Genomic DNA, 57,153 nt, shown 5'->3' with positions numbered 1-57,153 from the left:
CTAAAACCACCCGCTATGCGGGTGCGGCAACGAAAGTTATACAAAAAAATCACCTTGCTTAAGTATAATGTAGGTGTTCAAGCCGCATTATATACAAAAGAATTTTATATGGCAACAAAGACACAGAGCCTTGCGCACACAAAATGGTTATGCAAATACCACATAGTATTTACACCTAAGTATAGACGTAAAGTTATATATAATCAATACAGAAATAGTTTACGTGAAATACTGAGACGTTTATGTGAATATAAGGGCGTCAAGATTATAGAGGGGGAGCTTATGGCAGATCATGTGCATATGCTAGTGTTAATTCCACCTAAAATATCAGTTTCATCTTTTATGGGATATCTAAAGGGTAAAAGTGCACTAATGATGTTCGATAAACACGCAAACTTAAAGTATAAATTTGGAAATAGACACTTTTGGTCCGAGGGATATTATGTAAGTACGGTAGGATTAAATGAAGCTACCGTAAAAAAATATATACGTGAGCAAGAGTTACATGACCAAATGAAAGATAAACTTAGTGTAAAAGAATATGAGGACCCTTTTAAGGGTAGCAAGTAATACATATCCCCTTTAAGGGGACCGTTACGAGTCAATGGCTATGCGGCTTGAACGTAGTGAAAGCCAGCGCCTTTAGACGCTGGCCTAGTACTACGGGCTTATAGCCCGTGAGCAAACCACCCGTTTTACGGGTGGTTCTGATTGTCTGTCCAAGAAAATGGGTGCAGATCAATTTGTAAGCGTAAGCTATCTTCTTTTTGCAATTCTAATTGCTCTTGCTTGTGAGTTTTTACCGCAAAATAAGTTTGAGTTAATGCGATTACCTCTTTACGCGGATCACCATTCATAGCGATTAAGTAACAAGCGTATCTAGAGAGTACTATATCTTGTATACTACGTTGTAAGTTAGCCCCAACATCTACCAATTTGTTGACGTCAACAAATTCGGATTGAACCACATGACCACTAGCTTCACAAGCATTTTTTGCCTTTTCAATAATTTTATAAAAATTTCGCCATTCGGAGTATTCAAGTATCCCTTGTAAATCCCTAGCATACCGATACTCATTACCTTCGTCATCAAGTTGTTTTATCGAATCAAAAGGCGATGTATATGAACTGAATATATACTTACTCAAATTGGCGTAGAATTCGAAGTTGTACCAAAACATGAAATGGGTGCGAAGCATGGAGAAACAATTCTAAGCGAAAACAGAATTCGTATTAGAGAGGATGTATATGAACGAGCTTGCAATGGTTATGGTCGCGATAGATTAACTATGGCACATGAATTAGGACATCTATTATTACATCGCGTAGAGACGATTACTTTGGCGAGAGAATATGGTGACATACCACCATATAAGGATCCTGAGTGGCAAGCGAATGCATTTGCGGGTGAATTACTAGCACCATATGAATATATTAAGGACATGAGCATAATAGACATAGCAAGTCATTATGGAATCACAGAAAAAGCAGCATCAATACAAAGAAGAAGAAAGTAAGGAGGTATTGATATGCTGACTATATGTATTCATTAACTTGATATGGGGACTTCTACATTTAGAGATGTGGAAGTCCTCTTTTAGTTAAAAAGATTTATTTGATTTATGTCAGACAAAATATATAGTATAGTTAAGGCAGACATAAGGAAGGAGGTGATGCCATTGAAGAAGTTAAGGAAGAAAATAAAAAAGTGGCTACCGATAATAACCGCGTTTATCCAGCTCGCAATAGCGATAATACAGTTATTAAATCAGTAACCACTGGGGCTCGAAAGAGCCCCACTCTTCCTAACTATTATAACAATGGCGAGCATATGATTTCAAGATTATCTTTAATAATTAGTATTATTGCTTTTGTGTTATCCGTTTATAATCTATTAGTAATATTAGGAGTTCTATAATGAAATTAGATGATGTAATGACTACACAAGAGGCGGCAGAACGCTGGAATGTTACTGCTGATTCTCTTAAACAAAACTGTAGGGGTCGTGTAAAGAATGGATTTTTAGAAGGAGAATTTAGGAAATCAGGGAAAATGTGGCTTGTCACTAGACAAGGTATGGAACGTCTATATGGTAAAGAAATAGAGTCTTTATAAATTTATTCTGATAAATATTGCATAGACAATAAATTAGTAATCACTTATGATTGGTATATAATACTATTTCTCATTAGGAGGTCCCCAATGGCAGTAGATGTATCCAGAACACAAGATGTATATAAAGATGCTGGTCAAAGTGTCAATTTCACAACATTATTATTAAATCGTAAAGATCGCGATGCAGAATTAGAAGTTATTCAAGATATGGCGGATCGCATTCAAGCCATTAAACGTTCTGTTAGTATTCGTGCTAATGGCGAAGGCTTGGGTATTGCTTTTGGCTTTAGCCGTAAAGCATGGGATTATTTATTCCCTAATGCACCTGTACCAAAAGAGTTAGAAGACTTCCAAGGTATTAAAGGTGATAAACAAGACGTGCCAGCTGTAGCGGCTGATTTGTTCTTACATGTACGTTCCAATAATGAATCTGTTACATATACTGTAGTGGATCAAATTATGGAATTCTTGCGTCCTATTACATCTGTAGTTGATGAAACTCATGGTTTCCATTATGAACAAGGTCGTGCTATTATCGATTTCGTTGATGGTACGGAAAATCCTGTAGGCCAAGAAGCAGTAGAGTGGGGCGTTATCGGTGATGAAGACCCTGAATTCACTAATGGTTCTTATGCATTTGCACAAAAATATGAACACGACCTTGATGCTTGGCGTGCACTTCCTACAGAAATGCAAGAAAAATTTATTGGCCGTCGTAAATTCAGCGATATTGAATTAGAAGATGATGAAAAAGATCCAGCAGCTCACAATGTAGTAGCTCAAGATAATCGCGATGACGAAGAACATAAAATCGTTCGTATGAATGTACCATTTGCACAACCTGGCCAAGGTGTGCGTGGCACATATTTCATTGGTTATGCTCGTTACTGGGATGTAACGAAAACAATGCTTACGAATATGTTCACACAAAACGACAAATTGCTCGATTACTCTAAACCTATTACGGGTATGTTGTTCTTTATTCCATCCCTTGATACATTGGATGCTATTGCAGAAGGCGAATTATAATCGTTGTAATTTTACGAAATAATTAATGATAAAATAATATGCAATAAAATCTATAGAAAGCGCCCTTTTGGGGCGCTTTTATGCTATAATTAGAGAATATTATTGATTCTGTAGAATTTTAGTTTGTAGAGGTTGCCCATGAATTATACAAGTACACGTGGCACTGTTGCCGTAAATGAAACATATGCATTATTACATGGTTTGGCAGAAGATGGTGGTTTATACGTACCAGCTTTATTTCCAACAAATTGCTTAAGCTATAACGACATTAAAGATAAACCGTACCAAGAGGTAGCTGCTGTTGTATTAGCAAAATTATTCCCTTGTTTCTCCGAAGAACATCTTAAGGAAATGATTAACTCCGCTTACAGCGATGTAAACTTTAGCACTCGCGATATTGCACCTCTACATTCTTTACTTGAAAAAGTATCCGTATTGGAATTATTCCACGGCCGTACACAAGCGTTTAAAGATATGGCGCTTTCACTATTCCCATATTTATTGGTAGCCGCAAAAGAAGCGGAAGGGGAAGATAAAGAGGTTCTTATCCTAACAGCTACATCTGGTGATACAGGCAAGGCGGCTCTTGAAGGGTTTAAAGATGTACCTGGTACGCATATTCAAGTATTCTATCCAACTGATGGCGTTAGCCCTATGCAAGCAGAACAAATGCAAAAGCAAGAAGGCGCTAATGTTAACGTAACGGCTATTCATGGCAACTTTGATGATGCTCAACAATTCTTGAAACGTTTATTCGTCGATGCAGATACAGCTAAAGAAGTAGCCGAAAAAGGCGTTATGTTCTCCAGTGCGAACTCCATTAACATTGGTCGTTTGGCACCGCAAGTGGTATACTATGTGAATGCTTATGCTGAGCTTGTTGCACAAGGTGCTATCCATGAAGATGAAGCATTTAATGTAGTGGTTCCAACAGGTAACTTTGGTAACATATTGGCTGCTTACTATGCTAAAAAGATGGGTATTCCTATCGGTAAATTGATCTGTGCATCCAATCAAAATAATGTGCTTACTGATTTCTTTAGAAATGGTACATACGATATGAATCGTCCGTTCTATACGACGATTTCTCCATCCATGGATATCCTTGAATCCTCTAACTTTGAACGTTTCTTGTACTATATTTCCGGTGAGGATAGTGAAAGAACAGCTCAATGGATGAAGGATTTGAAATCTACAGGCAAATTATCTGTCAATGAAGAAGAATTTAAACGTGTTCAAGCTAATTTCAGCGGTGCCTATGTAAATGATGAAGAAACAAAGGCCATTATTGAGCAAGTGTATAACTCCTATGGATATTTAATGGATCCTCATACCGCTGTTGCGATGGGCGCATATATGAAAGAATTAGAAGCACATCCAGAGGATGGTGCTCGTCATACGATCATCGCATCTACTGCACATCCATTTAAATTCCCAACACCTATTTGTGAGGCTCTTGATATTAAGGTTGGTTCTACCCCTTATGAAAGCTTAGATAATATCTCTGCTGTAACTGGTGTAGCATTCCCTAAACAATTGGCTGCGTTAAAAGCTAAATCGTTGCGCTTTACAAAAGCCATCGACAAAGAAAATATGAAACAAGAAATTCTAGATTTTGTTGATACATTCTCTAAATAATGATTGCCGCCTCTCCTTGTAGGGGCGGTTTCTTATTGTATTGGTTATCGATATATTGTATCGACGAGATAGGAGGATATATGGCAAAAAAAGGGTTAATCTATGCGCTTCTTTCGGCACTTTTGCTGAGCACTATGAATTTGTTCGTTAAGATGCTAGGATCGAATATTCCATCTGGAGAGATTGCATTCTTTCGCGGATTATTTGGCACCGTTGCAGTTCTTATCGTTATGTATATAAAGGGCATCCGCTTTTCCACGGAGGACCGAGGCTTGCTTGTTATGCGAGGTCTCTATGGCGGTTTTGGCATGGTGTGTAACTTTATAGCCTTGGTACATATGAAGATGTCTGATGCTACCATATTGTTTCAAACATCGGGTATTTTCGTGTTTATCTTTAGCGCCTTTTTCTTAAAGGAACGCGTTCCAAAGGGTGCTGGTAAATGGCTTATTCTAATCTTCATAGCCGTGATGGTGATGGTTAATCCGTTTAGCTATGGTGGATTTACCTGGTATGCACTAGTCGCTGTATTGGGTGCTGCTTTATCGGCCGCAGCATATACGACGATTCGCTCTATTAGTAAGCATGGTAAGCATAGTAATTTTGAAATTATGGCGTATTTCTTGATTACAGGTATGATTGCCGGTCTTGTGACGACCGATGGATTTGTAATGCCAGAAGGTCAAGAATGGCTCATTATTACTGCTATTGGCGGTATAACCGTAGTGGCTCAATTCTTCTTGACGGGTGCTTTTGTTACAACAAATGCTGTTGTAGCTCAATTCTTGCAATATGTAGGCGTCTTTATTAGCTCCTTCTATGGTTTTTTATTCTTTGGTGAAAGCTTATCCATCGAAACGGTAGGCGCTGGTATCGCCATGTTTGTGGCGTCCGTTATGTTGGCACGCTTAAAAGAGCAAAATGGTCCTATACGTGAAGGCAAGGTCATAGAGGAAAAAACAAAATAAATGTCGAATACTATATAAGTAGTATTGGTGCATAATCAAGATGCGACCATCAATTAGGGATATCATTGTATGGTTGCATCTTTTTGTATATTGTAGGAGTGTGATGGCTATGTTTATGGAGTGGATTAAAATTGAGAATTACCGTAATCTCGTAGATATTGAACTACACTTTCACAATGATATTAATTACTTCGTAGGCGAAAATGCAGTGGGGAAATCCAATTTTCTTGACCTCTTAGAGCAAATGATGAATGCCCGAGGTTTTCAAGAAAGTGACTTTGCTGATGTACATAGACCGATACGCATTGAGTGTAAAATGTCTTTTTCTGAGCTCGCTACATCATTTCAGGATATGCTTGGTCCAGAAGAGGGTATGTATCTACGCCTTGAACAAGTGGTACAAGAGGTATATCCACGACTCTATAAGATGGATGGAGAGAAATTGACACCGTTACCATTATCTATGTTGCGTCATACAATCTATATGTGTCATCGCGATACATCGGAGGCGGAACTTTATTCCATTCCTACATCGGTGTATATGGAACTGGGGAAACAGCTTGTTACCTATCTGCCTAAGACTGGATTGACATCAGATGATGCCATCACATTAGATAGCTTTATCAATGTAAGAATGGGGCTTGATCCCGAATGTGTTCTTAATATTCAGCGTCTTGTAGAACTGTTAACATCCTCTACAGAGGCAAATTTAATACGCAAGTATTCCATAGATAATGTACGGCTTATCATGGCGGTAGCGCTAAAGATTCTGGCACAAATATATATGAAGGTGCACAGTGCATCTACTAATTTAGAATCACTGCTCGTGTATGACAGTGAGGGCCGTCGATATTTACCGGTATTTATCAGTGTCGATGAACCGGAATTACATTTGAGTCCTTATTTGCAACGAGCCGTGCTCAGCTATTATCGTCAAATTGCAACCAATGAAAATGCTGAATTTTTAGCGTTAATTAAACAGCTATTCCAAATTGATGGCCTATTGGGTCAATTATTTGTAGTAACTCATAGTACCGATGCATTGGTAGACGATTATCGTCATATTATACGCATGTATCGTGATGAAACGGGTCTCGTTCGCGCTGCATGCGGGGTGACCTTTAAATTTGCTCGAGAAGTAGAGAAACATTTGATTATGCATTTCCCTGAAGCGAAGGAAGCCCTCTATGCACGGTGTATCATCTTGGTAGAAGGGGAAACTGAGTATGGTAGTTTTGCAGGTATGGCCAAAAAATTAAATGTAGATTTTGATTATTTTGGTATATGTCTTATCAATGCACGTGGAGAATCTTCTATTAGTAAGCTTCATAAATTATTTAAAAGCTTTGCCATTCCGACGGTAGCACTCTATGACAGAGATGTAATGGATAAGCATAGCAAGTCTCATGTTAATGTCTTTTACACAAATGAAATCTGTTTTGAAATGGATGTAGTATCCCATTTGATTCGACATCATCATCGGGATATATTGGATGCCATTATTCAAGATCTTATTGATACTGGGCGTGGTATGGTAACAAAGGATATGGCCCGTCGCGGTTTTGCTAAGTTAGGGCTTGATGATCATCAAGTGGTACAACGATGTTTGAAAAATATCAAGGCAAAGGATATAGATACATTATTGGCGTACTATTTCTCTTGGTTTTATAGCAATAAAGGTGTGATTGTAGGGCGTAGAATTGCCTACTATATACCGGATCATATGATTCCACCAGCCTTTATTGCGGTTATTGAACGGGCTAAAGTTTTATCTCTAGAATCATCTATTATGAAAATAGGATGATAAGCATATTAAAAACTTTCAATAAACTATATCGAAAAATGTTGACATAGATGCAGTTTTCTTTTATGATTAATGAGGTTAATTTTTCCGAACGGTATTAAGTGTGAGTAGGAGTTAAACATGAAGGAATTTATTAAAGAGTTTAAAGAGTTCGCTTTTAAAGGGAACATGATGGACCTCGCTGTAGGTATGATTATTGGTGCAGCTTTCACAGCATTAGTGAATTCTGTAGTTAGCAATTTGTTCATGCCATTAATCAGTGTGTTCACTGGTGGTATTGATTTTAGCAATCTATATTTGCCATTAAGTGAAGCGTCTAAAGAGGCATTTGTAAATGGTGCTGATATTGCAACAGCTCGCTCTGCTGGTGCTGTATTGCCTTACGGTACATTCATTACTGACCTCATTCAATTCTTAATCTTAGCATTCGTTGTATTCTTAATGATTCGCGCGTTGACGAAGCTAATGCAAAGTGCTAAGAAAGAAGCTGAAGAAGCACCAGCAACTACAAAAGAATGTCCATTCTGTAAAACAGAAATCAATATTGATGCAGTTAAATGTCCTAACTGTACATCTGATTTAAAATAATCAACACACTAAGAAAGAGTTCTAGAAGCATAATGCTTTTAGAACTCTTTTTTGTTGTAACTTAGCCCTGAGTTTTGGTAAATTTCCAATTATAGGATACAATATAGATACATATAGTTTTCGTTGTAAATGATATGTTGTTACAGCATTTAAGAATATATAGAGAAGGGATGAAATGATTATGGAACGTAAACCATTAGTAGTGGTACCGGGCTTAGTGCGACGTGATGCTATTGCCTATTTACAAGAACATGTTGACGTACGTCAGTGGACAGAAAAAACTAAAATGCCTAGAGAGGTTTTAAAAGAATGGTTACGCGATGCTGATGGTTTGTGGTCTATTAATTCCATATCGGTTGATGCGGACCTTGTGAAAGATGCGCCTAATTTAAAGGTCATTGCACAAGCCTCAGTAGGCTATGACAATGTAAAGATTGATGAACTTACGGTGGCGGGCATTCCTTATGGCAATACGCCAGGTGTTCTCAACGAAACCGTAGCAGAACTCGCTTTCACATTGATTGCTACGGCGAGTCGGCGCATTATTGAAAATGCAGCCTTTGTAAAAGAGGGACGTTGGGCACAAAGACCTTCTAATATCAAAGGTTTTGATTTGAGTCGTCGCACATTGGGTATTATTGGTATGGGTGCCATTGGTGTTTCCATTTCTCGACGCGCTCGTGCCTTTGGTATGACCGTTGTATATCATAATCGACATCAACGTAATGACGATAAATTATATAGAACAACATATATGGAATTAGATGAGTTACTTGCTACGAGTGATGTGGTATGTATCATGGCGCCACTTACGGATGAAACGTATCATATGTGCGATGCTGAGTTCTTTAAGAAAATGAAAAAGACCGCATTGTTCGTCAATGTAGGTCGCGGTGCCATCGTTGATACAGATGCACTCATCGATGCCCTTAAAACTGGTGAAATCGATTATGCTGCACTTGATGTAACTGATCCAGAACCATTACCAGCAGATCATCCATTATTGTCCATTGATAACTGTTTAATTGTTCCTCATATTGGTTCGTATACAGATCGGACGCGATATGATATGTCCATGTTGACAGCGAATAATATCATTGCTGGTGTTCATAAAAAACCTCTACAAACATGTGTTAACGAAGAGGTGAATTACAAAAAGCCAGAATTAGATGTAGAATCTGCCTTGGAAGAACTTAAAAATGCCGGCGTTGATGTTACGGATTTCGACTAAACTTTCACGAGAATCTAAAAAATGTGCGGTCCTATATAAAATATGGTAAAATAAAAGAATATTTATCGTATGGAGGTTGTAACGTTGGAACATAAAGATACTGAACAAACTGTAGCTCCTGAAGAAGTTGTATCCATTAACTTTATCGAAGCTGAAATAAATAAAGATAATGAAGAGGGCGTATATGGTGGCCGTGTACATACGCGATTCCCACCAGAACCAAATGGGTATTTACATATCGGTCATGCTAAGTCCATTTGCCTTAACTTTGGGTTAGGCGAAGAATACAAGGGCTTAACCAATTTGCGATTTGATGACACAAATCCAGAAAAGGAAGATGTGGAATATGTAAATTCCATTAAGGCAGACGTGGAATGGCTTGGATTCCATTGGGATGGCGACGTACGCTATGCATCTGATTACTTTGGCAAAATGTATGATTATGCTAAAAAGCTTATCTCCTTGGGTAAGGCTTATGTAGATGATCAAACAGCAGAAGAAATTCGTCAAACGCGTGGCGATTTCTCTACACCAGGTACAAATAGCCCATATCGCGATCGCTCTGTAGAAGAAAATTTAAAACTCTTTGAAGAAATGAAAGAGGGGAAATACAAGGATGGCGAAAAGGTATTACGCGCTAAAATTGATATGGCGGATCCTAATATCGTCATGCGCGATCCTGTATTGTATCGTATTGTAAATGCAGAGCATCACCGTACAGGATCTGAATGGAGCATTTATCCAATGTACGACTTTGCACATCCTATTGAGGATGCTATTGAACGCATTACCCATTCCGTATGTACATTGGAATTTGAAGTGCATCGTCCATTGTATAATTGGGTTCTCGAAGATTGGGAAGACACTGAAAAACCTCGCCAAATCGAATTCGCTCGTTTAAATGTAACAAAAATGGTTATGTCTAAACGCAAATTACGTGCTCTTGTAGAGGCTGGCCTCGTATCCGGTTGGGATGATCCTCGTATGCCTACCATTTCTGGCTTGCGCCGTCGTGGCTATACACCAGAAGCCATCCGTGATTTCTGCGACCGCATCGGCGTAGCTAAGGCTGATAGCACCGTAGATATTGCATTGCTCGAATTCTGTATTCGTGAAGATTTGAAATTAAAAGCTCTACGTCCAATGGTTGTTATCGATCCTGTTAAGGTTATTATCGATAATTATCCAGAAGGTCAAACAGAACCTTGTGTGGTTGAAAATAATCCAGAAAATGAAGAACTCGGTACTCGTGAAGTTATGTTTGGTCGCGAAATTTATATTGAGCGCGCCGACTTTATGGAAGAACCGGTTAAGAAATTCTTCCGCTTGGCTCCGGGAAAAGAAGTACGCTTAAAAGGCGCTTATTTCATTACTTGCCAATCTGTTGTAAAGGATGAAAACGGTACCATTACCGAAATCCATTGTACCTATGACCCTGAAACGAAGAGCGGCAGTGGTTGCACACGTAAGGTAAAGGGTACATTGCATTGGGTTGAAGCTTCTACGGCTGTAGATATTGAAACTCGTTTATATGACTACTTGCTTAAAGAAGAATCCGATGGTAAAGACTTCTTAGCTGATTTTAATCATGAATCGTTACAGGTTATGCACAGTAAAGGTGAAGCAAGCCTTGCTAATACTGTTCCTGGCGATAGATTCCAATTCTTGCGTCAAGGTTATTTCGTAACTGATAAGGATAGCACTGCCGATCATATTGTGGTAAACCGCATCGTAGGTTTACGTGATACATGGGCAAAACAACAAAAGAAATAGTTGTGATTATACCGCCCCTTTAAGGGGCGGTTTTGTTTAGGAGAAAACTATGAAATCAATGATAGCTTTAGCTCTCGCTGGTGTTGTAGCGATGAGCACACCTGTACTTGTTGATGCGGCTAATATTAATGCTAGTAAATATGCCGCTGCATATGGAACGTATAATGGTATGAAACTTAACGAAGGTGTTACGATTTATGCCAATGCGCCAAAGGCTTTGTTCGCCGGCGCAGGTAAAACCGATGTAAAAACGGCTCTTATGCAAGCTGGTGCCAGACGTGCCGAGGTATATACGCTTAACGTAAAACGAGAAAATGAAATGAATTACGCTGTATTTGCGAATGTGGTCGTAGGTGGTAAACATAATCTTGTTAACACCAAGCATGTGAGCACTGATGCCAGTGATGTCGGTAATTTGGTGGCGTCTATCAATGGAGGTAAAGCTGCTGAGCTAGGCCAATATCAAGTGGTGACACCTTTGGCTAAGCACAATAAAACATATGTAGGTGCACTAAAATATACAAGTAAAGATAATAATAATTCTTATAATGAGATTCTTCATGTTGCTGTTTCTGAAAGTAAATACGAGGGCCCTAGTGTGCGATTTATCGCTATAGATGAAGAAAGTGATGCTAAGGTATTTCCTCGCGTGAGCAACTTGCTAACTGGTAAATAATAAATAATTATTGAAATAAATTATCAATTATCTTGACAATATTTCTCATCGAGAGTACTATGTGTATATAGTAATCAATCTCAAGTAATGAGGCGGATTCTATATAGATATGCAACAGGCAGGTACGACTATGATGGATTCAATTGACAATATCATTGGATTTCATTGTGCACCGGCAATTCGAGGCATTAAGATCTCGAATTTGGTTTCTATTCCACGGGACATGAATGAACAAATCCAATTCGTTTTGACTGAATATAATAAAGAGTTTAATGAAAAGGGTTTATTCTTCTTTGAATTATGTCGCTGTAAAGCACGTAGACTATTATTGGTGTTCCGTGAAACACAATTACGAGACTATGTACGGCAACCTGCGGTGATGACATTTTTGAAAGCCTACGGTTATCAAGATAGTATGAGCATTATGGAGATGCTTGAACATTTGCGATATCGTATGGAATCAAGCGTTGATTTCCCTCATGAAATTGGTGTGTTCCTTGGATATCCATTAATGGATGTGAAGTATTTTATTTCTCGTCGCGGTAATGGATACTCTATGTGTGGTGAATGGAAGGTTTACCACGATGTAGTAGATGCACAACGCTCTTTCCTATGTTACAAAGCATGTCGTGAATTTTGTCAAACTCAATTGATGTTGGGAAAAACATTTAGTTCATTGGTCGCAAGAACGGCCTAGGAGGTACAAGATGATTGGTGTAATTTTTTGGTCCGGTACAGGCAATACAGAAAGAATGGCTTATGAAGTAGCTGAAGGTATCAAAGCTGCAGGTCAAGACGTAGAAGTAAAATCCGTTTCTGAAGTATCTGTTGATGAAGCAGCAGCTTACGATAAATTAGCTCTTGGTTGCGCTGACATGGGTGCTGAACAATTAGAAGAAGGTGAATTCGAACCATTCTACACCGAATTAGAAGGTAAATTGAGTGGTAAAAAAGTAGCAATCTTTGGCTCCTATGGTTGGGGGGGCACTTGGTTAGAAGACTGGGGCACTCGCATTAAAGATGCTGGCGGCGAATTAGTAGCTGACGGTGTGGCAATCTTGGGTGAACCAGATGATGACGGCAATGCACAATGCCAAGAATTGGGTAAAACATTAGCTAACGCATAACAACTTCATATTATATAAAGACTATAGCGATGGATGTGACATCGCTATAGTCTTTTTTGTATCTATTTATGGAAAGGTGTACTGCTTTGGTATATAATTAAATAATGTTATTGCAAAGGAGACGCATTATGAAGGACGAGCGATTTATAGTTACCTACCGAATTGAAGCCGACACATATGAAGACGCAAAGTCTATTGCTTGGGCTGTTCAAGTAGAACAAACGATTGAATTTCCTTATGAATTTGTAACTGATCCATATATTAAAAATACAATTACCGGTCGATTGGAATCTCTCGAATCGATGGCGCCAGATTCCGCATATGCAACTGTGGGAGTGATGCCGAATGCAGTGATTGATGCTTCTCGGTATTATCTAGCTCGCATTTCATATCATGTAGATACTACCGCATTAGAAGCAACGCAATTTTTAAATGTTGTATTTGGTAACTCATCGTTACAACCTCATATTTGGGTGGTAGACATAGAACTATGTCCTACATTATTTGACGTATTCAAAGGTCCACGATTTGGATTGCATGGTATTCGTAGATTGGTTGAAACGCCTACAAGACCGATGATTCAGGCTGTAATTAAACCTATGGGAACACCTAATGAAGAACTAGCTCGCATGTGTGCAGCGTATACGCGTGGTGGCGTCGATGTTATCAAGGATGATCATGGCATTACGAACCAATCTTTTTCGCAGTTTAAGGATCGTGTAAGACGATGTGCTGCTGCTGTGCGTGAGATGAATGAAGCACATGGAAAACACGCATTATATGCAGCTAATGTGTCTGGTGATGGCACAGACGTATTAGAACGTGCTTATTTCGCTAAAGAGGCGGGGGCTACGGCCCTTATGGTAGCCACAGGTTTAGTTGGCTCTGGTTGGTTACATAAATTGGCTACTGATGAAAAATTGCGTTTGCCTATTATTCATCACCCTGCTTATTCTGGTGGTTTTGTGAGCCCTGGTGTATCCGGTATTGCCGACTATTTACAGTTGGGGTTCTTGCCTCGATTATTTGGCGCTGATATGATGGTTTTTGTATCCTATGGAGGGCGCTTTACTTTTACCCAAGAGCAATGTAAGCGTATTGCCGCGTATATTAAACATCCTGTAGGATTGGTGAAAGCAGGCTGTCCGGCTCCTGGTGGTGGCGTGACTGATGCGCGCCTTACAGAATTAGTCGAGTTGTACGGAAATGATACGATGTTCCTCGTTGGAGGCGATATGTTCCGTCGTGGACCAGATCTTGAGTCGAATATGGCATATTTTGTTAATCGATTAGAAGAACTGTCACAATTGAAACAATAATAGTTGTGAAAGTTGGACTTTCACTAACGCAATCGTACGGTGATTGAAAGACTTTCACCAATAGAAATAATTAATTATATGGAGTAGTTTAATGAGTGAAACCTCACCTTTAGAGGTCCATGTTCTTGCTAGCGGTAGCAAGGGTAATTGTACAGTTATAAAAAAAGGAAATTCTGTTATATTACATGATGTGGGTATTAGTTGCCGGCGCATCGTTAATGGGCTGAAAGAATTACATATCGATATGAGCCAGGTTGAGGGAATATTTATTAGCCACGAGCATACCGACCATATTGCGGGGCTACAACAACTATTAAAGCGTTTTGATATTCCTGTATATACTAAGCAAGGCACGTGGCGTGAAATCCAAGATAAGTTAATCGTTCCAAAACATCAACTGGTGGAATTGACAAAAGGTAGTTTGGAGCTTGGAAATCTTACGGTGGAACCCTTTAGTGTTAGTCATGATGCGGCAGATCCTATAGGTATCAATGTATATTCTGGCAAGGATAAGGCTACGGTTGTCACCGATACAGGTGTGATTACGGATACTATATTGCACCGATTAGATGGCAGCACATTGCTAGTCTTGGAGGCCAATTATGACCCTCAAATGTTGCGTTTTGGACCGTATCAACCATTTTTAAAGCAACGCGTGGCCAGTGATGAAGGCCATTTGAGCAATGAAATGGCGGCACAGGCCTTACTTATGATGAAACGGCCTGATTTTATGCAGGTCATTTTGGCACATCGCTCTGAAAATAATAATAACCCTATCCTCGTAACGCAGACGATTGGTCAAATGCTCGTCGATGGGGGCGTTAAAATAGGCCCAGAAATGAAATTACAGCATGGCCAACCTAACGAAATAGTATCCATGCAGTCTGTTCATAAAAATTAGAGGTACATCTTGTATGAAGTTTCATGTAATCTGTATTGGTAAATTAAAAGAGGCTTACCTTCGTGAAGGTGTGGCCGAATTTGTAAAACGTATGCGCCCCTATGGAGGCGTTACAATTACTGAATTGAATGAAAGTAAAATAGGGGATAAGCCTAGTGATGCGGACCGTAAACAAGTAGTCGTAGAAGAGGGGCAACGGTTATTAAAGGCTGTTCCTAAATCGGCATACACCGTATTGCTAGATGTATATGGTAAAACGATATCTTCTGAAAATTTGGCCTCTATGGTATCTAAATTAGAGGTGGACGGCATCAGTGATATGGTCTTTATCATAGGCGGTGCCTTTGGCGTTAGTGATGAATTGCGCCGTTCTGTAAAATTTAAGTTATCCTTTAGCCCTATGACCTTTACTCATCAAATGGTTCGATTGTTGTTAGTAGAACAGATTTACCGCAGTGCTAAGATAAATCGCAATGAACCATACCACTGGTGATATACTTAACTAAATATTATTTATATACAATTTATGAAAAAGGAGTTTTCAACTCTAAGGTCGAATAGTATAATAAAGAGTAAAGTTATATGAAGGAGGAATTCCCTATGAAAATCCAAGACGTAATGAATAAATATCCTGTTACAGTTGGTAAAGATGCTCCTATTTCTGATGTAGCAGACTTATTAGTTAAATATAATTTAACAGCTGTTTCTGTAGTGGATGAAGAAAATAAATTGTTAGGTATTATTTCAGAAGGTGACTTGTTATACAAAAAGGTTCGCCCTCATGTACCTCATTATGTAAATGTTTTGGGCGCTAGTATCTATTACAATGGTATTGGTGAATATAATGCACAATTCAAAAAATTGTTAGCATCCCACGTATATGAATTGATGACTAGCGATGTTATTACTACAACACCAGATAAAGATGTAGAAGAAATTGTATCCGTTATGCTTGATCAACATTTGAAAAACGTCCCTGTTGTAGATAAAGAGTACCGTTTGATTGGCATTTTATCTCGTCGTGATATCATTAAATTGATTGCAAAAGATAACTAATTATTTACATATATGCAATACTAAACAGCCACTCCCTATGAGTGGCTGTTTCCTTATAATGCTAAGAATTGCATTGAATTTTCATTTATGATATTATAAGGAGTGCATAATATACTACAGAAATTTGGGCGTTTGCCCTTCAAGGAGGACATATTTTAATGAAAGCAACTGTAAATCCTGTTGATCAACACGTAGTAACTTTAACTATCGAAGTACCTGCAGCAGAAGTAGACAAAGGTATCAAACAAGCGGTAAAACGCATTGCAAACCAAGTAAACATTCCTGGCTTCCGTAAAGGCCACGCACCTCGTCGTGTATTGGAAATGAACTTTGGTAAAGAAGCTATCTTGGAAGAAGCATTTGACGTATTGGCTAGCCAAAACTATAGTGCTGCTCTTCGTGAAAACGATATCGTTCCTGTATCTGATCCAGAAACAGAACGCGTACAATTCGAAGAAGGTAAAGATTTAATCTTCAAAGTAACTGTAACAAAACGTCCAGAAGTTAAACTTGGCGATTACAAAGGCTTAGAAGCTACAAAACAAGACGCTACTGTAACTGATGAACAAATCGAAGAACAATTGAACAATATTCGTGAACAACAAGCTAAAATGGTTGTTGCTGAAGAAGGCGCTACAATTCAAAAAGACGACTTCGCAGTAATCGATTTCGCTGGTTCTGTTGATGGTAAACCATTTGATGGTGGCGAAGGTAAATCCTACCCATTACAAATTGGTTCCGGTAGCTTCATCCCAGGTTTCGAAGATCAATTGATCGGCGCAAAAGCTGGTGATGATGTAACTGTAAAAGTAACATTCCCAGAAGACTACTTCGTAGCTGAATTAGCTGGTAAAGAAGCAGAATTCAAAACTCATATCCATGATATTAAACGTAAAGAATTGCCTGAATTGAACGATGAATTCGCCAAAGAAGCAAGCTCTTACGAAACAATTGAAGAATTGAAAAACGATCTTCGCGCTAAAATGGAAGAAGAAGCATCCCGTCGTGCCATCGACACTTACAATGCTGATTTGATCCAAGCAGCTGTTAAAAATGCAACTGTAGATATTCCAGAAGTGATGATCAATGATCGCGTAGAACAAATGATTCAAGAATTGGCTATGAACATGGAAGGCCGTGGCTTGAAACTTGATGACTACTTGAAATTCTCCAATAAAACTATCGAAGATTTACGCACTGAATACAAAGATTCCGCAGCTGAAAATGTACGCGCTGATTTAGTATTGGACGCTATTGCAACTGCTGAAGGTATCGAAGTAACTCCAGATGATATGAATCGCGAAATCTTCATTATGGCTCAAAACTTTGGAGCAGATCCTAAAGAAGTTTGGGATATTATTGCAAAAGAAGGTCGTGTAGCTATGTTAGCAGGCTCTGTAGCTCGCAAAAAAGCAGCTCGATTCATCATCGATAATGCAAAAGGTGCAGAAGCAGCAGAATAATGCTTGCTCACTAGGTACATGAAAAGGTGATTATATGTATGTACCAATCGTAGTTGAACAAGGCGAACGTGGTGAACGTTCGTATGATATTTACTCTCGCTTATTAAAGGATCGCATTATCTTTTTAGGTGGACCTATTGATGATAATGTTGCAAATGCGGTGATTGCCCAAATGCTTTTCCTAGAAGCAGAGGATCCAGATAAAGATATTCATCTATATATTAATAGCCCAGGTGGTGTTGTAACTGCTGGTATGGCTATCTATGACACGATGCAATATATTAAACCAGATGTGTCTACCATTTGCGTAGGCTCTGCTGCAAGTATGGGGGCTGTATTATTGACAGCCGGTGCAAAGGGAAAACGCTTTGCATTGCCTCATGCGCGCGTTATGATTCACCAACCATTGGGTGGTGTACAAGGTCAAGCATCTGAAATCGAAATCCATGCCCGTGAAATTCTTCGTATGCGTGAAGAGTTAAATGGTATCCTAGCAGCTCGCAGTGGCCAAGATATTGAAGTGGTAGCACGTGATACTGATCGTGATAACTTCATGAGTGCCCAAGATGCCGTTGAATACGGTTTGATTGACGAGGTGTTAACTCGCGATACTCTAGAAAGCAAGTAATGGAGGCGCTCATTGGCAAAAGATAAAGATACTATGCGTTGTAGCTTTTGCGGACGCACAAGTGATGAAGTAAGAAAACTAGTGGCCGGTCCTAATGTGTACATCTGTGATGAATGCGTAGAAGTTTGTGAACGCATCATTGAAGATGAACTTGGTGACATCGGTACAGAAGACTTTAAACTAAAAGAATTGCCAACGCCAAAAGAAATTAAAGCTCATCTTGATCAATATGTCATTGGTCAAGATGATGCTAAAGTTTCCCTTGCGGTGGCAGTATATAATCACTACAAACGTCTACAAACAGATAATATGGTAGATGATGTAGAACTACAAAAGTCCAATGTTCTATTTATTGGACCTACAGGTAGTGGTAAAACATTATTGGCTCAAACATTGGCAAAAATGTTAGAGGTTCCATTTGCAATTGCAGATGCAACAAGCTTAACCGAGGCTGGCTATGTAGGGGAAGATGTAGAAAATATTCTATTAAAACTCATTCAAGCCGCCGATTATGATATTGAACGGGCTGAACGCGGTATTATTTACATCGATGAAATCGATAAGATTGCCCGTAAGTCTGAAAATCCTTCCATTACACGTGACGTGTCCGGGGAAGGTGTGCAACAAGCACTTTTAAAAATCTTAGAAGGTACCGTTGCTTCCGTGCCACCTCAAGGTGGTCGTAAGCATCCTAATCAAGAAATGTTACAAATCGATACTACTAATATTCTCTTTATTTGTGGTGGCGCATTTGATGGCATGGATAAGGTTATTACAAAACGTACCGCTAAGAAAACATTAGGTTTTGGTGCTGATGTACAACGTGCTGAAGAACGCGATGTATCTGCGATTCTCAAAGAGGTTGTACCTGAAGATTTATTGAAATTTGGTTTGATTCCTGAATTTATTGGTCGTTTGCCTGTTATGGTAACATTAGACCTATTAGATCGGGATGCATTGGTCCAAATTCTTACAAAACCGAAAAATGCATTGACTAAGCAATATGAAAAAATTCTATCCCTTGATGGTGTAGAATTAACATTTGAAGATGATGCATTAGAAGAAATCGCTGATGAAGCATTACAGCGTAAAACTGGTGCTCGTGGTTTGCGTGCCATTATTGAGAAGGTAATGAAGTATGTTATGTATGAAGTTCCATCTATGGATGATGTGGCAAAATGCATAGTTACCAGAGAAGCCGTAAAGGGCACAGGTGAACCTATACTCAAAAATGAGGCAGACAAAGACATCCAGCTGAAATCGTAATTCGAAGAAACTCATTTCTGTGTAGGAATGAGTTTCTTTTCATAATATAAATCCTTGGAGGACATATGAATTTACTCGAAGTAGGTATTCCTACCGTTCCCCTTAGAGGGATGGTTGTATATCCGAATATCGTGATTCACCTCGATATCGGTCGAGACAAATCCATCAAAGCGGTAGAAGCCGCAATGAACGAAGATCGCATTATGGCAGTGGTATCCCAAAAGGATGATTCTGTAGATGCACCTACCGTTCATGATTTAGCCCAAATGGGTACACTTGTAAAAATTAAACAAATGTTGCGCTTACCAGGTGGTATTGTTCGTGTTCTCGTTGAAGGTATTACTCGTATTCGTGTTATGAACATTACGAGCATGGATCCTTATTATGTAGGGGACTATGAACGTGTAGCATCCATTTTCGAAGATGATGTAGAACTTGAGGCGTATCGTCGTTTAGTACAGTCTAAATTCAATGAATGGGCTGATGAAGCTAAAACGATCACTGAAGAAGGCGTTACACGCGTTATGGAATTGCGTGACCCTTGTGAACTAGCCGATCAAGTAGCATTTATGCTGCCTGTTAATAATGCAAAACGACAAGAGTTACTAGAAGAATTATCTGTTGCAAGACGATTGAACATGATTGTAGGCATTCTTAATATGGAATTACAAATTTCTGATTTGGAAAATTCCATCAACAATCAAGTTCGTCAAGCTATGGAAAAAACACAAAAAGAATATTTCTTGCGTGAAAAAATTCGCGTCATTCATGATGAATTGGGTGATAAGGGCGATCCTGAGGAAGAAGCAGATGAATTAAGAGAACAATTAAAAGCTCTTAATTTGAGCGAAGAGGTTCACAATCGTATCGATAAAGAAATTTCTCGCTATAGCCGCATGCCACAAATGATGCCAGAAGCGACCATTCTTAGAAATTATCTTGACTGGGTGCTAAGTTTACCATGGAACGATGTTACCGATGATCGTCTAGATATCAATGAAGCAAAAGATATTTTAGAGGCTGATCATTATGGCTTAGAAAAGGTTAAGAAACGTATCTTAGAATTCTTGGCAGTTCGCAAATTGACAGGTAAGAATAGCGGTTCCATCCTTTGCTTAGTAGGACCTCCTGGTGTTGGTAAAACATCGTTAGCTTCATCCATTGCTAAAGCGATGAATCGTAAATTCGTACGCGCATCCTTAGGCGGCGTTCGCGATGAAGCTGAAATTCGTGGCCATCGTCGTACATACATTGGCGCATTGCCAGGTCGTATGATTCAGGGCATTAAAAATGCAGGTACACGTAATCCTGTATTCTTGCTTGATGAAATCGATAAATTGGCATCCGATTATAAAGGTGATCCATCTTCTGCATTATTAGAAGTGTTGGATCCGGAACAAAATAGTACATTTAGCGATCATTTTATTGAAATTCCATTTGATTTCTCCGATGTATTCTGGATTACTACGGCGAATGTGGCCTCTAATATTCCAGGCCCATTATTAGACCGTATGGAAATTATTGAGCTTTCAAGCTACATGGAAGATGAAAAATTAGAAATCGCTAAGCGCTATTTAGCACCTAAACAAATCGAAAAGAACGGTTTAAAAGATAATAAAATTAAATTATCTGATGCAGTGTTAAAGAAAATTGTATCCGAATATACTCGTGAAGCTGGCGTTCGTACCTTGGAAAAAACTATCGCTAAAGTATGCCGAAAAATGGCTTACCAAGTAGTAGAACAAGATATTGAAACTCCGAAGGTTTCCGTCAAGAATTTACACGAATACTTAGGCGCACCTATCTTTATCGATCAAGAACGTGAAAAGAAACCTCAAGTGGGCTATGTTAACGGACTTGCTTGGACCTCTGTAGGTGGTGTAGTATTACCTTGTGAAGCGACAACAATGGCAGGGACTGGCAAACTAGCACTAACCGGTAGCCTTGGTAAAGTAATGCAAGAATCCGGTCATGCTGCTATGAGCTATATTCGTCATAATGCAAAATCCTTGAAAATCGATGAAGAATTCTATAAAAAGTTAGACATTCACGTTCATCTTCCAGAAGGGGCAACACCAAAGGATGGTCCTTCAGCAGGGATTACGATGACATTAGCAATGGTATCTGCCTTGACGGGACGTAAGGTGCGCGCTGATCTCGCTATGACTGGTGAAATCACATTGCGTGGCCGCGTATTACCAATTGGCGGTCTTAAAGAGAAATTGTTGGCAGCATTGTTATACGGTGTGAAAGAGGTTTTAATTCCAAAAGGTAATGAAAAGGATATTCCTGAATTACCAGATAGTGTAAAAGAAGGTCTTATCATCACACCTGTTAAGACAATGGATGAAGTTTTAGCAAAGGCACTTGTATAATGCAAAAGAAGAAAAAATCCACAAAACATATGGGGCCAAAACCACAATATACAAGAAAAGAAATTAAGGGGCCTCGCATTATAGCAGCAAAATATAATACATCCTGTGTAAAAGCAGATCAATATCCTGAAGGGGATACGGTAGAAGTAGCCTTTTTAGGACGCTCTAATGTGGGCAAATCCTCATTGATTAATTCCTTATGTAATTATCGTGGCCTTGCTCTTGTGAGTGGACAGCCAGGGAAAACAAAGACGATAAACTATTTTGATATTGAATCAAAAGAGGATATTAGTGAAACTGAAGAACGTCGGTATCACTGGTTCTTAGTTGATTTGCCTGGATATGGTTTTGCAAAGACAAATAAGGATAATCGCAATATGTGGTCATCATTTATATCTGATTATATATTGCATTCTGAACGATTAATGTTATTATGCTTGCTTATCGATGGGCGTCACCCAGAGATGCCTATCGACAAAGTGGCGTTTGATTGGCTCGTTGAGGCCGGTGTGCCTCTTCAAATCGTGGTGACAAAGGTAGATAAGCTCAATACTAAAGAAAAATCCGTAAATTTAGCAAAAGTTAAAGCCATGTATCCAACTGATTCTCCACCGATTATGTATAGCTCATTGAAACATACGGGCCGTGAGTTATTGCAGCAACGAATTAATCAAGTACTAGTAGGGGAGGAAGCATGAGTAATTCAAACCAGTTAGAGATGATGGAACGCATCGCTCTTGATTTAGAGGGTGTTGAACGTGCTCTTGCGTCATCCTTTAACACAGGGTCTGAAGATTTTAATACACTGATTAGACCTTTATCCGAGGCCGGCGGTAAACGTTTGCGCGCGCAATTATGCTTGCTTATTGCCAATGCGGGTACATCGGTAGAGGCAGAACGTATTAAGATTGCAGAAGCTGTAGAAATGTTACACCTAGCGACGTTGATTCATGATGATGTCTTAGATCAAGCGGAAATACGTCGCGGTGAAGAGACAATTCATAAGCACAAAGGCAATAAGGTTGCCATTTTAAGTGGTGACTATTTATTTGCTAAGGCATTCCGTATCGTATCCGAAATGCCACATATGGAATATTTAAAAATCTTTTCTCATATCATCACCTGTCTTGTAGAAGGTGAATTTATGCAAATGGAAGATGTGTATCGCATTGACCAAGGCATAGATCGATATATGACAAAGACGCAAAAGAAAACAGCCGACTTTATGGAGGGCTGCATGGAACTAGGGGGTCTGTTAGGTGGCTGGTCTAGTGATGAAATTATGTACCTAAAACGATATGGTCATGCGTTGGGGATGGCGTTCCAGATTACCGATGATATTATGGATTATCGCGAAACCTCAGACACGACAGGCAAACCTGTGGGGAATGATCTTCGAGAGGGCTTGTTAACCTATCCATTGCTTAGTATCGTTAATGAAAGCAATCAGAATCAGTTGTTGCAAGATATTAAGAACCTTAATCATGGCGGTAATGAACAAGAGATTATCGATTATGTTATCGCTCAGGGTGGTATAGATAATACATTACGGGTCGCACAACAATATTGTGATGATGCGTTATCTGCATTACAATCTATACGTGATTTTGATGGCAAAGAGTTTTTAGTATTAGCTGTTCAAAACTTAGCAGATAGAAAGGTATAATATGGAGGCCTTCGAACCTAAAGATTTCGAATATCCCATAAAGAAACCTTCATTTGATAGCGTAGTTCGACAAAAGCGTCGGGAACAAGCACAAAAAGCAGAACAAGAGCAATATGCCGTGGTAAATACTGAACAGGAAGAGGAGGCTCCAGAGCCGTTATATACGGAGATGGAACAAAAGATGATGGACGAAGCTGCCAATTTATCGTTGGTAGGTCATCTATCAGAACTTCGTAGACGTATTATAATTATGGTTGTTGCTATTATCATAGGAACGGGCATTGCCTATTATTATGTAGACGTATTATTAGATATTTTATTGGCCCCTGCAGGCAAATTGTATTACATGCGACCTACGGAAGCCTTCTTTACATATATGAAGGTATCCATCGTAGGCGGCATAATTTTGGCATCGCCTATCATACTGCATCAAATATGGCTCTTTGTGAAACCAGCATTGACAGTTCGCGAGAAACATCTATCAAACTGGATTTTACCAGTAGCCTTTTTGTTGTTTGTAACAGGTATTTTCTTTTCCTATATCTTAGTATTGCCTGCTGCGGTTAAGTTCTTTATGGGCTTTGCCACCGATGAATTGCAACCGATGTTTTCCATTGGTCAATATATGGACTTTGTATTGGCCTTTGTACTACCGTTCGGCTTTATATTCGAACTGCCATTGGTCATTATCATTATGGGATATTTTAATTTAATTACATCCCAATTCTTAAAAAAGAAACGCAAAATATTTATTTTGCTTTCCTTTATTATAGGTGCAGTAATTTCACCTACACCGGATATGTTCTCACAAACCATGATTGCATTGCCGATGATATTATTATATGAAACTAGCCTCTTTGTGTTAGCTAAAGTGATGAAACGATAAGTACTTACTTTCAGGAGGAACGATGAAAACCTACGAAAATTTAACCACCTACAATCCTGGTGAAATCGAAAGTAAATGGTATTCCTATTGGGAAAACCAAGGTTACTTTCACGAAGAAGTAGACACTGACAAGGAACCATTTAGCATTGTATTACCACCTCCAAATGTAACAGGTATGTTGCATATGGGGCATGCGCTAGATAATACATTACAAGATATCTTGATTCGTTTTAAACGTATGCAAGGTTACAATGTATTATGGATGCCTGGTACAGACCATGCTGGTATTGCTACACAAATCAAGGTAGAAGAAATGCTCGCTAAAGAAGAGGGCAAATCTCGCTATGATTTAGGTCGTGAAAAATTCGTAGAACGCGTTTGGAAATGGAAGAAAGAATATGGCGATACCATTGTTAAACAAATTCGCAGCTTAGGTGCATCCTGTGACTGGAGCCGTGAACGTTTTACATTGGATGAAGGATACTATCATGCAGTACGTGAAGTATTTGTAAGCCTTTATGAAAAAGGTTTGATCTATCGTGGTGAACGCATCATCAACTGGTGCCCTCGTTGTGCAACAGCGTTGTCTGATGTAGAGGTAGAACACGAAGATGAGCACGGTCATTTATGGCATATTAAATATCCTGTAAAAGGTGAAGAAGGTCGCTTTGTTATCGTTGCGACAACACGTCCTGAAACAATGTTCGGCGACGTAGCGGTAGCAGTAAATCCTGAAGACGACCGTTATAAAGATTTAATTGGTAAAACATTAATTTTGCCATTTGTTGATCGTGAAATTCCTGTTATTGCTGATGACTATGTAGATGCAAGCTTTGGTACAGGTTGTGTAAAAATTACACCAGCCCATGACCCTAACGACTTTGAAATGGGTCAACGTCACAACTTAGAATCCATCGTTGTTATGAACAATGATGCGACAATGAACGAAGGTGCTGGTAAATTTAACGGCATGACACGCGAAGAAGCGCGTAAACAAGTGGTAGCTGAGCTTGATGAATTAGGATTGCTAGAAAAAATCGAAGATCATGACCATGCGGTTGGCCATTGTTCCCGTTGTAAAACAATTATTGAACCAATGGTTTCTAAACAATGGTTCGTAGATATGAAACCTCTTGCAGAGCCAGCATTGAAGGTTGTAAAAGATGGTGAAGTTCAATTCGTTCCTGAACGTTTTACTAAAACATATGTAAATTGGCTCGAAAACATCCGCGACTGGACGATTTCTCGTCAATTATGGTGGGGTCATCGTATTCCAGCGTGGTATTGTGATGACTGTGGTGAAACGATTGTTAGCCGTGAAGACATTACAGAATGCCCTCATTGTCATGGACATGTAACACAAGATCCAGATGTGCTTGATACATGGTTTAGTTCTGGTTTATGGCCATTTGCTACCATGGGTTGGCCTAAAGATACAGCAGAGCTTAAACAATGGTATCCAACAAGTGTACTCGTAACTGGTTATGATATTATCTTCTTCTGGGTTGCTCGTATGATTTTCATGGCTCTTGAGTTTGAACATGAAATTCCATTCAAACATGTATTTATTCATGGTCTTGTACGCGATAGCCAAGGCCGCAAGATGAGTAAATCCTTAGGCAATGGTATTAATCCATTAGATGTAATCGGCGAATATGGTGCTGATGCATTGCGCTTTACACTTGTAACAGGTAATACACCGGGCAATGATATGCGTTTCTACATGGAACGTGTGGAAGCAAACCGCAACTTTGCAAATAAAATTTGGAATGCTTCTAAATTCGTTCTCATGAATTTGACGAATTATGATGAAAGTTTCGTTCCTACTGAGGCTGATTTAACATTGGCTGATAAATGGATTGTCGAAAAATACAATGAAACCGTAGCAAGTATTACTGCAAATCTTGATAAATTTGAGCTTGGTGAAGCGGCTAGCTCCGTATATGATTTCATTTGGAATACCTATTGCGACTGGTACATTGAACTTGCAAAACCTCGTTTGTATAGCGATGCTAATGAACGCGATCGTCGCACTGTACAATATTTGCTTGTAACAATCTTGCGTCATATGCTTGAATTGTTGCATCCATTTATGCCATTCGTTACAGAACATATTTGGCAACACTTGCCTCATGAAGGTGAAAGCATTGTGATTGCTAAATGGCCAGAAGCATTAGCTTTCACAAATCTTACAGAGGCTGCACATCAAATGGAAATCATGATGGATGCTATTAAAGGTATTCGTAACATGCGCGCCGAAATGAATGTACCTTTGGGCAAAAAAGCCGAAGTTATCGTAGCACCGACTGATGCGTCTATTGCTGAGGCCGTTGCAGAGCATAGCGATTATTTCGTAACACTTGCATGGGCTGAAAAGGTAACTATTCTAGGTGCTGATGATCCAAAACCTGAAAATGCAACCGTAACTGTTGTAAATGGTATGGAAGTATATCTTCTCTTGAAGGATCTTATCGATGCAGATAAAGAAAAAGAACGTATCGAAAAAGAAAAAGGTCAAATGCAAAAAGAAATTGCACGCTTAGAAGGTAAATTGAGCAATCAAGGTTTCCTTGCAAAAGCACCAGAAGCAGTTGTAGCAAAAGAAAAAGAAAAACTAGAAGAATATAAACAAAAACAACAAGCGTTGTTAGAACGTGAAGAATTCTTAAAAACCTTATAGGAGGTTTATATGACATACGAAGAAGCCTTAACGTATTTAGAAGATACCTCATCCTTTGGCATAAAACCGGGGTTAGAGCGTATTCGTGCATTATTGCAAGCGTTGGGGAATCCTGAACGAGATTATAAAATCATTCATGTTACGGGTACAAATGGTAAAGGTTCTGTAACAACCTATATTTCGTATGCTCTATTTACCAGTGGATTACGGGTGGGGCGATTTACATCGCCTCACCTTGAATCTTATACGGAGCGTATAGAAATTAATGATGTTCAAATTAGCAAAGACGCTTTTGGCAATTTGATCGATTGTGTTCGACAAGGCGTAGATAAGATCATTGCTGATGGGGTAGAGCCACCTACGCAATTTGAAATTCTAACGGCCGCAGCATTCCTATTCTTTAAAGAACAAGGTGTAGACTATGCTGTTGTAGAAGCTGGCTTGGGTGGATTACTGGATTCAACGAATGTTGTGACACCATTGGTTTCCGTTATTACTAATGTTACCCTTGATCATCAAGCGTATTGTGGCAATACGGTTGAAGAGATTGCCAAGCATAAGGCGGGCATTATAAAAGAAGGTGTTCCTATTGTAACGGCGGCTCAAGAAGGACCATTAAAGGTCATTGAAGAGACAGCTGAAGAAAAACATGCTCCATTATATGTGTTTAACAAAAAGTTTGGTATCGATAGCCGTAGTGTAGTGCCTGGTGGGCAATTGATTACGGTCAGTGCTATTGGCGCACCGCCTGCTATGTTATTTACAACGATGGCTGGGATTCATCAATCTGTCAATTTGGCTTGTGCATTACAAGCTGTACGCCTAGTTATGGAACATGATGATGCTATTAGTGAAGAAACAATGCGCGAAGGCTTTGCCCGTGCCACTTGGGCTGGTCGTTTTGAGATTAAAAAAACGTTGGATCGGACATTTATATTTGATGGTGCCCACAATGCAGCCGGCGCAGAATCTTTCGGCATGACTTACCATGAATTATTTGGAGATACGCCAAAAACAATGGTGATGGCTATTTTGTCAGATAAGGATGAAATGGGTATTATTCATGAAGTTGTAAAACCAAAAGATACAGTCATTGCAGTGGCTGCACCAACACCACGTACAGAGGTGCCAGAGAAATTGGTAGAAACCGTTCGGCAATGTGTGAAAGGGGTAGTGGCACAGACAGAAGATTCTGTGAGCAGTGCTCTTGATTTAGCATTACAATCGACACAAGATGGAGATATCATTGTTGTGTGTGGATCGTTATATATTCTTGGCGAAGCTCGCGGTTGGTTACAGAACCGTATGAGCCACTAGGTAATCGTTATGGAACACTCATTATTTCCAACGGAAACAAAGTTGAAGTTTTATATTGAACGACTCATTTATGGTGTGGCTATTGCCATGCCTCTACAACCGATGGTAGGGGATGTGCTCTTGTGGTTGGCCGTTGGGCTTGCCATTGTCGATTTAATACGAAGTCGTAGTCTTAGCTTGCCTACGGGCGGGTTGTCTTGGACTGTTATGTTTTTCGTCCTTTGGACGGGCGTATCAGCTGCCCTTTCCGATAATGCGCAATGGGCTTTGACAAGTTGGTTTTATCAGATTGTGGCCGGTGGCGGTATTTATTATTTAGTACGTACCTATATTAGTACGCCAAAACAGTGGCGTTATTTTCTTCAATGTACATTGGGAACGGCGATTCTCGTTTGTTGCATAGGTGCTTATGAATATATTTTTATTCCTAATCATCATATAAAGGAATGGGTTGATGCCATCCAATTTCCAAAATTAATGCGACGCATGTCGTCAACATTGACGAATCCCAATCTGTTGGGCGCTTACTTGTTGATGATTCTAAGCGTTAGTATTAGCTATTTATTGGTTTACTGGAAGGGCTTATCCGATAAAATCTTATCGGAGGAATATAAGAAACAAATCTACATGATGATTCCCATAGCATTAATACTTTTTGTTACCATGCTATTAACGTATTCACGTGGCATATGGATCAGTTTTGGTGCCATGATTATTTACTGGGGAATTTTTGTAGAACGTCGTTTATTATTATCCTTGTTAGCTATCCCCATCATTCTATATTTTTATGATGGAGAAATTGCTACTCGTCTTTGGTCTATATTCCAAGGTCATGATACATCGGCTGATTTACGATGGGCCTTGTGGGATAGCACGATGTACATTGTTCGTGAAAATCCTGTGTGGGGGATTGGGTGGAATACATTTTACTTAGTATATCCAGAATATAATTATTATATTCAAGGTCCTAATGTATTGATGTATCACGCTCATAATTTATACCTTAATATGTTGGCTGAAATAGGCATACCAGGACTTATCTCCTTTATAACTGTATTAATAGGTCATGTGGTTACATCTATACGTCTAAAAGGTGATGTGTTCCGTAAGGCTGCCTCCATCGGTGTCGGTGCTTTAGCAGTTGGTGTTCTTGTGAGCGGTTTGTCCGATTTTGAATTATATAGTCACCAAGTAACGATTACATTCTGGTTATTACTAGGATGGGTAGGTGCTTTTGTGAAAGTTCAACAAAATCAGACTAAAATCAATCATAATTAAAACGCATCGAAAAAAATCGAAGTTGTTGTATTATGTATAATAAGAATTAGAATAAGAGTGAATTGAAGAGAATCTATATATTGTATAGAAATTCTTCGATTCACTCTTTTTTAACTATATATATGAAATTATAAAAATATATCTATAATTCCTGAGAGTTATAACGATGTGAATTTAATTTATCTAAAAAATGGAAAATCCATGACTTTTAGTCATAATGACCCATAAATATGTGACAAAAAATACATTTTATGCATATAAGTTGACAATGCGATTGTAAAAGCATACGATGAAGTTGGTTTAAGGAACGGTTTAGACCAAGAGATTGATCAACTGTCGTTTAACAAGGTGATTTTAAGGAGATGGTACGATGATAGACATCAAAGATCGCGTTAAAAATGCGGCCCTCCAAGGCAAAATTGTCACAGCTTATGAAGCAGCTCAAATGATTAACCACAATGATAAAGTTGGTATTTCCGGCTTTACTCCATCTGGTTATGCAAAAGCTGTACCATTGGCTTTGGCTGAACGAATGGAAAAAGAACCATTCAAAATTGATTTATGGACAGGTGCTTCCGTAGGTGATGAAGCCGACGGTGCATTAACACGTGCACATGGTATTAACCGTCGTTTCCCTTATCAAACAAATGGGGATACACGCAAAGCTTTAAATAGCGGCGACATCAAATACGTTGATATGCACTTAAGTACAATGGCGCAAAATGTACGCTATGGTTTCTTTGGTGATTTAGACGTAGCTATCGTAGAAGTTTGTCAAATCAATGAAGATGGCTCTTTAGTACCTACAACATCTGTTGGTAACTCTCCAACATTTGTTAGCCAAGCTAAAAAAGTTATCGTAGAAGTAAACGTATCTCAACCATTATCTTTGGTTGGTATGCATGATATCTACGAACCACTTGATCCACCATATCGCAAACCAATTCCATTGGAACATGCTGGTGATCGTATTGGTACTGATGCAATTCCTTGTGACCCAGACAAAATCATTGCAGTAGTTCCTTGTGATGTTCCTGATACTACAAGACCTTTGGCACCTATCGATGATGATGCAAAAGCAATGAGTCAACACCTTATCAAATTCTTTGAACAAGAAATCGGTGAAGGTCGTTTACCTGAAAACTTGCTTCCATTGCAATCTGGCGTAGGTTCTGTAGCAAATGCAGTAATCAGCGGATTGGCTCAAGGCCCATTCAAAGATTTGTCCATTTATACAGAAGTAATCCAAGATGGTATGTTTGACTTAATCGATGCAGGTAAAGTAACTGTATGTTCCGGTACTGCATTAAGTCCTTCTCCAGATGGGTTGAAACGTTTCTATAATAACATCGATGAATATCGTAAAAAGATTATTCTTCGTCCACAAGAAATTTCTAACAACCCTGGTATTGCTCGCCGTATTGGTGTCATTGCCATGAATACCGCTATCGAATTTGATATTTTTGGCAATGTAAACTCTACTCATATTATGGGTAGCAAAATGATGAACGGTATTGGCGGATCTGGTGACTTTGCACGTAGTGCATATCTCACTATTTTCTGTACTAATTCCGTTGCAAAAGGTGGCGACATCAGTTCTATCGTTCCATATGTATCTCATGTGGATCACCCAGAACATGACACTATGATTTTCTGTACAGAACAAGGTGTTGCTGACTGCCGTGGTTTGAGCCCAGTGGAAAGAGCTCGTTTGATCATTGAAAAATGTGCTCACCCAGACTACAAACCAATGTTAACTGAATACCTCGAAAAAGCACTCGCTGCAACTAAAAATGCCCATACACCAATGTTGCTCGACGAAGCTCTTTCTTGGCATAAACGCTTCACAGAAACTGGAAGCATGAAAAAATAACCTGTTTTTTTAGGAGGATGATGAAAACATGGCTTACGAAAACCTTAAAGCCCAAATTGCTGAGTACAATAAACTTTGTGACGAAAAGTGTGTAAAAACTCCAGAACGTCAAAACTTGAAATACAACCGCGTGTATACACCAGTTGATATTGAAGGCTTTGATTATGAACGTGATTTGGGTATGCCTGGTGAATATCCATATACTCGTGGCGTACAACCTACAATGTACCGTGGTCGTTTCTGGACTATGCGTATGTATGCTGGTTTCGCAACAGCTGAAGAATCTAACAAACGTTACCGTTACCTTATCGAATCCGGTGCAACTGGTCTTTCCTGTGCATTCGACTTACCTACACAAATCGGTTATGACTCTGATGACGTTATGGCTGAAGGCGAAGTTGGTAAAGTAGGTGTAGCGATTGACTCCTTGGCAGATATGGAAATCTTGTTCAACGGCATCGACCTTGGCAAAGTATCCACTTCTATGACAATCAACGCTCCAGCATCCGTTTTGTTGGCAATGTATATCGCAGTAGCTGAAAAACAAGGCGTACCTTCCACAGAATTGAAAGGTACAATTCAAAATGATATTTTGAAAGAATACGCAGCTCGTGGTACTTACATTTTCCCTCCAAAACCATCCATGCGTTTGATCACTAATATCTTTGAATATTGCTCTCAATACGTTCCAAAATGGAATACAATTTCCATTTCCGGTTACCATATCCGTGAAGCAGGTTCCACAGCAGCACAAGAAATCGCATTTACAATTGCTGATGGTATCGCATACGTAGAAGCAGCTTTGAAAGCTGGTCTTGATGTTGATACATTCGCTGGTCGTCTTTCCTTCTTCTGGAATGCTCATAACAATGTACTTGAAGAAGTTGCTAAATTCCGCGCATCCCGTCGTTTATGGGCAACTATCATGAAAGAACGTTTTGGTGCTAAAAAACCAAAATCCATGATGCTTCGTGTACATACTCAAACAGCTGGTTCCATGTTGACTGCACAACAAGTTGATAACAACATCGTTCGTGTTGCTCTTCAAACTGCAGCTGCTGTAATGGGCGGTACTCAATCCTTACATACAAACTCCCGTGACGAAGCATTGGCTCTTCCTACAGAAGCATCTGTACAAGTAGCTCTTCGTACACAACAAATCGTGGCTTACGAATCTGGTTTAGCAGACGTAGTTGACCCATTGGGCGGTTCCTACTATGTAGAAGCTATGACTAACGCTATCTATGACGAAGCTATGGCTTACATCAAGAAAATTGATGAAATGGGCGGCGCTGTAGTAGCAATCGAAAAAGGCTACATCCAAAAAGAAATCCAAGAATCCGCTTACAAATGGCAAATGGAAGTTGAATCTGGCTTGCGCACAATCGTTGGCGTAAACAAATTCCAAGTTGAAGAAGAAGCTCCAAAAGACTTGCTTCGCGTAGACGCTTCCGTAGGTGTAAACCAAGCTAAGAAAACTCAAGCAGTTCGCGCTAACCGCGATCAAGCAGCAGTTGACAAAGCTTTAACTGATTTGAAAGCTGGCGCAGCTGACGAAAACGTTAACTTGATGCCATTAATTCTTGCAGCAGTTAAAACATATGCTACTTTGGGTGAAATTTGTAATGTATTGCGCGAAGTATTCGGTGAATACCAAGCTCATTCCACATTATAATATCGGCTAATTTCGGAGGTAATTATCATGGCAGAAAAACGTATTAGAGTAATCGTAGCAAAACCAGGTCTTGATGGTCATGACCGTGGTGCAAAAGTTGTAGCACGCGCACTTCGCGATGCTGGTTTCGAAGTAATCTACACAGGTCTTCGTCAAACTCCAGAACAAATCGTAGAAGCAGCACTTTCTGAAGACGTTAATGTAGTTGCATTATCCCTTCTTTCCGGTGCTCACAACACATTGTTCCCTAAAATTGTTGAACTTTTGAAAGAAAAAGGCATGGGCGATGTATTAGTAATCGGCGGTGGCGTTATTCCTGATGCTGATATCCCTGGCTTGAAAAAAGCTGGCGTAGCAGCTGTATTCACACCTGGTACTCCAACTGGTGATATCGTTAACTTCATCAAGGAAAACGTAAAATAATTAACTGGGCAAGAGAGGGGCTCAACTGGAATGGTTGGCTCCCCTCTATTCCCATATTCTAAGATAGGTGGTGAGGCGAATGGATTTAGTTAAAGGCCTCTTTGAAGGCTCAAGACTAGCCTTAGCACGGTCCATCACTGCTGTAGAAAACGAGTATGAAAATGCCATCGATATTATGAAGGCAATTTACCCTAAAACGGGTAATGCACGTATTCTCGGTATAACTGGTGCCCCTGGTGCTGGTAAAAGTACTTTGACAGATAAGGTTGTTAAACATTATCTAGATCAAGGTAAAAAAATCGGCATCGTTGCCATCGACCCAACTAGCCCATTCTCTGGTGGTGCTATTTTGGGGGACCGTATTAGAATGAATGATTTAACATTAAATGAAAATGTATTCATTCGAAGCATGGGGACACGTGGTAGTCTTGGTGGTTTATCCAAAAAGACTGCAGACGTTGTAAAATTAATGGATGCCTTTGGCATGGACTTGATTATCATTGAAACAGTAGGTGTAGGTCAATCCGAAGTAGATATCGTAAAAAATGCAGATACTACATTGGTTGTTCTTGTTCCTGGTCTCGGTGATGATATCCAAGCTATTAAAGCGGGTATTCTTGAAATCGGCGATGTATTTGCTATCAATAAAGCTGACCGAGATGGTTGCGATCGTTTGAATGTTGAAATTGAAATGATGCTTGACCTAGATTCTCGTGAAGTAAAATGGCGCCCACCAATTAAGCGCACAATTGCTAGTAAAGACCAAGGCGTAGATGAACTTATCGAAGCCTTAGATGAACATTTTGAGTATCTTGAAGATTCCGGTGAATTGGAATCTCGTCGGGCAGAACGTACTCGCGATGAAATCATCGCAATGATTAATGAACAAATTGGTCGTTATGTAGCTGATAAAATCATTACAAGCGACGAATTTAATAGCCAAGTGGCAGCTGTTAATGAACGCGAAAGCGATCCATACACAGTTGTTAACGGCGTAATGACAAACGTGCTAAAGTAGACGGCGACTACATAGCATTAGAGATTTAGCCTTATAAAGGAGATAATCGAAATGGCTTTTAAAGTATTACAAGTGGATCACATCGGTATTGGTGTTAATGATTTAGCAGCAACTAAAGAATTTTACAAAAATGCTTTGGGAATTCAACATCTTCCTGAAGATGAAGTAGTAGAAGAACAAAAAGTAAAAGTATCCTTCTTCCCATGCGGCGATGCTGAATTAGAATTCTTGGAAACTACTACTCCAGACGGCCCTATCGGTAAATTCATCGAAAAAAATGGTGGTCGTGATGGTATCCAACACGTTGCTTTGCGTGTAGATAATATTGAAAATGCTATTGCTGATCTTATGGCGAAAGGTATTCGTATGATTGACGAAAAACCTCGTTATGGTGCTGGCGGTTCCTCTATTGCATTCGTTCATCCTAAAGCTACAGGTGGCGTATTACTTGAACTTTGCCAACGAATGAAATAAAATATTATTGTAACAAGTTTTTATGGAGGTGCTGACATGCAAACAGTGCAAGAAAAAATTGAGTTGTTGCACGAAAAACTAGCAAAAGTTAAAGCTGGTGGCGGTGAAAAACGCGTTGAGAAACAACATTCTCAAGGTAAAATGACTGCTCGTGAACGTTTGGCTAAATTATTCGATGACAACTCTTTTGTTGAACTTGATCAATTCGTTAAACATCGTTGTGTTAACTTCGGTCAAGACAAAAAAGAATTACCAGGCGAAGGTGTAGTAACTGGTTATGGTACTATCGATGGTCGTTTGGTATATGCATTCGCACAAGACTTCACTGTAGAAGGTGGTTCTCTTGGTGAAATGCACGCTGCTAAAATCGTTAAAGTACAACGTTTAGCAATGAAAATGGGTGCTCCTATCGTTGGTATCAATGATTCCGGCGGGGCTCGTATTCAAGAAGCTGTAGATGCTCTTGCTGGTTACGGTAAAATTTTCTTTGAAAATACAAATGCATCTGGCGTTATTCCACAAATTTCCGTAATCATGGGACCATGTGCAGGCGGTGCTGTATATTCTCCAGCATTGACTGACTTCATCTACATGGTTAAAAACACATCTCAAATGTTCATCACTGGTCCTGCAGTTATTAAATCTGTAACTGGTGAAGAAGTAACAGCTGAAGATCTTGGTGGCGCAATGGCTCACAACTCTGTGTCTGGTGTTGCTCACTTCGCAGCTGAAAATGAAGATGATTGCATCGCTCAAATCCGCTACTTGTTAGGTTTCTTACCTTCTAACAACATGGAAGATGCTCCATTGGTAGATACAGGTGATGACCCAACTCGTGAAGATGAAGGCTTAAACAGCTTGTTACCTGATAACAGCAACATGCCTTACGACATGAAAGATGTTATCGCAGCTACTGTAGATAATGGCGAATACTATGAAGTACAACCATTCTATGCTACAAACATCATTACATGCTTCGCACGTTTTGATGGTCAATCTGTTGGTATCATTGCTAACCAACCTAAAGTAATGGCTGGTTGCTTGGACATCAACGCATCTGATAAATCTTCCCGTTTTATCCGTTTCTGTGATGCTTTCAATATTCCAATCGTTAACTTCGTTGACGTTCCTGGTTTCTTGCCTGGCACAAATCAAGAATGGGGCGGTATCATTCGTCATGGTGCTAAAATGTTGTATGCTTACTCTGAAGCAACAGTACCAAAAATTACTGTTATCACTCGTAAAGCATACGGTGGTTCTTACCTCGCTATGTGTTCCCAAGATTTGGGCGCTGATCAAGTATACGCTTGGCCTACATCCGAAATCGCTGTAATGGGTCCTGCTGGTGCAGCTAACATCATCTTCAAAAAAGATGAAGATAAAGACGCTAAAACAGCTAAGTACGTAGAAGAATTCGCAACTCCTTACAAAGCTGCAGAACGTGGCTTCGTTGATGTTGTAATCGAACCAAAACAAACTCGTCCAGCTGTTATCAATGCGTTGGCTATGCTTGCAAGTAAACGTGAAAACCGTGCTCCAAAGAAACATGGTAATATTCCATTATAATTCGATTCGGTAATCATATCATCGAATTTGGGAGATACCTTTCTTTATTTATTTTTTAGAAAGGGGAATGATTATGGAAGGACAAGCAGTTACTACCAATCCCTGGTTAATCATGGCCATTAATATGACAGTTGTATTTGTTGTGTTGATTCTTTTAGGCGTTTTGATGACAATCGTTCATTTGATTGACCCTACGAAAAAGAAAAAAGAGGCACCGGCAAGTGCTCCTGTTGCAGCTCCTGCAGCTACTCCAGTGGCTACACCAAGTGCATCTGCTCAAAATGAGGATGAAGTAGTAGCAGCTATCGTGGGTGCCATTGTGGCGATGGGGTACTCATCTGAACAAATTGCATCTATTCGACCTACAGCAACTAGTGCTAAATGGCGCTTGGAAGGTCGTTTAAGCGGTAGAAATTAATATTTTTTTAGGAGGCATTTGTCATGAGCAATGCTACAAAAGCTAACGGTAAGGCACCATCTCAAGATGTTGTTGCAGTTATCGTTGGCGCATTAGCGGCAATGGGTTATTCCGCTGATCAAATCGCGCATATCCGTCCAATCGTAAGCTACAATTGGAAAATGGAAGGTCGCTTACGCGGTAATCGATAAGATTAACGTTTTTAGGTAATCGATAGGATTATCAGAACTATATGTGTAAATGAAATTTAAGTATTGTGTAGATATACACATTTTGGAGGAATTTAAGATGAAAAAATTCAACGTTACAGTAAATGGCACAGCATATGATGTAGAAGTTAATGAAGTAAAAGCTGCAGCTCCTGCAGCAGCTCCTAAAGCAGCTCCAGCAGCAGCTCCTAAAGCAGCTCCTGCACCAGCACCAGCTCCAGCTGCAGCAGCAGCTCCAGTTCCAGCAGGTGCTGAAACTGTAAAAGCTCCAATGCCTGGTAAAATCCTATCTGTAGCAGTATCCGCTGGTCAAGCAGTTAAAAAAGGCGAAACTTTGTTGATTCTTGAAGCTATGAAAATGCAAAACGAAATCGCAGCTCCTCATGATGCTGTAGTTGCAGAAGTTCGCGTAGCTGCTAACCAAACTGTATCCACTGGCGATGATATGGTTGTTCTTGGCTAATACCAAGTGTTGTCTTATGGCGCGGCTGCGCCGCGTCATATAACAATTTAATATTTGTGAAAGGGGAACGCATATGGAGGCTTTTGCTGTTGCGATTCAATCCGTTATAAATGATAGCGGGTTCCTCGCATTTACAACATACAATGCTATTATGATTCTTGTAGGTTTGATCCTATTGTATTTAGCATTTGCTAGAGAGTTTGAACCATTATTGTTGGGTCCGATTGCGTTTGGTTGTGTACTTGCTAATATCCCTCGTAACGGCTTTGAAGAAGGCGTTATGGCGCTTATTAGTGCTGGTATCTCTCAAGAAATCTTCCCACCTCTAATTTTCCTTGGTGTAGGTGCAATGACTGACTTTGGTCCGCTTATTGCTAACCCTAAAACATTGTTGTTAGGTGCTGCTGCACAAATCGGCGTATTCGTTGCGTTAGGTGGCGCTATGATGCTCGGCTTTACAGCTCAAGAAGCTGCAGCTATTGGCATCATCGGTGGTGCAGACGGTCCTACATCTATCTACTTAGCTACTAAATTAGCTCCTCATTTATTAGGTGCTATCGCGGTTGCCGCATATTCTTATATGTCCTTGGTACCGTTGATTCAACCACCTGTAATGAAATTATTCACTACGCAAAAAGAACGTGAAATTGTAATGGAACAATTGCGTGAAGTTACACGTTTTGAAAAAATCGTATTCCCAATCGTTGCAACAATCTTCATTTCTTTATTGCTTCCTTCCATTACATCCCTTTTAGGTATGTTGATGTTAGGTAACTTGTTCCGTGAATCTGGTGTAACTGAACGTTTGTCCGATACATCTCAAAATGCGTTGATCAATACTGTTACTATCTTCTTAGCAACTGGTACTGGTTTAACAATGAGTGCGGAACACTTCTTAAGTTTGCAAACTCTCCTTATCATCTGCTTAGGTTTGGTTGCATTCATCGGTGGTACAGCTGGTGGCGTATTATTTGGTAAATTAATGAGCTTAGTCGATGGTGGTAAAACAAATCCACTTATTGGTTCTGCTGGTGTATCTGCAGTTCCTATGGCAGCTCGTGTATCCCAAGTAGTAGGTGCTAAAGCTAACCCAGCAAACTTCTTGCTCATGCATGCCATGGGTCCTAACGTAGCTGGCGTTATTGGTACAGCAGTAGCAGCAGGTACAATGCTTGCTATGTTGTCTAGCCACTAATAGTTTAATAATTATTCACCAAGGTGTGCCTATATAGGTACACCTATTGGTGAATAAAAAATCCCTTATATCGTATGTAAACATACAGAAAAGGGGTATATTAGCAATAAATGCTTTGTCAGATCGGTCATTATGTGATGAGCAAGAATTTCACTAAATAACCTTCTAGTGCTTTCAAAATAGTAGAGGTGGTCATCTTGTTATCAATTGAATTAAAAATACTGATTTGTTTCGTATGGGCATTTATTGTTTTTTTAGTTACTGCACTGATTATTGGTGTTGAACGTAAATCACTTTGGTTCCAAAGAAGAACTAAATATTCTTGGTTTAATCGCCGAGGATTTCTAGGAGAAGCATTACTTTTTGGATATCCCAAAACGAGAGAAGGGTATGGGGTTACTTTCTTGATGGCTTGTGCTATCAGCATCGTAGGCTATATTCTATACCTCATATAACTACAATCAGTGCATTTCTCTGAAGGGAGATGATGATGTATGGGTGCTGCAGAACAAACCTTAATCGTCCTTGCAGTCATGGCTGTTTTATTCGTTACGGAAATTATTCCTTTAGCTATTACTTCTTTAGGCGGTGCCATTACACTAGGCCTTATGGGGATTATTACTCCTAAGGTTGTATTCTCTGGTTTATCTGATAGTACAGTTGTGTTGTTTGCAGGCATGTTCGTTGTAGGTGCTGCGTTGTTCTACACAGGTTTAGCCCAAAAGATTGGTGAAACCGTAGTTTCTCATGCAGGCACTAGTGAAAACGGTTTAATGCTTGCTATCATGCTTGTTACAGCTACTATGTCCGCATTCTTATCTAACACTGGTACAACAGCTGCTTTATTACCTGTAGTTGTTGGTATCTGTGCTGTTGCTAAGATTCCTGCATCTCGCCAATTGATGCCATTAGCATTTGCTGCTGGTATCGGTGGTATCATTACAATGGTTGGTACACCACCAAATATCATTGTAAGTGGTACATTATCTAAATTTGGTATTGAACCATTTGGTTTCTTCGAATTTGCATGGATTGGTATTCCTTTGACTATCGCTACTATCGTTTTCATGATGCTTATTGGTAAACATTTGTTACCTAAACATGAAATTGCAGATGCTGGTGAAGTTGAACAAGAAGTGGCAGCAGAAGATATTTCCAATGATCCAAAGAAACAATTATTCTCTGGTATTATTCTTTTAGGCGTAATCATCGCTATGATTTTAGGTCAACCATTAAAAGATAACTTTGGTATTAACTTACCATTGAGCATGGTTGCTGTTATTGGCGCAATGCTTTGTGTATTAACAGGTTGTTTAAACGAAAAACAAGCGTATACGTCTATCGACTGGGTAACAATTTTCTTATTTGCAGGTATGATGCCAGTTGCCACTGCACTAGATCAATCTGGTGCAGGTAAAATGATTGCTAATGCAGTAATTGGTGTTATGGGGGATAACCCAAGTCCTTACTTTGCAACAGGCGTATTATTCGCATTGTCTTGTATTATGACTCAATTTATGTCTAATACTGCATCTTGTGCATTGTTGGCTCCTATCGGTATCTCTATTGCTCAAGGTATGGGCGCTGACCCTCATGCTGTATTGATGGCTATCGGCGTTGCTGCATCTTGTGCATTTGGTACACCTGTAGGTACACCTCCAAATACATTAGTACTTGGCCCTGGTCAATACAAATTTACTGATTATGTAAAAGCCGGCGTTCCATTGATTTTAGTTTGCTTCGTAGTAAGCTTAATTATTATCCCAATGGTATGGCCATTCTTCCCTGGTAAATAATAGGGAATAGGTTACTCTACTATACAAGCACACACGAGGTCGAATCGTAAGATTCGGCCTCGTTTTTTATGATTTTAGCCTATATGATTTTAATATAGATTACATATAAGTGTAATCAAAAGCAATATGAATTAAACTAATTTGCATGATTAATTTTACACAATTGACTACATCGAAAAAAATATGATATAGTATATTGTGTAAGATATAATAATGTAATGTTGAATAAGGAGGTCATCTATGACAAAAGAAAGATTTAACATGTTAGTTGGTTCTATTGGTGCATTTATTGGTGTATTTGTATTTTTAGCCTATATCCCACAAATAATTGCTAATCTTCATGGTCAACCTAGTCAACCATGGCAACCATTATTTGCAGCAGTATCCTGTTTGATCTGGGTATTATATGGTTGGACAAAATCACCTAAACGTGATTATATTTTAATCGTACCAAACCTTGCAGGCGTTATTTTAGGTACACTAACATTCTTAACATCTTTCTAAGTGCTATAAGAAAAAAATAGTATTATTGTTATATAGTGAATAATAGTAAAGATATTACTTTACTTTATAAATATAAATGAGGTCGAATCGTATGATTCGGCCTTTTTTAGAGTGAAGTTTATATGTTAGATTAAAATATAGATAAGCGTTAAATCTGTTGTAATAAAAAAATAGTTTTTATGATAATAAATATTGATAATTGAATTCCTAGTATAATAGTACGTATTTTGATAAAAATGATAATTTGTGCATTCTCAATTATTGAAAGATATATTTAAATATTTAAATGAAAAGAAATATCAAAATTATGATAAACATAGACTTTATATGATAAAAAGGAACAATTATTATGCAAAATAATATACAAAACTTTATCATTTTCGTTTGACTTTCAATTATTATTGTGTGATAATGAGAACAGAAGTTAAGGCAAGTGCCTTTTTAAATGATAATAATAAGTTTTCTTTTATAATGTTCCTATGGAGGTTTATCATGAGAGTTATTGCTGATGGTTGCATTAAATGTGGTTCTTGCGCATCTGTTTGCCCAGTTGCTGCTATTTCTGAAGGCGAAACTAAATACGAAATCAACGATACTTGCATCGACTGCGGTTCTTGCGAATCCGTTTGCCCAGTATCTGTAATTTCCGCTGAGTAATCACAAATAAAATACGCCCCTCATTGAGGGGCTTTTTATTTTGCCTAAAATCATGTAACTTAGTATAATAGGACTATTAAGATATATATTATTAAAAGGGAGTATAACTTGTTTTATTTAATTGCAATCATTTGGCTTGTATTGGATCAAGCTTCTAAATATTATGTGATGAACCATTTTGCTCTTGGTGAATCACTACCGGTTATTCACAATGTATTCCATCTTACGTATATTATTAATCGCGGTGCAGCCTTTGGCATGTTGACGAATCAGCGGTGGTTCTTTTTAGCCGTTGCTTTTGTATTAATTATCGTATATGGCTTCTATTGTAAACGTGTTAATAATGGTCCACTTTCATTACGAGTAGGAACCGCATTGTTGATTGCGGGAGCCATAGGTAATGGCATAGATCGATATGTACTACATGGGGTAGTAGACTTTTTTGATTTTAGAATTTGGCCTATTTTTAATATTGCAGATATCGGTATATGTGTAGGCGTTGTATGTGTCATATATTATTTACTAACATCTGAACGTGAGGAGAAATAGATGAACGAATATAAAGTATCTTTGGAACAAGAGGGAAAGCGTCTTGATGTATTTCTGACGGATGTGATGGAAGGTTCTCGTAGTTATATCCAGAGTCTTATCAAATCTGGTCATGTTTTGGTAAACGGCAAGGTTGGTAAGGCTAACTTACGCCTTAATGCAGATAGCACTATTTCTGTAGATATTCCAGAACCAGAATCTGTAGAAATTTTACCAGAGGATATTCCCGTTGAATATCTTTATGAAGATCATGATATTATTATCGTCAACAAGCCTCGTGGCATGGTTGTACATCCAGCAATTGGTAATTACTCAGGAACGCTAGTGAATGCTTTGCTTTACCATTGTAAGGACTTATCTGGTATTAATGGTGAAATTCGCCCTGGCATCGTACATCGTTTAGATAAGGATACATCTGGTGTCATGATGGCTGCTAAAAATGATGCAGCTCATATTGGTTTAGCTGAACAGGTAAAAGCACACAGTGCTAAACGAACATATTTAGCTCTCGTTCAAGGCAATATCGTGGAGGAAAAGGGGATTATTAAGGCTCCTATCGGTAGACATCCTAAAGACCGCATGAAAATGGCTGTAGTGTTTGAAAACAGTAAGGAAGCAGTGACTCATTTTAAAGTGTTAGAACGTTATGGATATAATACATTAGTGGAATGTGTGTTAGAGACGGGGCGTACTCATCAAATTCGCGTTCACTTTGCTCATATTGGACATCCAGTTGTTAACGATCCTTTTTATGGATATCGCCGCATGGACTTCCCTATAGAGGGACAAGCACTTCATTCTCATACATTGGATGTGGTGCATCCAATTACAGGTGAACCTATGCATTTTGAAGCACCTGTACCGGAGGACTTTCAAAATTGTATCGCCTTCGCTAAGGAATATAGAGAACGTAGATAAGGGATAAGACTATGGAAACAAAACGTATTTTAATGGATGGAGACGCCATTAGACGTGCCATTAGACGTATTAGTCATGAAATATTAGAACGTAATAAGGGGCTTTCAAATGCAGTTATTGTTGGTATTGAACGACGTGGCGTTATGCTAGCTAAACGACTGCAAAGTGAAATTGAAGCTATTGAAGGCCTTCATATTGAGTGTGAACCTTTAAATGTAGCTATGTATCGCGATGATCGGGATACGCGACCTAAGGAAGGGGAACCTTGCTCTATTGATACTACAGAAAAAACCATTATCTTAGTAGATGATGTTTTGTATACAGGTCGTACCATTCGTGCTGCTTTAAATGCATTGATGACATCTGGTCGTCCTAAATCTATTCAACTAGCAGTATTGGTAGATCGAGGCCATCGAGAATTGCCTATACGCGCTGATTATGTAGGGAAAAATATCCCTACGTCTCATTTGGAAAAGGTACGCGTACAGGTTCAAGAATTAGATGGCTCTGATGGCGTAACTATCGAACAATAATAGGTAGATATAACAAATCGACATATGAAAAGACTCGACGTATATGGTCGAGTCTTTTTGGTAGGGGAATAATATGATAAGGCTATATTGTTATAACCTATATTTCAATATATTGTGGAGAATAGCGAAAATCTTCATGACCTGTGCGGGCCATAGGGGATTTAAAACTATAAGATTGTAGATCAGTAGCCTTCGTATCGATTTCCATCATTCGGCGACCAAAATCGGAAACTATGGTTGATGCTTTAGCCCATTTTTGAATAAGCGGAATGCTCGGTGTATTGTGCTTTAACCACGTGCGACCGCGCTGATTAAATGCTAATAATCGCGCGTATTGAGGACCTAGTATATGAGCTTCTTGTAATATTGGCTTAGTGATTTGTAGCGCAGTATAGGCTGCCATGCGACGTAGTCTTGCATAGGTATAGCGTTTTGTCTTTATCTCTTCCAGTGCGTGCGTCCAGCTTACTTGCTGCATAGCCTTGTGCCAACGATGTTCAATGCCTTCCGTAAAATCTCCATATGTTTCTAATTCTGCAGCTGAAAGTAAGCGATTGAGGCCATGCAGAATATCATTGTATCTTTCGTAGTCCACATAGACATCATGTGCAATGACCTTGTGCATATCATCTATGATAGCATGTGGTACATAGGCATCGATGGTTGTGCCTTCTACGAGTGCCTTACGTAATGCGGTTCCAGAAGGAAAATCTTGGCCTTGAGACAGGGTAGGACTATGATGTGATGATTGTCTAGTAATGGGAATGACCATAAGATTAGTAAAATATCGCTGGGCAGCGCGAATATATTCAAGGCCTAGTAATGAGTTTGGCGCATTGTCAATGAGTTCTCCATTTTGTACATACTTAGCAATCACTTGGCGTAATGCCGTACCATAAGAAACACCAGTTTTTATATGGTGTTGAATGGCATCTTGCCCTTGCGGCGTATTTATAAATTCAGCGGCTGTGTGCAATATGGCATTATTGTCAAGCTCAGAGCCAAAGGAAATGCTATGAATGTGTAGCGCTTTCATAAGGCGCACCGCACCGGTACAAAATAGTTCTGCACTGCCTAGAGAATAGATAGTAGGTAATTCGATAACGACGTCGGCACCACCATGAATAGCCCATCGAGCACGGTCGAATTTGCTAAAATACGCAGGCTCGCCCCGCTGTACAAAGGAACCGCTCATAATGGCGATACGCAATGCATCAGGATAGGTAGTACGTAATGTATGTAATTGATGCGCATGGCCGTTGTGAAACGGATTGTATTCACAAATAATACCGATTGATTTCATCGTAGTTCCTTTCATAGGTTTATTTTCTATTATTATATAATAAATTAAAGAATTTATATAATGGGTGGCATGTGTAATGTATGGAATTTTTGGCCTTCTTGTTAGGAATTATAGAATTTCTTGTGAAAGTACTAGAATGGGAGGCGGTGTAATGGTATAATTATCTGTGAATTCTGATTTGACGTGAGGTGATTTGATGAAAGTACAGTGGAAACGAGCGTTACAGACCATCGTGTTAGGTACATCCTTATTGGCTTTAGCCGGATGTGGTTCCGATAATGTGATGGATATATATAGCTTTGGTAATCAAGTCATTCGTTCCGGTCAATCGGAAGTGACTGTAGCCTTGCCATATGAAATGGGGAAAACATCAGAAACGACGAGTGTTGATGGATACCCTATGGATGCGTATGGTAGCTTAAGCCAACATATGTTGATTTCTGTAGAGGCCCGTCAACTGGCACCGAATAAAGCGTTGCCAACGGTTGCACAGTTTGTGGATCAAAAGAAATCTGAATATGCAAAATTGGGTGCTACTGTTAATGTGGAATTTATCGATTTAAATGGGGTGCAAGCACAGCTCATTACTGGTGATTTTTACGTTAACAAAATTAAAACTAGTTTCTCTCAATATGTCTTTATGGATAAGGGCGTATTGTGGAATATAACCTATAGATATCCTACGGATGATCAAATAGGCGCTGATATCAGCAAACAAATTAAAGATAAGATTTACGTTACGCAAAAGAAAGAGGGTTAATCAATGAACGTATTAGTAGTTAACTGCGGTAGTTCTTCCTTGAAATATCAATTACTTGATATGACAAACGAAACTGAATTGGCGAAAGGTTTATTTGAGAAGATCGGTGATCAAGACGCTATCTTCACTCATAAACGTCCAAACGCAGACAAATTAGAACGCGTTGAACCAATTTTGAATCACAAAGAAGCATTACGCATCTTGCTCGACATCTTGGTAGATCCAGAGTTCGGTGTTATTGAATCTATGGATGAAATCGATGCAGTTGGTCACCGTGTAGTACATGGTGGTGAAAAATTCGCTGATTCCGTATTGATTACACCTGCAGTAATGGAAGCTTTGGAAGAATGTGCGGCTCTTGCTCCATTGCACAACCCACCAAACATTCAAGGTATCGAAGCTTGCCAAGCTATCATGCCAAACGTACCACAAGTTGCTGTATTCGATACTGCATTCCATCAAACAATGCCTAAAGAAGCTTACATGTATGCGCTTCCTTACTCCTACTATGAAGACTATGGCATTCGTCGCTATGGTTTCCATGGTACATCCCATAAATATGTAGCACAACGTTGCGCAGAATTGATGGGTAAACATATGTCTGATCTTCGCATCATTACATGTCACTTGGGTAACGGTTCCTCTGTATCCGCTATCAAAGGTGGTCGTTCCATCGATACTACAATGGGCTTCACTCCATTGTCTGGCTTGATCATGGGTACTCGTACTGGTGATATCGACCCTGCTATCGTTCCATTCTTGATGGATAAAACAGGCATGTCCTATGAAGAAGTCGACAAAGTAATGAACAAAGAGTCTGGCGTATTGGGTATTTCCGGTGTGTCCAATGACTTCCGCGTAATCGAAGAAGCGGCTGCTAATGGCCATAAACGAGCTAAATTGGCTCTTAACATGTTCCATTACAAAGTTCGTCGTGTAATCGGTGCGTTCGCTGCTGTTATGGGCGGTGTTGATGCTATCATCTTCACAGCTGGTATCGGTGAAAACGGTATCGGTAACCGCGATGCAATCTGCAATGGTTTAGAATACCTTGGCACACGTATCGACCCTGAACGCAACAATGTTCGTGGTAAAGAACAAGAAATCAGTGCTGAAGGTTCCAAAGTTAAAATCTTCGTAATTCCTACAAACGAAGAAATCATGATCGCTCGCGATACTCAACGTATTACAAGCGCTTTGAAAAAATAATATAACCTATTAATAGTTGTTTAAACTATTACATACAAACCTCGCTTATATCTTAGATATAGGCGGGGTTTTTGTAGTTTTTCAGAGCTGAATCCTATATAATAAATAGTATGCAGAGTCTTTTGAAAGGGGTTACGTATGAATATTTTATATAGTGAACAATCTCAGCGCACCCGTAGTGCAGAATTATTAGTAGTGGTATTTGTTATTTTGTTGGTGGGGGCTATGGTTTTTACCACCTATAGAAGTATTGCGCAGGGCCATATATTACTTTCAGAATATTTCATAGAAATCATGGCGCTCATTGTCATTGTTAAACAAGCTGTGAGCCGCTATACCTATATATTGACGGATTCTGAATTTATCATCAAAGAAAAATCCTTTTTTAGAAAACGTACATTTTCTGTAAAATATGATGATATTGATGGTATTTATGCGTATAATCGCGATTTTCTAACGAATTTACGTTATCGCTATAAATATAGAAAATGCTCTACCTCTGATGATAGACCGATTTGGTTCATGGTATATTCCATTACTAAAGGGAAAAAGGTTCAATATGGTCGTGTTATGTTGAAAGCAGAGGATGCATTCTATGAAACACTAGAACAGTTTGTACCTAATCGTGTGCGCGTGCCAGAAGCGGATGTTATTTTCTATGCCACGGTACGTGCTGATGCGGTAAAACAAGGCATCGATGTTAAGGAATATTATGATAGTCTAATTAAAAGTGCGGAAGAACAGGAACAAGAATGAGCGGATTATATTTAGCAAGTCAATCACCAAGACGAACGGAATTATTGCATCAAGTGGGTATAGACCATACTGTTGTTACTAGTTCTTATGTAGAAGATAATGTAGTGATTACAGATCCTATTGAAATGGTGAAAGCACAAGCTCTTGGTAAAGCGCGCTGCGCAAATGATGTGCCTGATGGTAGCATCGTACTAGGTGCTGATACAATTGTTGTGTTTGATGGAAAGGTGCTAGGGAAACCGCATAGTAAGGATGAGGCACGTACAATGCTTCGTACATTATCTGGTCAAGTTCACTCTGTTATTACCGGTGTAGCCTTACTCATTAAGGGACGCGAAATCGTCTTTCACAATGAAACAAAGGTATATTTTAAAACGCTGCAGGATTTTGAAATCGAGTCATATATCGACTCCATGGAACCGATGGATAAGGCTGGAGCCTATGGCATCCAAGGAAAGGGCGCTTTGTGGATTGATAAGATTGAAGGGTCCTATACAAATGTTGTAGGGTTGCCTGTAGAACATGTATATGAAGAATTATGTAAAGCATTAGGTGTAAAGTCTTAGATTAATATTGATGGTCATGTTAACACATCAAATAGATATTCTAATGTTATGGTAGAAATATGAGGCTGATTTGTTTATGTATTGTAAGAATGGAGAAATTCAATGCAACTCAGAACTATCAGCGTAAAAGATATGTTGCCATTTCAACGGCCACGTGAAAAATTCGTTGCCCTAGGGGCTAAACAAATGGCGATGGAAGAATTATTGGCTATATTATTACGTACCGGTTTAAAAGGTCAATCATCAATTGATTTAGCACATACGATTATCGATTCTTTCACAGATGGCATTTATGGACTAAACCATATGACCGTAGATGATTTAGTAAAAATTAAGGGCGTTGGTATCGATAAAGCGGTTACTATTTGTGCTGCTGTAGAGTTAGGGCGACGTTTGGGTGAGTTAAAAATCACCTCTACATACGAAGATTTTTCTCAGCCTTATGTTATCGCTCAATATGTAATGGAACGCTTGCGCCATGAAACAGAAGAACATGTATTAGCGGCTATGTTGACATCTCGGAATAAATTAATTCACATCGAGACCATATCTAATGGAGGCCTCACATCAAGTCTTGTAGAACAACGGGCTGTTTTTAGAAAAGCCATTGCTTGTAATGCAGCCGCTATTATTTTGATTCACAATCATCCATCCGGCGATAGTAGACCTAGTGATGATGACATACGTGTTACCAAGTTATTTGTTAGTGCTGGACAATTTATGGGCATTCCAGTCTTAGACCATATCGTCATTGGTGATGGCGAGTTTACAAGCTTGAGTGAAATTGGTAAATTAAGCTAGTTGTGGTAAAATGGAATGATGATGTAATGAAGGAGATTAGCATTATGAATTCCATTTTACCGTCTTTTGGAAAAGACGTGAGTATCGATATTGGTACGTCTATGACACGTGTCATGGGGGGCACGCGCGAGACCATGATGAGTGAGCCCTCCATTGTGGCTACTGATACAAAATTAGATAAAATTGTTGCTGTCGGTGATGATGCAGATCGCATTGTACGACGCATGCCTGATATGTGGATGGAGTTGACACCATTACAAGATGGTTTTATCGTCGATTACCGCGTAATGCATACGATGTTAAAATATTTTCTTCACAAGGTATCCAATACGTTGCGTAGATCTCGTGTACTCGTTGGCGTTCCTTGTGGCATGACTGATGTAGAACAACGGGCCATGATGGATGCCGTAATCCAAGCAGGCGCGCGGGAAGTCTTTCTGATTGAACGCCCTGTGGCTGCCGCTATAGGTTCCGGTTTACCAATTTTTGAGGCTCGTGGGTCTATGGTTATTGATATTGGTGAAGGTACTGCCGACATGGGGATTATCTCATTAGGTGGCACGGTTATTAGTAAGACGATACGGTTTGGCGGCGGCGATTTAGATCGCGCCATCATGCAATATATTAATCAGTGTTTTGGTTTAATGGTATCCGAGCAAACTATAACGGATATTAAACATGCTATAGGTACTGCGGTTGTACCTGCGGAGGATTGTGAGTTTTCCTTTACTGGTCGCGATATGACAAGTGGTATTGTTAGACGTGCTGTACTTCATCAATCTGAAATCTACGAAGTGATTAATAAACGCCTTGCAGACTTTTTAGATGCAATCCAACAAATGATACGCGTTACAGCCCCTGAGTTAGTGGCTGATATCATGCAGCATGGGATTGTGTTAACAGGTGGTATGGCTCGTTTGCAAGGTCTAGCAGAGCGAATTAGCACCGAAATGGGCGTGCCTGTTCAGGTTGCTTCTGATCCAGAATTAAAGGTTGTACAAGGTTTGCATCGTAGTTCGGGTCAAATTGTAGAATTAGCTCGTTTTATTATTAATTCAAAGGATAGAAGGGGACGTGTATGATACAGTCAGATCGTAAATTATTAATCTTTGTTGTCCTCGGCTGTATTATCATGGCCCTTCTTGGTTTTGCCTGGAAACAGCGAACTAGTATCCCCTTTGTAACCGTACCATTTGAAAAAATTGTTACCCCATTCACATATGGTTCAGCTCGTGTGCTTTCAACAATTCAAACCGGCATACGTATCATTGATAATGCTATATCGGGTTTTGTTGAAAGTAATGATAAGGATAATACCATTGCAGATTTACAACAAAAGGTGTTAAATCACGATGAAGTTGTGGCCGAAAATATTCGCCTTCGTCAGATGCTTAACTATAAATCGTCCCATCCAGAGTTTACGATGACCTTGGCGGGCATTATTACTAAAGATTTCGGTACATGGTCAAATACATTTACCATTGATCGTGGTGAGAATGATGGTATACAACCTAATATGGCCGTTGTCGTACCAAGTGGCGTTGTGGGCTTTGTTACCGATGTATATCCTAATTCAGCACGTGTTCAAACTATTTTGGACCCTCGCAGCGCAATTGGTGTTATTGTACAGCGTCCTGAATCACGCTTGGCCGGTGTGGTAAAAGGGGATGGTAATCATCCTAATGAGCCAATGATGGTCAATATTGCACGTGATGGAGATGTCCTTGTAGGCGATAAATTAATTACCTCTGGTTATGGTGGAATTTATCCAAAGGGCTTGTTAGTGGGTAATGTATTAACCATTACAAATGATACAGAAGGTTTCGTGAAAAACGCGGCTATCCAACCGAGCGTTGATTTTAATCGCTTAGAAGAGGTGTTTATTATTACTGCCTCTACAGTGCAAACACCAGATAAAGCAAAATTAGAACCTAAATTAGTTCCTCAAACGCAGCGTGACCAAGTGCAAGGGGCTAAAGGAGCGGTAAATCAATGAGGTATATTGCATTAATTCTCGTGTGTTGTGCTTTGTATTTTATACAAGCTCAATTATTACCGGCCATATTTCATACGAATTGGCTGCCAAATTCTATACTGACGGCCGTTGTTCTAGTCACGATTTTTAAAGGTCGAAAAATGGGGCTTATCGCTGCCGTAGTAGGTGGATCCATTCATGATATTTTGATATCTAACTTTTTTGGATTACATCTCTTTCCGTACATTGTCGTAGTATATCTATTGTCTCTTGTAAAAAGTAGTGTATACGAAGAGCGTTGGTACTGGTCATGCGGCATTATCGGTGTTTGTACAATTCTAGATGGAATTATGCGCTGCATCATGATCGGTGCCAGTGGTGGTGATATCCAATTCATTTCTTACATGGGACACATGGTTATGCCAACTGTATTTTGGAATGCCATATTAGGTGGTATAGGACATAAAATGATGGGCCTTATGGAAGAAAAAGAGGATTATATTTGGTAGAATTGCTGATTTAGTAAAGCATATAAGGGGAATCATAGGTGCTTGAAAGTTTATATAAAAGGAAAAAAACGAGCCGTTTTGATGTGCTTTTCTATATTGTAATGGGTATCTTCGTTATTCTAGGGCTCCGTCTATTTGCTATGCAAATATTAGAGGGTGGTTATTATCAAGCTAAAGCAGAGGGTAACCGCCTGCGCATTGTACCTATGACGGCTGCTCGTGGGGTTATGTATGATAGAAATGGTCAGATTTTAGTCGGTTCTAGACCGGCCTATACCATTTCTATTATGCCTAATGGAAAACCTTTAGATGATGATGAATTGGCTAAGCTAGCTACATTGTTACATAAAAAGCCAGAAGAAATTCAAAAAAAGGTAGATGACCACAAACATGGTTATGAACCGATACGTATAGCTAACGATATCTCCATGGACGTGGTGACTAGTATCGAAGAACATCGTCATGAATTGCCTGGTGTTTCTATCGATGTAGAACCTTTAAGATATTATCCATATGAAACTATGGCATCTCAGCTATTTGGGTATGTTGGTGAAGTAAGTGAAGATGAACTAGCAGAAATTAAGGAACAAGATCCTAATACAACGGTTGGTGCTGGATCTATCCTAGGCCGTGCTGGTTTAGAAAAATTATATGATTCAGTGCTTCGTGGCGTTGACGGTGGCAAGCAATTAGAGGTTGATGCGTCTGGCCGACCTGTAGCAGAGGTCGATCGCAAGCATACTGTACCGGGTTCAAATATTCATCTTACTATTGATGTGAATATTCAAAAAGCGGCAGAAGAGGCTGTTAAAAAGGAATTGGATCAGTTGCGTAGTTCAGGTGCAACGGGTGCAGCCGTGGTTGCATTAGACCCTAATACTGGCGCGGTTCTTGCCATGGTAAGTGCGCCAGAATTTAATCCTAATTGGTTTGCCAAGGGCATTACATCGACTCAATGGAATCAATTGAACAATGACAAGAGTCATCCTTTTGAAAATAAGGTCATTGCTGGTGAATATCCACCAGGATCACCTTTTAAAATTGTAACTGGTACAGCTGCATTAGACTTGAAAAAGGTAACTCCTGATGAAATGATTTTCGATAGTGGGAAACACTGGCTCATTGATAAGAGAAATGCAGAAGGCGAAGCATTGGGTTGGTTGAATTTTAATCGTGCTTTGGCTAAGTCTGATAACGTGTATTTCTATGAAATGGGTAATCGCCTAGGTATTGAAAATATCGATACCTATGCCCGCTACTTTGGATTAGGTGAAAAAACGGGTATCAATCTGGTCGGTGAAGCAGCTGGTAATGTGGCGAGTCCAGAGTATAAACGGAAAGTATTTGATCAAGATTGGTATTTAGGCGAAACCTTTGATGCGGCTATCGGGCAATCATTCCATTTGGTAACGCCATTACAGATGGCTGTACTTCTCAGTCAAGTGGCGAATGGAGGTACTCGTTACCAACCATATGTGGTGAGTCGTGTTGATAATCCCGATGGGACACCAGCTGAAATTTTTGGACCTAAGAACCTAGGCGTACTTCCAGTACCTAAAAATATTATGGACCTTATTCGAGAAGGTCTTCGCGATGTAACTAGCGAAGGTGGTACGGCTGGTGAATTGTTTAAAGGCTTCCCTGTTGCTGTAGCAGGTAAAACAGGGACTGCGGAAAACGCACATGGCCGAGATCATGGCTGGTTTGTTGCGTATGCACCATATGATAAGCCTCAAATTGTCGTCGTTGCTCTCGTTGAGCAAGGTGGTTTTGGTGCAGGCTCTGCAGGACCGATTGTACGGGATATTTTGAGTGCCTATTTTAAGGTGCCTACTAGTAGTTCAAAAACGACTGACACAAAAACAACTGATACAAAAACAACAACCAATAAAAAAGAAACACAGGAAATTAAGCCAAGTGTAAAGGAATAGGAAGGATATACAATGGGGGATATAATCGGTCTTATCTCAGGTAAAGGTGGCGTAGGTAAAACGACGATAACAGCCTGCTTAGGGGCTGCGCTTAGCGAACAAGGATATCGAGTTCTTCTTTGTGATGGCGATTTTGGTTTGCGCGACTTAGATATTATCTTGGGAAAAGAAGATGAGGTATGTTTTGATGCATATAATGCATTAGAAGATAAATCCATGGCTGATGATGTAGTCATGAAAGTTCAGGATAATCTATATTTTTTGCCAGCTAGTCAAAGTGTGCGCTGGGAAGATATGGGGCGCAAAAAATATCGAAAACTTGTAAGCCACTTAGCTAAGTCTTATGATTATGTACTTGTAGATTGTCCTGCAGGTATCGGTCGTGGGTTGGAATCTATTGTAGAGCTAGCACAGCGGTTTCTAATTGTTACTCAACCTTTGTGGGTGTCCATACGAAATGCAGCACGTACCATTCAATTCTGTCGTGAATATGGCCATCGTGATTATGCCGTTGTATTTAATGCAGTCCGTACGGATCGGGATATGCCGAATATGTATGATATGCTCGATGCACTCGGTGCTGAATATGTGGGCTCTATATTACCTTATGACACACAAATACTAGATAATACACAGGATGGTGTACTCATTCAAGATATGCCAAAAGCATATCGCCATATGCTAGCTCCTGTAGTAGAGTACATAACCTCTGGAGATGCTTGGGATGAACAAGACCTTATTGAGCGCTTCAACGAAGTGACGACTGTAAAAGTTACTGAACCTTCTGTGACGGCCACATTAGCTCAGCCTGTTGAGTCCGATGATGATAATTCTACTAATCCTGTAATATATACAAATTCTTGGTCTACGCGAAATCGACTTCTTTCTGGTAAAGAAAGTATGTGGCGTCGGGTTCGTATAAAGTAGGTGCCATATGTTACAAAGAATTTGGCGTGATTGTGATTGGACAATCATCATATGTACACTATTACTTGTTGCCATGGGGGTAGTTGCCATCGGTAGTGCCACCCATATTAATCAAACAGGACTTCATTTTTCCACACTAGTAGCGAAGCAACTCATCTTCTTTCTTATTAATGTGGCCCTTGTGATTGGTATTCAATTTATGGATTATCATAAATTAAAAGATTGGGCTAACGGCATATATATAGTAACGATTATGTTGTTGTTAGCCGTAATCTTTGTAGGGACATCTGCCTTAGGTGCACAGCGTTGGATTCAGTTAGGGCCTATTACGCTGCAGCCATCAGAGTTTTCTAAATTACTGATGATTATCTGTATGGCAAAGATGTTAGAGTCTCGTTACAATAAATTAGATACCTTTAAATCTCTTGTTGTGCCTATCTTATATGTAGGCATACCTATTTTACTAGTATTCATGCAACCAGACTTGGGAACGTCCCTCGTTTATATAGCGATTTTTGTGGGCATGCTCTTTGTTTCTGGCATACGATTGCGCTTAGTTCGTATTATCGCTACGGTAGGCGTTTTACTAATGCCGTTAGCTTGGTTTGTTTTGAAAGACTATCAAAAGCAGCGGATTCTCGTATTTATGAATCCTGATATCGATCCATTTGGTTCTGGATATCATATCATTCAGTCTAAGATTGCTATTGGTTCAGGTACTATATTTGGTAAAGGATTATTTAATGGTACACAAAGTCAGCTAAACTTTTTACCTGAAAATCACACAGATTTTATTTTTTCTGTTATAGGTGAAGAACTAGGCTTTATAGGCTGTATCTTTGTATTAATTCTTTTATTTATGCTTATTTATCGAAGCATAAAGGTAGCATATTCATGTAATGATCGCTTCGGTATGTTATTGGCTACAGGGATTGGATCCATGTTATGCTTCGAGGTATTGGTCAATGCTGGCATGACCATGGGGATTATGCCGGTTACAGGCATACCATTGCCATTCATCAGTTATGGTGTTAGTGCGTTGACCACAAACATGATAAGTGTTGGTATTTTATTAAATATATCAATGCAGCGTAAAAAATATATTTTTTAGTTATCGTTCTAATTTAGGAATGAGTTTGAAAGAAGTCTTTCACAAAAGACGGAGGATGTATGATTCAATTAGATACGTCATGGTTACAACATGTCCAAAAACCAGCTCGTTATACGGGCGGTGAATATAACAGTATAGTGAAAGATCACAGTACTGTTGATATAACTATGGCGCTAGGATTTCCCGATGTGTATGAAGTGGCTATGAGCCATTTGGGTATCAAGATTCTATATGGCTTAGTCAATCGCCGTGAAGATGCAGTAGCAGAGCGTGTATTTGCACCATGGCACGATATGGAAGAGGAAATGCGAAAACGCAATATTCCCTTATTCTCTTTAGAAACCCGTACGCCTATAAAGGATTTTGATGTACTTGCGTTCACACTACAATATGAGATGAGTTTTACCAATATTCTAAATATGCTAGATTTAGCAGGTATACCGATGTATGCAAAGGATCGGGATATGGATTTTCCATTGCTCGTATGTGGTGGACCTTGTGCGTATAATGTGGAACCAATTGCGGATTTCTTTGACATTGTGTCCCTCGGTGAATCTGAAGAATGGGGCGATGAGTTTATCGACCTATTGAAAGCAGAAAAAGCGAAGGGATTCCCTGGTGGTAAAGAAGCTTTCTTGCGAAAAGCAGCACAAATCCCCGGTACCTATTGCCCAGCATTATATGATGTAGAGTATACGGAACAAGGCGATTTTAAATCGATTACACCAAGCTTTGAAGACGTACCTGCTACGATTCAAAAACGCATCATAGAAGATGTAGAACATGTATTTTTCCCTACAAAACCGGTGGTACCATTTTTGGATATCGTTCATGATCGGGCTGTTCTTGAGTTGTTCCGTGGTTGTACGCGAGGTTGTCGATTCTGTCAGGCCGGTATGCTCTATCGTCCTGTTCGTGAACGAACTCCTGAACGGTTGTTAGAAATTGCAAAAGAAACGATTGCAAATACAGGTTACAATGAGATCTCTTTGATGAGTTTAAGCTCTGCTGACTACTCCAAGTTACCAGAATTGGTAGATATGCTCATGGAAGAGTTTAAAGATAAACAGGTTAGCGTCAGCTTACCATCATTGCGTATCGATAGTTTCTCTATTGATATTGCTAAGAAGGTACAACAAGTGCGTAAAAGTGGCCTTACCTTTGCACCAGAAGCAGGTTCTCAACGCATGCGTGATGTTATCAATAAAGGTGTTAGTGAAGAAGATTTGCTAGCTGCTTGCACCAATGCT

At 39.4% G+C, this 57,153-nt stretch carries 58 protein-coding genes (1 of these 58 running past the window's edge); 56 read left to right on the top strand and 2 right to left on the bottom strand.

The window, feature by feature from the left end; all coding sequences use genetic code 11:
* Window positions 1-108 precede the first annotated feature (108 nt).
* Window positions 109-570, top strand: a complete 462-nt coding sequence (tnpA, locus tag HMPREF1504_RS02670) for an IS200/IS605 family transposase (protein WP_005380067.1) — start codon at window positions 109-111, stop codon at window positions 568-570.
* A 125-nt stretch (window positions 571-695) separates the two neighbouring features.
* On the opposite strand, the gene HMPREF1504_RS02665 is transcribed toward tnpA, so the two are convergent.
* The gene (locus HMPREF1504_RS02665) at window positions 696-1,199 is read right to left on the bottom strand and encodes a BRO family protein (RefSeq protein WP_232203314.1); all 504 of its coding nucleotides are present in this window, start codon (window positions 1,197-1,199) and stop codon (window positions 696-698) included.
* Between HMPREF1504_RS02665 and HMPREF1504_RS02660 the strand changes: the two genes are divergently transcribed.
* The 43 genes from HMPREF1504_RS02660 (at window position 1,185) to pyrR (ending at window position 44,055) form a co-directional block, all read left to right on the top strand.
* Window positions 1,185-1,517, top strand: coding sequence for an ImmA/IrrE family metallo-endopeptidase (locus tag HMPREF1504_RS02660; protein WP_232203313.1), 333 nt, complete (start codon window positions 1,185-1,187; stop codon window positions 1,515-1,517). The two genes, HMPREF1504_RS02665 and HMPREF1504_RS02660, sit on opposite strands and share 15 nt — an antisense overlap.
* Before the next feature lie 400 nt (window positions 1,518-1,917).
* A complete protein-coding gene (locus tag HMPREF1504_RS02655) occupies window positions 1,918-2,115 on the top strand; it encodes a helix-turn-helix domain-containing protein (RefSeq protein WP_038123187.1) in 198 nt (65 codons plus the stop codon).
* Between the two features lie 87 nt (window positions 2,116-2,202).
* On the top strand, window positions 2,203-3,144 hold the full coding sequence (locus HMPREF1504_RS02650) for a Dyp-type peroxidase (protein ID WP_038123185.1): 942 nt from the start codon (window positions 2,203-2,205) through the stop codon (window positions 3,142-3,144).
* A gap of 138 nt (window positions 3,145-3,282) precedes the next feature.
* Window positions 3,283-4,782 carry a threonine synthase gene (thrC, locus tag HMPREF1504_RS02645; protein ID WP_038123182.1) on the top strand — a complete coding sequence of 500 codons (1,500 nt, stop codon included), beginning with the start codon at window positions 3,283-3,285 and terminating at the stop codon, window positions 4,780-4,782.
* An 80-nt stretch (window positions 4,783-4,862) separates the two neighbouring features.
* Window positions 4,863-5,750 (top strand): DMT family transporter, encoded by an 888-nt coding sequence (locus HMPREF1504_RS02640; RefSeq protein ID WP_005377313.1) that lies wholly within the window; start codon window positions 4,863-4,865, stop codon window positions 5,748-5,750.
* 109 nt (window positions 5,751-5,859) lie between these two features.
* A complete protein-coding gene (locus tag HMPREF1504_RS02635; RefSeq protein ID WP_038123195.1) occupies window positions 5,860-7,554 on the top strand; it encodes an ATP-dependent endonuclease in 1,695 nt (564 codons plus the stop codon).
* A gap of 120 nt (window positions 7,555-7,674) precedes the next feature.
* Window positions 7,675-8,142 carry a large conductance mechanosensitive channel protein MscL gene (gene mscL, locus HMPREF1504_RS02630; RefSeq protein WP_005377370.1) on the top strand — a complete coding sequence of 156 codons (468 nt, stop codon included), beginning with the start codon at window positions 7,675-7,677 and terminating at the stop codon, window positions 8,140-8,142.
* A 181-nt stretch (window positions 8,143-8,323) separates the two neighbouring features.
* Window positions 8,324-9,373, top strand: coding sequence for a D-glycerate dehydrogenase (locus HMPREF1504_RS02625; protein ID WP_038123193.1), 1,050 nt, complete (start codon window positions 8,324-8,326; stop codon window positions 9,371-9,373).
* A gap of 84 nt (window positions 9,374-9,457) precedes the next feature.
* A complete protein-coding gene (locus tag HMPREF1504_RS02620) occupies window positions 9,458-11,146 on the top strand; it encodes a glutamine--tRNA ligase/YqeY domain fusion protein (RefSeq protein WP_038123180.1) in 1,689 nt (562 codons plus the stop codon).
* A gap of 49 nt (window positions 11,147-11,195) precedes the next feature.
* A complete protein-coding gene (locus HMPREF1504_RS02615) occupies window positions 11,196-11,822 on the top strand; it encodes a hypothetical protein (RefSeq protein ID WP_038123177.1) in 627 nt (208 codons plus the stop codon).
* A 109-nt stretch (window positions 11,823-11,931) separates the two neighbouring features.
* Window positions 11,932-12,519 carry a DUF3793 family protein gene (locus HMPREF1504_RS02610; protein WP_038123175.1) on the top strand — a complete coding sequence of 196 codons (588 nt, stop codon included), beginning with the start codon at window positions 11,932-11,934 and terminating at the stop codon, window positions 12,517-12,519.
* Window positions 12,520-12,529: 10 nt separating this feature from the next.
* Complete coding sequence (locus HMPREF1504_RS02605) at window positions 12,530-12,949, top strand: flavodoxin (protein WP_005377355.1); 420 nt, start codon at window positions 12,530-12,532, stop codon at window positions 12,947-12,949.
* Between the two features lie 128 nt (window positions 12,950-13,077).
* Window positions 13,078-14,268, top strand: coding sequence for a RuBisCO large subunit C-terminal-like domain-containing protein (locus tag HMPREF1504_RS02600; protein ID WP_038123173.1), 1,191 nt, complete (start codon window positions 13,078-13,080; stop codon window positions 14,266-14,268).
* A 91-nt stretch (window positions 14,269-14,359) separates the two neighbouring features.
* Window positions 14,360-15,169, top strand: coding sequence for an MBL fold metallo-hydrolase (locus tag HMPREF1504_RS02595; protein WP_038123171.1), 810 nt, complete (start codon window positions 14,360-14,362; stop codon window positions 15,167-15,169).
* A gap of 13 nt (window positions 15,170-15,182) precedes the next feature.
* On the top strand, window positions 15,183-15,662 hold the full coding sequence (gene rlmH, locus HMPREF1504_RS02590; RefSeq protein ID WP_005380607.1) for a 23S rRNA (pseudouridine(1915)-N(3))-methyltransferase RlmH: 480 nt from the start codon (window positions 15,183-15,185) through the stop codon (window positions 15,660-15,662).
* A 107-nt stretch (window positions 15,663-15,769) separates the two neighbouring features.
* Complete coding sequence (locus HMPREF1504_RS02585; protein WP_005377414.1) at window positions 15,770-16,225, top strand: CBS domain-containing protein; 456 nt, start codon at window positions 15,770-15,772, stop codon at window positions 16,223-16,225.
* 158 nt (window positions 16,226-16,383) lie between these two features.
* Window positions 16,384-17,688: a trigger factor gene (tig, locus tag HMPREF1504_RS02580; RefSeq protein WP_005377404.1), complete on the top strand. Its 1,305-nt coding sequence runs from the start codon at window positions 16,384-16,386 to the stop codon at window positions 17,686-17,688.
* 34 nt (window positions 17,689-17,722) lie between these two features.
* Entirely contained in the window at window positions 17,723-18,316 is a 594-nt protein-coding gene (gene clpP, locus HMPREF1504_RS02575; protein ID WP_005377316.1) for an ATP-dependent Clp endopeptidase proteolytic subunit ClpP, read from the top strand.
* A gap of 12 nt (window positions 18,317-18,328) precedes the next feature.
* Window positions 18,329-19,582 carry an ATP-dependent protease ATP-binding subunit ClpX gene (gene clpX / locus HMPREF1504_RS02570; protein ID WP_005380648.1) on the top strand — a complete coding sequence of 418 codons (1,254 nt, stop codon included), beginning with the start codon at window positions 18,329-18,331 and terminating at the stop codon, window positions 19,580-19,582.
* A gap of 65 nt (window positions 19,583-19,647) precedes the next feature.
* Window positions 19,648-21,957, top strand: coding sequence for an endopeptidase La (lon, locus tag HMPREF1504_RS02565; protein ID WP_005380575.1), 2,310 nt, complete (start codon window positions 19,648-19,650; stop codon window positions 21,955-21,957).
* Window positions 21,957-22,655 (top strand): ribosome biogenesis GTP-binding protein YihA/YsxC, encoded by a 699-nt coding sequence (gene yihA / locus HMPREF1504_RS02560; RefSeq protein ID WP_084644741.1) that lies wholly within the window; start codon window positions 21,957-21,959, stop codon window positions 22,653-22,655. Before lon ends, yihA begins: the two co-directional genes overlap by 1 nt.
* A complete protein-coding gene (locus HMPREF1504_RS02555) occupies window positions 22,652-23,623 on the top strand; it encodes a polyprenyl synthetase family protein (protein ID WP_005380584.1) in 972 nt (323 codons plus the stop codon). Before yihA ends, HMPREF1504_RS02555 begins: the two co-directional genes overlap by 4 nt.
* A gap of 1 nt (window position 23,624) precedes the next feature.
* Entirely contained in the window at window positions 23,625-24,509 is an 885-nt protein-coding gene (gene tatC / locus HMPREF1504_RS02550; protein WP_038123167.1) for a twin-arginine translocase subunit TatC, read from the top strand.
* Window positions 24,510-24,531: 22 nt separating this feature from the next.
* Complete coding sequence (locus tag HMPREF1504_RS02545) at window positions 24,532-27,189, top strand: valine--tRNA ligase (protein ID WP_005380591.1); 2,658 nt, start codon at window positions 24,532-24,534, stop codon at window positions 27,187-27,189.
* 9 nt (window positions 27,190-27,198) lie between these two features.
* Window positions 27,199-28,506 carry a folylpolyglutamate synthase/dihydrofolate synthase family protein gene (locus tag HMPREF1504_RS02540; RefSeq protein WP_038123165.1) on the top strand — a complete coding sequence of 436 codons (1,308 nt, stop codon included), beginning with the start codon at window positions 27,199-27,201 and terminating at the stop codon, window positions 28,504-28,506.
* A gap of 9 nt (window positions 28,507-28,515) precedes the next feature.
* A complete protein-coding gene (locus tag HMPREF1504_RS02535; RefSeq protein WP_038123161.1) occupies window positions 28,516-29,784 on the top strand; it encodes an O-antigen ligase in 1,269 nt (422 codons plus the stop codon).
* Window positions 29,785-30,154: 370 nt separating this feature from the next.
* On the top strand, window positions 30,155-31,657 hold the full coding sequence (locus HMPREF1504_RS02530; protein ID WP_005377419.1) for an acetyl-CoA hydrolase/transferase family protein: 1,503 nt from the start codon (window positions 30,155-30,157) through the stop codon (window positions 31,655-31,657).
* A 28-nt stretch (window positions 31,658-31,685) separates the two neighbouring features.
* Complete coding sequence (locus HMPREF1504_RS02525; RefSeq protein ID WP_038123159.1) at window positions 31,686-33,332, top strand: methylmalonyl-CoA mutase; 1,647 nt, start codon at window positions 31,686-31,688, stop codon at window positions 33,330-33,332.
* 27 nt (window positions 33,333-33,359) lie between these two features.
* Window positions 33,360-33,755: a cobalamin B12-binding domain-containing protein gene (locus tag HMPREF1504_RS02520; protein ID WP_005377409.1), complete on the top strand. Its 396-nt coding sequence runs from the start codon at window positions 33,360-33,362 to the stop codon at window positions 33,753-33,755.
* 79 nt (window positions 33,756-33,834) lie between these two features.
* Window positions 33,835-34,773 carry a methylmalonyl Co-A mutase-associated GTPase MeaB gene (gene meaB / locus HMPREF1504_RS02515; protein ID WP_005377389.1) on the top strand — a complete coding sequence of 313 codons (939 nt, stop codon included), beginning with the start codon at window positions 33,835-33,837 and terminating at the stop codon, window positions 34,771-34,773.
* Window positions 34,774-34,824: 51 nt separating this feature from the next.
* Complete coding sequence (gene mce, locus HMPREF1504_RS02510) at window positions 34,825-35,247, top strand: methylmalonyl-CoA epimerase (RefSeq protein ID WP_005377395.1); 423 nt, start codon at window positions 34,825-34,827, stop codon at window positions 35,245-35,247.
* 36 nt (window positions 35,248-35,283) lie between these two features.
* A complete protein-coding gene (locus HMPREF1504_RS02505) occupies window positions 35,284-36,813 on the top strand; it encodes a carboxyl transferase domain-containing protein (protein WP_005377385.1) in 1,530 nt (509 codons plus the stop codon).
* A 73-nt stretch (window positions 36,814-36,886) separates the two neighbouring features.
* On the top strand, window positions 36,887-37,231 hold the full coding sequence (locus HMPREF1504_RS02500) for an OadG family protein (protein WP_016475813.1): 345 nt from the start codon (window positions 36,887-36,889) through the stop codon (window positions 37,229-37,231).
* Window positions 37,232-37,254: 23 nt separating this feature from the next.
* Window positions 37,255-37,422, top strand: coding sequence for a hypothetical protein (locus HMPREF1504_RS10425; RefSeq protein WP_005377348.1), 168 nt, complete (start codon window positions 37,255-37,257; stop codon window positions 37,420-37,422).
* 97 nt (window positions 37,423-37,519) lie between these two features.
* A complete protein-coding gene (locus tag HMPREF1504_RS02495) occupies window positions 37,520-37,903 on the top strand; it encodes a biotin/lipoyl-containing protein (protein ID WP_005377346.1) in 384 nt (127 codons plus the stop codon).
* A 73-nt stretch (window positions 37,904-37,976) separates the two neighbouring features.
* Window positions 37,977-39,098 carry a sodium ion-translocating decarboxylase subunit beta gene (locus HMPREF1504_RS02490; protein ID WP_038123155.1) on the top strand — a complete coding sequence of 374 codons (1,122 nt, stop codon included), beginning with the start codon at window positions 37,977-37,979 and terminating at the stop codon, window positions 39,096-39,098.
* A 197-nt stretch (window positions 39,099-39,295) separates the two neighbouring features.
* Complete coding sequence (locus HMPREF1504_RS10190) at window positions 39,296-39,553, top strand: hypothetical protein (RefSeq protein ID WP_071991541.1); 258 nt, start codon at window positions 39,296-39,298, stop codon at window positions 39,551-39,553.
* A gap of 39 nt (window positions 39,554-39,592) precedes the next feature.
* Complete coding sequence (locus HMPREF1504_RS02480) at window positions 39,593-40,894, top strand: SLC13 family permease (RefSeq protein ID WP_038123150.1); 1,302 nt, start codon at window positions 39,593-39,595, stop codon at window positions 40,892-40,894.
* Between the two features lie 240 nt (window positions 40,895-41,134).
* Window positions 41,135-41,398: a SemiSWEET family transporter gene (locus tag HMPREF1504_RS02475; protein ID WP_004696474.1), complete on the top strand. Its 264-nt coding sequence runs from the start codon at window positions 41,135-41,137 to the stop codon at window positions 41,396-41,398.
* Window positions 41,399-41,890: 492 nt separating this feature from the next.
* Window positions 41,891-42,055, top strand: coding sequence for a DUF362 domain-containing protein (locus tag HMPREF1504_RS02470; protein ID WP_005377422.1), 165 nt, complete (start codon window positions 41,891-41,893; stop codon window positions 42,053-42,055).
* A gap of 90 nt (window positions 42,056-42,145) precedes the next feature.
* Entirely contained in the window at window positions 42,146-42,604 is a 459-nt protein-coding gene (gene lspA / locus HMPREF1504_RS02465; RefSeq protein WP_071991540.1) for a signal peptidase II, read from the top strand.
* The gene (locus tag HMPREF1504_RS02460; protein WP_038123147.1) at window positions 42,605-43,522 is read left to right on the top strand and encodes an RluA family pseudouridine synthase; all 918 of its coding nucleotides are present in this window, start codon (window positions 42,605-42,607) and stop codon (window positions 43,520-43,522) included.
* Window positions 43,523-43,533: 11 nt separating this feature from the next.
* Window positions 43,534-44,055: a bifunctional pyr operon transcriptional regulator/uracil phosphoribosyltransferase PyrR gene (gene pyrR, locus HMPREF1504_RS02455; RefSeq protein WP_005382582.1), complete on the top strand. Its 522-nt coding sequence runs from the start codon at window positions 43,534-43,536 to the stop codon at window positions 44,053-44,055.
* A 97-nt stretch (window positions 44,056-44,152) separates the two neighbouring features.
* Here the strand turns inward: pyrR and HMPREF1504_RS02450 are convergent, their stop codons facing one another.
* Window positions 44,153-45,358, bottom strand: coding sequence for a nucleotidyltransferase family protein (locus HMPREF1504_RS02450; protein WP_038123143.1), 1,206 nt, complete (start codon window positions 45,356-45,358; stop codon window positions 44,153-44,155).
* A gap of 196 nt (window positions 45,359-45,554) precedes the next feature.
* Between HMPREF1504_RS02450 and HMPREF1504_RS02445 the strand changes: the two genes are divergently transcribed.
* The 12 genes from HMPREF1504_RS02445 to HMPREF1504_RS02390 form a co-directional block, all read left to right on the top strand.
* Complete coding sequence (locus HMPREF1504_RS02445; protein ID WP_038123141.1) at window positions 45,555-46,118, top strand: hypothetical protein; 564 nt, start codon at window positions 45,555-45,557, stop codon at window positions 46,116-46,118.
* Window positions 46,119-46,121: 3 nt separating this feature from the next.
* Window positions 46,122-47,327, top strand: coding sequence for an acetate/propionate family kinase (locus HMPREF1504_RS02440; protein ID WP_038123138.1), 1,206 nt, complete (start codon window positions 46,122-46,124; stop codon window positions 47,325-47,327).
* Window positions 47,328-47,465: 138 nt separating this feature from the next.
* Window positions 47,466-48,083, top strand: a complete 618-nt coding sequence (locus HMPREF1504_RS02435) for a hypothetical protein (protein WP_005382586.1) — start codon at window positions 47,466-47,468, stop codon at window positions 48,081-48,083.
* Window positions 48,080-48,649 (top strand): nucleoside triphosphate pyrophosphatase, encoded by a 570-nt coding sequence (locus HMPREF1504_RS02430; RefSeq protein ID WP_038123136.1) that lies wholly within the window; start codon window positions 48,080-48,082, stop codon window positions 48,647-48,649. The genes HMPREF1504_RS02435 and HMPREF1504_RS02430 overlap by 4 nt, the downstream gene beginning before the upstream one ends.
* Before the next feature lie 102 nt (window positions 48,650-48,751).
* The gene (gene radC / locus HMPREF1504_RS02425) at window positions 48,752-49,450 is read left to right on the top strand and encodes a DNA repair protein RadC (RefSeq protein WP_009661619.1); all 699 of its coding nucleotides are present in this window, start codon (window positions 48,752-48,754) and stop codon (window positions 49,448-49,450) included.
* 44 nt (window positions 49,451-49,494) lie between these two features.
* Window positions 49,495-50,532 (top strand): rod shape-determining protein, encoded by a 1,038-nt coding sequence (locus tag HMPREF1504_RS02420; RefSeq protein ID WP_005377434.1) that lies wholly within the window; start codon window positions 49,495-49,497, stop codon window positions 50,530-50,532.
* A complete protein-coding gene (mreC, locus tag HMPREF1504_RS02415) occupies window positions 50,529-51,446 on the top strand; it encodes a rod shape-determining protein MreC (RefSeq protein WP_005377430.1) in 918 nt (305 codons plus the stop codon). The genes HMPREF1504_RS02420 and mreC overlap by 4 nt, the downstream gene beginning before the upstream one ends.
* Window positions 51,443-51,934, top strand: a complete 492-nt coding sequence (gene mreD / locus HMPREF1504_RS02410) for a rod shape-determining protein MreD (protein WP_038123135.1) — start codon at window positions 51,443-51,445, stop codon at window positions 51,932-51,934. Before mreC ends, mreD begins: the two co-directional genes overlap by 4 nt.
* 38 nt (window positions 51,935-51,972) lie before the next feature.
* Complete coding sequence (mrdA, locus tag HMPREF1504_RS02405; RefSeq protein WP_005377362.1) at window positions 51,973-53,865, top strand: penicillin-binding protein 2; 1,893 nt, start codon at window positions 51,973-51,975, stop codon at window positions 53,863-53,865.
* Window positions 53,866-53,877: 12 nt separating this feature from the next.
* Window positions 53,878-54,792 carry a P-loop NTPase gene (locus HMPREF1504_RS02400; RefSeq protein WP_016475805.1) on the top strand — a complete coding sequence of 305 codons (915 nt, stop codon included), beginning with the start codon at window positions 53,878-53,880 and terminating at the stop codon, window positions 54,790-54,792.
* A 7-nt stretch (window positions 54,793-54,799) separates the two neighbouring features.
* Entirely contained in the window at window positions 54,800-55,903 is a 1,104-nt protein-coding gene (gene rodA, locus HMPREF1504_RS02395) for a rod shape-determining protein RodA (protein WP_005377365.1), read from the top strand.
* A gap of 59 nt (window positions 55,904-55,962) precedes the next feature.
* Window positions 55,963-57,153: the 5' portion of a TIGR03960 family B12-binding radical SAM protein gene (locus HMPREF1504_RS02390; RefSeq protein ID WP_038123132.1), read on the top strand. Its footprint extends 693 nt past the window's final position; only the first 1,191 of its 1,884 coding nucleotides appear in the window; its start codon is at window positions 55,963-55,965; its stop codon lies off the right edge, out of view.

It is taken from the genome of Veillonella sp. ICM51a, from assembly GCF_000524355.1.
In the GTDB taxonomy this organism is placed as follows: Bacteria; Bacillota; Negativicutes; order Veillonellales; family Veillonellaceae; genus Veillonella; species Veillonella atypica.
Note: the sequence above shows the minus strand (reverse complement) of the source record. Positions and strands in the feature narration are given on the sequence as shown.

Excerpts from the sequence above, each read along its gene's own strand:
- yihA (WP_084644741.1), top strand. The coding sequence starts at position 21,957 with ATGCAAAAGAAGAAAAAATCCACAAAACATATGGGGCCAAAACCACAA.
- HMPREF1504_RS02605 (WP_005377355.1), top strand. The coding sequence starts at position 12,530 with ATGATTGGTGTAATTTTTTGGTCCGGTACAGGCAATACAGAAAGAATG.
- HMPREF1504_RS02495 (WP_005377346.1), top strand. The coding sequence starts at position 37,520 with ATGAAAAAATTCAACGTTACAGTAAATGGCACAGCATATGATGTAGAA.
- HMPREF1504_RS02525 (WP_038123159.1), top strand. The coding sequence starts at position 31,686 with ATGGCTTACGAAAACCTTAAAGCCCAAATTGCTGAGTACAATAAACTT.
- HMPREF1504_RS02595 (WP_038123171.1), top strand. The coding sequence starts at position 14,360 with ATGAGTGAAACCTCACCTTTAGAGGTCCATGTTCTTGCTAGCGGTAGC.
- HMPREF1504_RS02480 (WP_038123150.1), top strand. The coding sequence starts at position 39,593 with ATGGGTGCTGCAGAACAAACCTTAATCGTCCTTGCAGTCATGGCTGTT.
- HMPREF1504_RS02625 (WP_038123193.1), top strand. The coding sequence starts at position 8,324 with ATGGAACGTAAACCATTAGTAGTGGTACCGGGCTTAGTGCGACGTGAT.
- HMPREF1504_RS02650 (WP_038123185.1), top strand. The coding sequence starts at position 2,203 with ATGGCAGTAGATGTATCCAGAACACAAGATGTATATAAAGATGCTGGT.
- HMPREF1504_RS02555 (WP_005380584.1), top strand. The coding sequence starts at position 22,652 with ATGAGTAATTCAAACCAGTTAGAGATGATGGAACGCATCGCTCTTGAT.
- mreC (WP_005377430.1), top strand. The coding sequence starts at position 50,529 with ATGATACAGTCAGATCGTAAATTATTAATCTTTGTTGTCCTCGGCTGT.
- HMPREF1504_RS02440 (WP_038123138.1), top strand. The coding sequence starts at position 46,122 with ATGAACGTATTAGTAGTTAACTGCGGTAGTTCTTCCTTGAAATATCAA.
- HMPREF1504_RS02520 (WP_005377409.1), top strand. The coding sequence starts at position 33,360 with ATGGCAGAAAAACGTATTAGAGTAATCGTAGCAAAACCAGGTCTTGAT.
- mreD (WP_038123135.1), top strand. The coding sequence starts at position 51,443 with ATGAGGTATATTGCATTAATTCTCGTGTGTTGTGCTTTGTATTTTATA.
- HMPREF1504_RS02635 (WP_038123195.1), top strand. The coding sequence starts at position 5,860 with ATGTTTATGGAGTGGATTAAAATTGAGAATTACCGTAATCTCGTAGAT.
- HMPREF1504_RS02615 (WP_038123177.1), top strand. The coding sequence starts at position 11,196 with ATGAAATCAATGATAGCTTTAGCTCTCGCTGGTGTTGTAGCGATGAGC.
- tatC (WP_038123167.1), top strand. The coding sequence starts at position 23,625 with ATGGAGGCCTTCGAACCTAAAGATTTCGAATATCCCATAAAGAAACCT.
- meaB (WP_005377389.1), top strand. The coding sequence starts at position 33,835 with ATGGATTTAGTTAAAGGCCTCTTTGAAGGCTCAAGACTAGCCTTAGCA.
- HMPREF1504_RS02640 (WP_005377313.1), top strand. The coding sequence starts at position 4,863 with ATGGCAAAAAAAGGGTTAATCTATGCGCTTCTTTCGGCACTTTTGCTG.
- rodA (WP_005377365.1), top strand. The coding sequence starts at position 54,800 with ATGTTACAAAGAATTTGGCGTGATTGTGATTGGACAATCATCATATGT.
- HMPREF1504_RS02610 (WP_038123175.1), top strand. The coding sequence starts at position 11,932 with ATGCAACAGGCAGGTACGACTATGATGGATTCAATTGACAATATCATT.
- HMPREF1504_RS02660 (WP_232203313.1), top strand. The coding sequence starts at position 1,185 with ATGGGTGCGAAGCATGGAGAAACAATTCTAAGCGAAAACAGAATTCGT.
- HMPREF1504_RS02430 (WP_038123136.1), top strand. The coding sequence starts at position 48,080 with ATGAGCGGATTATATTTAGCAAGTCAATCACCAAGACGAACGGAATTA.
- tnpA (WP_005380067.1), top strand. The coding sequence starts at position 109 with ATGGCAACAAAGACACAGAGCCTTGCGCACACAAAATGGTTATGCAAA.
- HMPREF1504_RS02545 (WP_005380591.1), top strand. The coding sequence starts at position 24,532 with ATGAAAACCTACGAAAATTTAACCACCTACAATCCTGGTGAAATCGAA.
- HMPREF1504_RS02500 (WP_016475813.1), top strand. The coding sequence starts at position 36,887 with ATGGAAGGACAAGCAGTTACTACCAATCCCTGGTTAATCATGGCCATT.
- HMPREF1504_RS02655 (WP_038123187.1), top strand. The coding sequence starts at position 1,918 with ATGAAATTAGATGATGTAATGACTACACAAGAGGCGGCAGAACGCTGG.
- clpP (WP_005377316.1), top strand. The coding sequence starts at position 17,723 with ATGTATGTACCAATCGTAGTTGAACAAGGCGAACGTGGTGAACGTTCG.
- HMPREF1504_RS02400 (WP_016475805.1), top strand. The coding sequence starts at position 53,878 with ATGGGGGATATAATCGGTCTTATCTCAGGTAAAGGTGGCGTAGGTAAA.
- HMPREF1504_RS02420 (WP_005377434.1), top strand. The coding sequence starts at position 49,495 with ATGAATTCCATTTTACCGTCTTTTGGAAAAGACGTGAGTATCGATATT.
- pyrR (WP_005382582.1), top strand. The coding sequence starts at position 43,534 with ATGGAAACAAAACGTATTTTAATGGATGGAGACGCCATTAGACGTGCC.
- HMPREF1504_RS02540 (WP_038123165.1), top strand. The coding sequence starts at position 27,199 with ATGACATACGAAGAAGCCTTAACGTATTTAGAAGATACCTCATCCTTT.
- HMPREF1504_RS02445 (WP_038123141.1), top strand. The coding sequence starts at position 45,555 with ATGAAAGTACAGTGGAAACGAGCGTTACAGACCATCGTGTTAGGTACA.
- HMPREF1504_RS02490 (WP_038123155.1), top strand. The coding sequence starts at position 37,977 with ATGGAGGCTTTTGCTGTTGCGATTCAATCCGTTATAAATGATAGCGGG.
- thrC (WP_038123182.1), top strand. The coding sequence starts at position 3,283 with ATGAATTATACAAGTACACGTGGCACTGTTGCCGTAAATGAAACATAT.
- HMPREF1504_RS02475 (WP_004696474.1), top strand. The coding sequence starts at position 41,135 with ATGACAAAAGAAAGATTTAACATGTTAGTTGGTTCTATTGGTGCATTT.
- mce (WP_005377395.1), top strand. The coding sequence starts at position 34,825 with ATGGCTTTTAAAGTATTACAAGTGGATCACATCGGTATTGGTGTTAAT.
- HMPREF1504_RS02470 (WP_005377422.1), top strand. The coding sequence starts at position 41,891 with ATGAGAGTTATTGCTGATGGTTGCATTAAATGTGGTTCTTGCGCATCT.
- HMPREF1504_RS02505 (WP_005377385.1), top strand. The coding sequence starts at position 35,284 with ATGCAAACAGTGCAAGAAAAAATTGAGTTGTTGCACGAAAAACTAGCA.
- lon (WP_005380575.1), top strand. The coding sequence starts at position 19,648 with ATGAATTTACTCGAAGTAGGTATTCCTACCGTTCCCCTTAGAGGGATG.
- mscL (WP_005377370.1), top strand. The coding sequence starts at position 7,675 with ATGAAGGAATTTATTAAAGAGTTTAAAGAGTTCGCTTTTAAAGGGAAC.
- tig (WP_005377404.1), top strand. The coding sequence starts at position 16,384 with ATGAAAGCAACTGTAAATCCTGTTGATCAACACGTAGTAACTTTAACT.
- HMPREF1504_RS02450 (WP_038123143.1), bottom strand. The coding sequence starts at position 45,358 with ATGAAATCAATCGGTATTATTTGTGAATACAATCCGTTTCACAACGGC.
- HMPREF1504_RS02665 (WP_232203314.1), bottom strand. The coding sequence starts at position 1,199 with ATGCTTCGCACCCATTTCATGTTTTGGTACAACTTCGAATTCTACGCC.
- rlmH (WP_005380607.1), top strand. The coding sequence starts at position 15,183 with ATGAAGTTTCATGTAATCTGTATTGGTAAATTAAAAGAGGCTTACCTT.
- HMPREF1504_RS02535 (WP_038123161.1), top strand. The coding sequence starts at position 28,516 with ATGGAACACTCATTATTTCCAACGGAAACAAAGTTGAAGTTTTATATT.
- HMPREF1504_RS02460 (WP_038123147.1), top strand. The coding sequence starts at position 42,605 with ATGAACGAATATAAAGTATCTTTGGAACAAGAGGGAAAGCGTCTTGAT.
- HMPREF1504_RS02585 (WP_005377414.1), top strand. The coding sequence starts at position 15,770 with ATGAAAATCCAAGACGTAATGAATAAATATCCTGTTACAGTTGGTAAA.
- HMPREF1504_RS02530 (WP_005377419.1), top strand. The coding sequence starts at position 30,155 with ATGATAGACATCAAAGATCGCGTTAAAAATGCGGCCCTCCAAGGCAAA.
- HMPREF1504_RS02600 (WP_038123173.1), top strand. The coding sequence starts at position 13,078 with ATGAAGGACGAGCGATTTATAGTTACCTACCGAATTGAAGCCGACACA.
- radC (WP_009661619.1), top strand. The coding sequence starts at position 48,752 with ATGCAACTCAGAACTATCAGCGTAAAAGATATGTTGCCATTTCAACGG.
- HMPREF1504_RS10425 (WP_005377348.1), top strand. The coding sequence starts at position 37,255 with ATGAGCAATGCTACAAAAGCTAACGGTAAGGCACCATCTCAAGATGTT.
- HMPREF1504_RS02435 (WP_005382586.1), top strand. The coding sequence starts at position 47,466 with ATGAATATTTTATATAGTGAACAATCTCAGCGCACCCGTAGTGCAGAA.